Source organism: Massilia eburnea (assembly GCF_050709955.1).
Classification (GTDB): domain Bacteria; phylum Pseudomonadota; class Gammaproteobacteria; order Burkholderiales; family Burkholderiaceae_D; genus Rugamonas; species Rugamonas eburnea_A.
The window spans coordinates 51996-104603 of sequence record NZ_JBNZFX010000025.1; the positions used below are offsets into that span (position 1 = coordinate 51996).

The 52608-nt window shown below is 63.2% G+C and carries 63 protein-coding genes and 1 pseudogene (2 of these 64 running past the window's edge); 38 read left to right on the forward strand and 26 right to left on the reverse strand.

Annotated features, from left to right (window positions below):
* The 5 genes in view from ACQ4MM_RS13690 to ACQ4MM_RS13710 are tightly spaced (at most 26 nt apart) and all read left to right on the forward strand, a layout consistent with a single transcriptional unit that may run on beyond the window.
* Window positions 1-779, forward strand: the 3' portion of a protein-coding gene (locus ACQ4MM_RS13690) for an OmpA family protein (RefSeq protein ID WP_431477878.1). Its footprint begins 115 nt before the window's first position; only the last 779 of its 894 coding nucleotides appear in the window; the start codon falls outside the window, past its left edge; it ends in the stop codon at window positions 777-779.
* 12 nt (window positions 780-791) lie between these two features.
* Window positions 792-1298, forward strand: a complete 507-nt coding sequence (locus ACQ4MM_RS13695) for a ferritin-like domain-containing protein (protein ID WP_055934917.1) — start codon at window positions 792-794, stop codon at window positions 1296-1298.
* A gap of 26 nt (window positions 1299-1324) precedes the next feature.
* Complete coding sequence (locus ACQ4MM_RS13700; RefSeq protein ID WP_057263365.1) at window positions 1325-1627, forward strand: DUF883 family protein; 303 nt, start codon at window positions 1325-1327, stop codon at window positions 1625-1627.
* A gap of 3 nt (window positions 1628-1630) precedes the next feature.
* A complete protein-coding gene (locus ACQ4MM_RS13705) occupies window positions 1631-2017 on the forward strand; it encodes a phage holin family protein (protein ID WP_431477879.1) in 387 nt (128 codons plus the stop codon).
* Window positions 2018-2027: 10 nt separating this feature from the next.
* Window positions 2028-2387 carry a hypothetical protein gene (locus tag ACQ4MM_RS13710; RefSeq protein WP_431477880.1) on the forward strand — a complete coding sequence of 120 codons (360 nt, stop codon included), beginning with the start codon at window positions 2028-2030 and terminating at the stop codon, window positions 2385-2387.
* Here ACQ4MM_RS13710 and ACQ4MM_RS13715 read toward each other — a convergent pair.
* The 4 genes from ACQ4MM_RS13715 to ACQ4MM_RS13730 all read right to left on the reverse strand — a co-directional run bounded on the left by ACQ4MM_RS13715 (window position 2384) and on the right by ACQ4MM_RS13730 (window position 4038).
* Window positions 2384-2938, reverse strand: coding sequence for a Crp/Fnr family transcriptional regulator (locus ACQ4MM_RS13715; protein ID WP_431477881.1), 555 nt, complete (start codon window positions 2936-2938; stop codon window positions 2384-2386). The genes ACQ4MM_RS13710 and ACQ4MM_RS13715 overlap by 4 nt on opposite strands.
* A 123-nt stretch (window positions 2939-3061) precedes the next feature.
* Window positions 3062-3409: a hypothetical protein gene (locus tag ACQ4MM_RS13720; RefSeq protein WP_431477882.1), complete on the reverse strand. Its 348-nt coding sequence runs from the start codon at window positions 3407-3409 to the stop codon at window positions 3062-3064.
* Window positions 3410-3423: 14 nt separating this feature from the next.
* On the reverse strand, window positions 3424-3576 hold the full coding sequence (locus ACQ4MM_RS13725; protein WP_082507486.1) for a DUF3309 domain-containing protein: 153 nt from the start codon (window positions 3574-3576) through the stop codon (window positions 3424-3426).
* A 12-nt stretch (window positions 3577-3588) separates the two neighbouring features.
* Window positions 3589-4038 carry a glycine zipper 2TM domain-containing protein gene (locus ACQ4MM_RS13730; protein WP_431477883.1) on the reverse strand — a complete coding sequence of 150 codons (450 nt, stop codon included), beginning with the start codon at window positions 4036-4038 and terminating at the stop codon, window positions 3589-3591.
* A 157-nt stretch (window positions 4039-4195) separates the two neighbouring features.
* On the opposite strand from ACQ4MM_RS13730, the gene ACQ4MM_RS13735 reads away from it, so the two are divergent.
* Window positions 4196-4507, forward strand: coding sequence for a BON domain-containing protein (locus ACQ4MM_RS13735; protein WP_431477884.1), 312 nt, complete (start codon window positions 4196-4198; stop codon window positions 4505-4507).
* Window positions 4508-4525: 18 nt separating this feature from the next.
* Window positions 4526-5596 carry an AI-2E family transporter gene (locus ACQ4MM_RS13740; protein ID WP_431477885.1) on the forward strand — a complete coding sequence of 357 codons (1071 nt, stop codon included), beginning with the start codon at window positions 4526-4528 and terminating at the stop codon, window positions 5594-5596.
* 2 nt (window positions 5597-5598) lie between these two features.
* On the opposite strand, the gene ACQ4MM_RS13745 is transcribed toward ACQ4MM_RS13740, so the two are convergent.
* The 3 genes from ACQ4MM_RS13745 to ACQ4MM_RS13755 form a co-directional block, all read right to left on the reverse strand.
* Window positions 5599-6474 carry a YihY/virulence factor BrkB family protein gene (locus ACQ4MM_RS13745; RefSeq protein WP_431477886.1) on the reverse strand — a complete coding sequence of 292 codons (876 nt, stop codon included), beginning with the start codon at window positions 6472-6474 and terminating at the stop codon, window positions 5599-5601.
* A 97-nt stretch (window positions 6475-6571) separates the two neighbouring features.
* Entirely contained in the window at window positions 6572-7624 is a 1053-nt protein-coding gene (locus ACQ4MM_RS13750; protein ID WP_431477887.1) for an OmpA family protein, read from the reverse strand.
* Window positions 7625-7875: 251 nt separating this feature from the next.
* Window positions 7876-8124, reverse strand: coding sequence for a hypothetical protein (locus ACQ4MM_RS13755; protein ID WP_431477888.1), 249 nt, complete (start codon window positions 8122-8124; stop codon window positions 7876-7878).
* Window positions 8125-8475: 351 nt separating this feature from the next.
* Between ACQ4MM_RS13755 and ACQ4MM_RS13760 the strand changes: the two genes are divergently transcribed.
* The 3 genes from ACQ4MM_RS13760 to ACQ4MM_RS13770 all read left to right on the forward strand — a co-directional run bounded on the left by ACQ4MM_RS13760 (window position 8476) and on the right by ACQ4MM_RS13770 (window position 11193).
* Window positions 8476-8991: a winged helix-turn-helix domain-containing protein gene (locus ACQ4MM_RS13760; RefSeq protein WP_090436942.1), complete on the forward strand. Its 516-nt coding sequence runs from the start codon at window positions 8476-8478 to the stop codon at window positions 8989-8991.
* Window positions 8992-9084: 93 nt separating this feature from the next.
* Window positions 9085-9981 (forward strand): zinc-dependent peptidase, encoded by an 897-nt coding sequence (locus tag ACQ4MM_RS13765; protein ID WP_431477889.1) that lies wholly within the window; start codon window positions 9085-9087, stop codon window positions 9979-9981.
* Between the two features lie 18 nt (window positions 9982-9999).
* Complete coding sequence (locus ACQ4MM_RS13770; RefSeq protein ID WP_431477890.1) at window positions 10000-11193, forward strand: ATP-binding protein; 1194 nt, start codon at window positions 10000-10002, stop codon at window positions 11191-11193.
* Here the strand turns inward: ACQ4MM_RS13770 and ACQ4MM_RS13775 are convergent.
* Window positions 11153-12415: an HD domain-containing phosphohydrolase gene (locus ACQ4MM_RS13775; RefSeq protein ID WP_431477891.1), complete on the reverse strand. Its 1263-nt coding sequence runs from the start codon at window positions 12413-12415 to the stop codon at window positions 11153-11155. The genes ACQ4MM_RS13770 and ACQ4MM_RS13775 overlap by 41 nt on opposite strands.
* Window positions 12412-13842, reverse strand: a complete 1431-nt coding sequence (locus ACQ4MM_RS13780; protein WP_431477892.1) for an ATP-binding protein — start codon at window positions 13840-13842, stop codon at window positions 12412-12414. Before ACQ4MM_RS13780 ends, ACQ4MM_RS13775 begins: the two co-directional genes overlap by 4 nt.
* A gap of 124 nt (window positions 13843-13966) precedes the next feature.
* Here ACQ4MM_RS13780 and ACQ4MM_RS13785 point away from each other — a divergent pair, with 124 nt between their 5' ends.
* Window positions 13967-14497, forward strand: a complete 531-nt coding sequence (locus tag ACQ4MM_RS13785; protein ID WP_431477893.1) for a hypothetical protein — start codon at window positions 13967-13969, stop codon at window positions 14495-14497.
* 164 nt (window positions 14498-14661) lie between these two features.
* A complete protein-coding gene (locus ACQ4MM_RS13790) occupies window positions 14662-15021 on the forward strand; it encodes a hypothetical protein (protein WP_431477894.1) in 360 nt (119 codons plus the stop codon).
* Between the two features lie 6 nt (window positions 15022-15027).
* Here the strand turns inward: ACQ4MM_RS13790 and ACQ4MM_RS13795 are convergent, their stop codons facing one another.
* The 7 genes from ACQ4MM_RS13795 to ACQ4MM_RS13825 form a co-directional block, all read right to left on the reverse strand.
* Window positions 15028-15927 (reverse strand): universal stress protein, encoded by a 900-nt coding sequence (locus ACQ4MM_RS13795; RefSeq protein ID WP_431477895.1) that lies wholly within the window; start codon window positions 15925-15927, stop codon window positions 15028-15030.
* A 9-nt stretch (window positions 15928-15936) separates the two neighbouring features.
* Window positions 15937-16314 (reverse strand): TraR/DksA family transcriptional regulator, encoded by a 378-nt coding sequence (locus ACQ4MM_RS13800; protein WP_431477896.1) that lies wholly within the window; start codon window positions 16312-16314, stop codon window positions 15937-15939.
* A 54-nt stretch (window positions 16315-16368) separates the two neighbouring features.
* Window positions 16369-16833 (reverse strand): hypothetical protein, encoded by a 465-nt coding sequence (locus ACQ4MM_RS13805; RefSeq protein WP_431477897.1) that lies wholly within the window; start codon window positions 16831-16833, stop codon window positions 16369-16371.
* Window positions 16830-17654 (reverse strand): hypothetical protein, encoded by an 825-nt coding sequence (locus ACQ4MM_RS13810; protein ID WP_431477898.1) that lies wholly within the window; start codon window positions 17652-17654, stop codon window positions 16830-16832. Before ACQ4MM_RS13810 ends, ACQ4MM_RS13805 begins: the two co-directional genes overlap by 4 nt.
* Before the next feature lie 72 nt (window positions 17655-17726).
* Entirely contained in the window at window positions 17727-18509 is a 783-nt protein-coding gene (gene otnI, locus ACQ4MM_RS13815; RefSeq protein WP_431477899.1) for a 2-oxo-tetronate isomerase, read from the reverse strand.
* Window positions 18510-18618: 109 nt separating this feature from the next.
* On the reverse strand, window positions 18619-20040 hold the full coding sequence (locus ACQ4MM_RS13820) for a DEAD/DEAH box helicase (protein ID WP_431477900.1): 1422 nt from the start codon (window positions 20038-20040) through the stop codon (window positions 18619-18621).
* Between the two features lie 152 nt (window positions 20041-20192).
* Window positions 20193-20975 carry an inositol monophosphatase family protein gene (locus ACQ4MM_RS13825; protein WP_431477945.1) on the reverse strand — a complete coding sequence of 261 codons (783 nt, stop codon included), beginning with the start codon at window positions 20973-20975 and terminating at the stop codon, window positions 20193-20195.
* Window positions 20976-21126: 151 nt separating this feature from the next.
* Here ACQ4MM_RS13825 and ACQ4MM_RS13830 point away from each other — a divergent pair, with 151 nt between their 5' ends.
* The 6 genes and pseudogenes from ACQ4MM_RS13830 to ACQ4MM_RS13855 all read left to right on the forward strand — a co-directional run bounded on the left by ACQ4MM_RS13830 (window position 21127) and on the right by ACQ4MM_RS13855 (window position 29647).
* Window positions 21127-21888, forward strand: coding sequence for an RNA methyltransferase (locus ACQ4MM_RS13830; RefSeq protein ID WP_431477901.1), 762 nt, complete (start codon window positions 21127-21129; stop codon window positions 21886-21888).
* A 68-nt stretch (window positions 21889-21956) separates the two neighbouring features.
* Window positions 21957-22454, forward strand: a complete 498-nt coding sequence (locus ACQ4MM_RS13835; RefSeq protein ID WP_431477902.1) for a hypothetical protein — start codon at window positions 21957-21959, stop codon at window positions 22452-22454.
* Window positions 22451-24059: pseudogene (locus tag ACQ4MM_RS13840) on the forward strand (GMC family oxidoreductase N-terminal domain-containing protein). The gene ACQ4MM_RS13835 and the pseudogene ACQ4MM_RS13840 overlap by 4 nt, the downstream one beginning before the upstream one ends.
* Before the next feature lie 15 nt (window positions 24060-24074).
* Window positions 24075-24950 carry an esterase/lipase family protein gene (locus ACQ4MM_RS13845; protein WP_431477903.1) on the forward strand — a complete coding sequence of 292 codons (876 nt, stop codon included), beginning with the start codon at window positions 24075-24077 and terminating at the stop codon, window positions 24948-24950.
* Window positions 24951-25019: 69 nt separating this feature from the next.
* Window positions 25020-25988, forward strand: a complete 969-nt coding sequence (locus tag ACQ4MM_RS13850) for a sensor histidine kinase (RefSeq protein WP_431477904.1) — start codon at window positions 25020-25022, stop codon at window positions 25986-25988.
* 35 nt (window positions 25989-26023) lie between these two features.
* Complete coding sequence (locus tag ACQ4MM_RS13855) at window positions 26024-29647, forward strand: EAL domain-containing protein (protein WP_431477905.1); 3624 nt, start codon at window positions 26024-26026, stop codon at window positions 29645-29647.
* Here the strand turns inward: ACQ4MM_RS13855 and ACQ4MM_RS13860 are convergent.
* Window positions 29644-31539 carry a SagB/ThcOx family dehydrogenase gene (locus ACQ4MM_RS13860; RefSeq protein ID WP_431477906.1) on the reverse strand — a complete coding sequence of 632 codons (1896 nt, stop codon included), beginning with the start codon at window positions 31537-31539 and terminating at the stop codon, window positions 29644-29646. The genes ACQ4MM_RS13855 and ACQ4MM_RS13860 overlap by 4 nt on opposite strands.
* An 84-nt stretch (window positions 31540-31623) precedes the next feature.
* Between ACQ4MM_RS13860 and ACQ4MM_RS13865 the strand changes: the two genes are divergently transcribed.
* Genes ACQ4MM_RS13865 through ACQ4MM_RS13875 form a run of 3 tightly spaced genes read left to right on the forward strand, consistent with a single transcriptional unit; the run spans window position 31624 to window position 33229 of the window.
* Window positions 31624-31971: a phasin family protein gene (locus tag ACQ4MM_RS13865; RefSeq protein ID WP_431477907.1), complete on the forward strand. Its 348-nt coding sequence runs from the start codon at window positions 31624-31626 to the stop codon at window positions 31969-31971.
* A 59-nt stretch (window positions 31972-32030) separates the two neighbouring features.
* Complete coding sequence (locus ACQ4MM_RS13870; protein WP_057263337.1) at window positions 32031-32696, forward strand: TetR/AcrR family transcriptional regulator; 666 nt, start codon at window positions 32031-32033, stop codon at window positions 32694-32696.
* Window positions 32693-33229 carry a TIGR00730 family Rossman fold protein gene (locus ACQ4MM_RS13875; protein WP_431477908.1) on the forward strand — a complete coding sequence of 179 codons (537 nt, stop codon included), beginning with the start codon at window positions 32693-32695 and terminating at the stop codon, window positions 33227-33229. The genes ACQ4MM_RS13870 and ACQ4MM_RS13875 overlap by 4 nt, the downstream gene beginning before the upstream one ends.
* Here ACQ4MM_RS13875 and ACQ4MM_RS13880 read toward each other — a convergent pair.
* Window positions 33226-33726, reverse strand: coding sequence for a YgjP-like metallopeptidase domain-containing protein (locus ACQ4MM_RS13880; protein WP_431477909.1), 501 nt, complete (start codon window positions 33724-33726; stop codon window positions 33226-33228). The two genes, ACQ4MM_RS13875 and ACQ4MM_RS13880, sit on opposite strands and share 4 nt — an antisense overlap.
* 26 nt (window positions 33727-33752) lie before the next feature.
* Between ACQ4MM_RS13880 and ACQ4MM_RS13885 the strand changes: the two genes are divergently transcribed.
* Together ACQ4MM_RS13885 and ACQ4MM_RS13890 are read left to right on the forward strand one after the other, a co-directional pair.
* Window positions 33753-34598 (forward strand): endonuclease, encoded by an 846-nt coding sequence (locus ACQ4MM_RS13885; protein WP_431477910.1) that lies wholly within the window; start codon window positions 33753-33755, stop codon window positions 34596-34598.
* Entirely contained in the window at window positions 34599-34814 is a 216-nt protein-coding gene (locus tag ACQ4MM_RS13890) for a DUF7661 family protein (RefSeq protein WP_431477911.1), read from the forward strand.
* A 6-nt stretch (window positions 34815-34820) separates the two neighbouring features.
* On the opposite strand, the gene cydX is transcribed toward ACQ4MM_RS13890, so the two are convergent.
* From cydX to ACQ4MM_RS13915, 5 genes are read right to left on the reverse strand one after another with little or no spacing between them, the layout of a single operon-like run.
* Window positions 34821-34973 carry a cytochrome bd-I oxidase subunit CydX gene (cydX, locus tag ACQ4MM_RS13895; protein ID WP_431477912.1) on the reverse strand — a complete coding sequence of 51 codons (153 nt, stop codon included), beginning with the start codon at window positions 34971-34973 and terminating at the stop codon, window positions 34821-34823.
* A 12-nt stretch (window positions 34974-34985) separates the two neighbouring features.
* On the reverse strand, window positions 34986-36128 hold the full coding sequence (gene cydB, locus ACQ4MM_RS13900) for a cytochrome d ubiquinol oxidase subunit II (RefSeq protein WP_431477913.1): 1143 nt from the start codon (window positions 36126-36128) through the stop codon (window positions 34986-34988).
* The gene (locus ACQ4MM_RS13905; protein ID WP_431477914.1) at window positions 36125-37681 is read right to left on the reverse strand and encodes a cytochrome ubiquinol oxidase subunit I; all 1557 of its coding nucleotides are present in this window, start codon (window positions 37679-37681) and stop codon (window positions 36125-36127) included. Before ACQ4MM_RS13905 ends, cydB begins: the two co-directional genes overlap by 4 nt.
* On the reverse strand, window positions 37665-37874 hold the full coding sequence (cydP, locus tag ACQ4MM_RS13910) for a cytochrome oxidase putative small subunit CydP (RefSeq protein WP_431477915.1): 210 nt from the start codon (window positions 37872-37874) through the stop codon (window positions 37665-37667). The genes ACQ4MM_RS13905 and cydP overlap by 17 nt, the downstream gene beginning before the upstream one ends.
* The gene (locus tag ACQ4MM_RS13915) at window positions 37871-38455 is read right to left on the reverse strand and encodes a GbsR/MarR family transcriptional regulator (protein WP_431477916.1); all 585 of its coding nucleotides are present in this window, start codon (window positions 38453-38455) and stop codon (window positions 37871-37873) included. Before ACQ4MM_RS13915 ends, cydP begins: the two co-directional genes overlap by 4 nt.
* Before the next feature lie 116 nt (window positions 38456-38571).
* Between ACQ4MM_RS13915 and modA the strand changes: the two genes are divergently transcribed.
* The 8 genes from modA to ACQ4MM_RS13955 all read left to right on the forward strand — a co-directional run bounded on the left by modA (window position 38572) and on the right by ACQ4MM_RS13955 (window position 46108).
* Entirely contained in the window at window positions 38572-39306 is a 735-nt protein-coding gene (gene modA / locus ACQ4MM_RS13920; protein ID WP_431477917.1) for a molybdate ABC transporter substrate-binding protein, read from the forward strand.
* Window positions 39307-39310: 4 nt separating this feature from the next.
* Window positions 39311-39985 carry a molybdate ABC transporter permease subunit gene (gene modB / locus ACQ4MM_RS13925; protein ID WP_431477918.1) on the forward strand — a complete coding sequence of 225 codons (675 nt, stop codon included), beginning with the start codon at window positions 39311-39313 and terminating at the stop codon, window positions 39983-39985.
* Window positions 39982-40662 (forward strand): ATP-binding cassette domain-containing protein, encoded by a 681-nt coding sequence (locus tag ACQ4MM_RS13930; RefSeq protein WP_431477919.1) that lies wholly within the window; start codon window positions 39982-39984, stop codon window positions 40660-40662. Before modB ends, ACQ4MM_RS13930 begins: the two co-directional genes overlap by 4 nt.
* Window positions 40655-41455, forward strand: a complete 801-nt coding sequence (locus ACQ4MM_RS13935; RefSeq protein WP_431477920.1) for a TOBE domain-containing protein — start codon at window positions 40655-40657, stop codon at window positions 41453-41455. The genes ACQ4MM_RS13930 and ACQ4MM_RS13935 overlap by 8 nt, the downstream gene beginning before the upstream one ends.
* Before the next feature lie 78 nt (window positions 41456-41533).
* Entirely contained in the window at window positions 41534-41896 is a 363-nt protein-coding gene (locus tag ACQ4MM_RS13940; RefSeq protein ID WP_431477921.1) for a DUF805 domain-containing protein, read from the forward strand.
* 4 nt (window positions 41897-41900) lie between these two features.
* Window positions 41901-44099 carry an FAD-binding protein gene (locus ACQ4MM_RS13945; protein WP_431477922.1) on the forward strand — a complete coding sequence of 733 codons (2199 nt, stop codon included), beginning with the start codon at window positions 41901-41903 and terminating at the stop codon, window positions 44097-44099.
* A gap of 1 nt (window position 44100) precedes the next feature.
* Window positions 44101-45120 carry a hypothetical protein gene (locus ACQ4MM_RS13950; protein WP_431477923.1) on the forward strand — a complete coding sequence of 340 codons (1020 nt, stop codon included), beginning with the start codon at window positions 44101-44103 and terminating at the stop codon, window positions 45118-45120.
* A complete protein-coding gene (locus ACQ4MM_RS13955; protein WP_431477924.1) occupies window positions 45110-46108 on the forward strand; it encodes an alpha/beta fold hydrolase in 999 nt (332 codons plus the stop codon). Before ACQ4MM_RS13950 ends, ACQ4MM_RS13955 begins: the two co-directional genes overlap by 11 nt.
* Before the next feature lie 11 nt (window positions 46109-46119).
* Here the strand turns inward: ACQ4MM_RS13955 and ACQ4MM_RS13960 are convergent, their stop codons facing one another.
* The 3 genes from ACQ4MM_RS13960 to ACQ4MM_RS13970 form a co-directional block, all read right to left on the reverse strand.
* Window positions 46120-46407, reverse strand: coding sequence for a KGG domain-containing protein (locus ACQ4MM_RS13960; RefSeq protein ID WP_431477925.1), 288 nt, complete (start codon window positions 46405-46407; stop codon window positions 46120-46122).
* 120 nt (window positions 46408-46527) lie between these two features.
* A complete protein-coding gene (locus ACQ4MM_RS13965; RefSeq protein ID WP_431477926.1) occupies window positions 46528-47073 on the reverse strand; it encodes a hemerythrin domain-containing protein in 546 nt (181 codons plus the stop codon).
* A 56-nt stretch (window positions 47074-47129) separates the two neighbouring features.
* Window positions 47130-48140: an NADP-dependent oxidoreductase gene (locus tag ACQ4MM_RS13970; RefSeq protein ID WP_431477927.1), complete on the reverse strand. Its 1011-nt coding sequence runs from the start codon at window positions 48138-48140 to the stop codon at window positions 47130-47132.
* A gap of 102 nt (window positions 48141-48242) precedes the next feature.
* Between ACQ4MM_RS13970 and purU the strand changes: the two genes are divergently transcribed.
* The 7 genes in view from purU to ACQ4MM_RS14005 are tightly spaced (at most 35 nt apart) and all read left to right on the forward strand, a layout consistent with a single transcriptional unit that may run on beyond the window.
* Window positions 48243-49112 (forward strand): formyltetrahydrofolate deformylase, encoded by an 870-nt coding sequence (purU, locus tag ACQ4MM_RS13975; protein ID WP_431477928.1) that lies wholly within the window; start codon window positions 48243-48245, stop codon window positions 49110-49112.
* Between the two features lie 6 nt (window positions 49113-49118).
* Window positions 49119-49655, forward strand: a complete 537-nt coding sequence (locus ACQ4MM_RS13980; protein WP_431477929.1) for a YaeQ family protein — start codon at window positions 49119-49121, stop codon at window positions 49653-49655.
* Between the two features lie 31 nt (window positions 49656-49686).
* Window positions 49687-50406, forward strand: a complete 720-nt coding sequence (locus ACQ4MM_RS13985) for a M48 family metalloprotease (protein WP_431477930.1) — start codon at window positions 49687-49689, stop codon at window positions 50404-50406.
* A gap of 15 nt (window positions 50407-50421) precedes the next feature.
* Window positions 50422-50841: a DUF2946 domain-containing protein gene (locus ACQ4MM_RS13990; protein ID WP_431477931.1), complete on the forward strand. Its 420-nt coding sequence runs from the start codon at window positions 50422-50424 to the stop codon at window positions 50839-50841.
* A 35-nt stretch (window positions 50842-50876) separates the two neighbouring features.
* A complete protein-coding gene (locus ACQ4MM_RS13995; RefSeq protein ID WP_431477932.1) occupies window positions 50877-51323 on the forward strand; it encodes a copper chaperone PCu(A)C in 447 nt (148 codons plus the stop codon).
* A gap of 10 nt (window positions 51324-51333) precedes the next feature.
* Window positions 51334-51720, forward strand: coding sequence for a YcnI family copper-binding membrane protein (locus ACQ4MM_RS14000; protein ID WP_431477933.1), 387 nt, complete (start codon window positions 51334-51336; stop codon window positions 51718-51720).
* 9 nt (window positions 51721-51729) lie between these two features.
* Window positions 51730-52608: the 5' end (the start) of a TonB-dependent receptor gene (locus ACQ4MM_RS14005; protein ID WP_431477934.1), read on the forward strand. 1356 nt of this gene lie beyond the right edge of the window; the window shows 879 of its 2235 coding nt (coding positions 1-879); its start codon is at window positions 51730-51732; its stop codon lies beyond the right edge, outside the window.

A 52608-nucleotide genomic window follows, 5' to 3' on the forward strand; every position in this document is an offset into this window, starting at 1 on the left:
AAGCCCAGGCTAATCCGATGGTCGCCAAGTATGCCGGCGCCGAATTGTCCGCCGCCACCCGCGCGCTGGACCAGGCCAATACTGCCGCAGCGCGCAACGAAAGCCTGCAAACCATCGACAAGCTGGCGTATATCGCCAAGCAGAAGACCGCCAGCGCCGAGGAGATCGCCCGCGCCAAGTCTGCCGAGGACCAGTTGAAGGATGCGGCCTCGCAGCGTGACCAGGTGCGGCTGCAGGCCCGCACGGCGGAGGCCGAGGCGGCCCAGCGCCGCGCCGACCAGGCCCGCATGGCTGCCGAGAACGCACAGAACCAGGCCGCCAGCGCCGAAGCGGCCACGCGCGACGCACAAGCGCGCGCCGCGGCGCTGGCGGCTGCGCTGTCCGAACTCCAGGCCAAGCAGACCGAGCGCGGCATCGTGATCACCTTCGGCGACGTGCTGTTCAACGTCGACCAGGCCGTGCTGACCGCGCAGGGCATGGCCACGGCCCAGCGCCTGGCCGACGTGTTGCGCGACAACCCCGACCGCAGCGTGCTGGTCGAAGGCTTTACCGACAGTACCGGCAGCGATGCCTACAACCTGCAACTGTCGCAGCGGCGCGCCGAAGCCATTCGCAGCGCCCTGGGCCAGATGGGGGTGGAGCGTTCGCGCATCGAAACGCGCGGCTATGGCGAAGCTTACCCAGTGGCCGGCAATGCCACGGCTGGCGAGCGCCAGATGAACCGGCGGGTGGAAATCGTGCTGTCCGAAGCGGGCCGCCCGGTGACCTATCGCCGCTAACAAGGAGTTTCCATGATCGATAAAAATGCGATCCGCGCGGCGGCCCGCAATATGGCCGACGGTCCCGTGACCGAAGGCTATAAGGGCAACCGCGCGCAGGTGCTGCAAATGCTGAACGAAGCGCTGGCCACCGAGCTGGTCTGCATCCACCGCTACAAGCGCCACTACTACATGGTGACCGGCCTGTCGAATGCCTCGATCAAGGCCGAGTTCCTGGAGCATGCGACGCAAGAGCAGGAGCATGCCGACTGGCTGGCCGAGCGCATCGTCCAGCTCAATGGCGAGCCCGATTTCAATCCAGCAACGTTGCTCGACAGGAGCCATGCCGAGTATGATGACTCAAGGGAGGTGCAAGCGATGGTGCGGGCCAACCTGGTGGCAGAACGGGTGGCCATCGAGAGCTATCGCCAGATGATCGAACTGATTGGTGACAGCGACCCGACGACCAAGCAACTCTTGACGCAAATCATGGCGGTGGAGGAAGAACACGCCGACGATATGCGAGACCTATTGGCATAAATCACTTACCAAAGAGGAGTCCTATCATGCTGGAACAGAACATCAGTACCGTCAATAACGATGTAAAAACGCTGGTCAAGGATGCGCAGGCTTTGTTTACTGCCGCTACTGCGCTGACCGGCGAAAAAGCGGACGAATTGCGTGGCCGCGGCATGAAAGCGCTCGATTCCGCGCTGGCCAAGGCCCATGAAGCCCAGGCCAGCGCGATTGCCGGCGCCAAGCAGGCCGCCGCCTCGACCGATGCCTACGTCAAGGAAAACCCATGGCGTTCGATCGCCGTGGCCGCTGGCGTGGGCTTGCTGGTGGGCGTTATCCTCGGCCGCAAATAAGCGATGTCCGCCGAGAACCAGGTACCACCACCGCCCGGCCTGATCGCCTCAGTGGCCGGGCTCGCCAAAAACAGCCTGCACCTTTTACTGTCGCGCCTTGAATTGGCAGCCCTCGAGTTGACCGAGGTGCGCGACACCGTGCTGCAATTGTCCATCGTGTTTGCCGTGGCCCTGCTGGCTGCCTGGTTCGCTATCGCGTTCGGCACGGCGACCCTGATCTACCTGTGCTGGGAAGCGATGGGCTGGAAAATCCTGCTGGTGCTGGCGATCGCCTTTGGCGTGGTGGCGATCGGGCTGGTGCTGTGGGGACGCAGCCTGGTGCGGCAAGGCAAACTAGGCTTGTCGGCGACCATGGCGGAACTCAAGTCCGACCGCGACATGCTGCTTTGAAAGGGAGAACATGGCGTCCAGACAGGAATTACAGGCGCTCGCTGTGGCCAAGGAAAGGCTGGTGCGGGAAGGTGAGTTGTACCGCCTCAGCGCGCTGCGCTCCAAGCATGAAGTGATCAACGCGCTGCAGCCGCAAGCCTTGCTGCATGGCGCAGTGGACCAGGCCATCGGCACGCTGCAGTCGCGCCTTGGGGCCTTCATCGGCCACGGCGGCGGCTTGTCGGGCATCAGCTTCAAGACGGTGCTGCCGTACGCGGTGACGCTCGGTTCTTGGATTGCCCGCAAGCGGATGTGGAAGCCGGCCGCGGCGGCCGGGGTGCTGGCGGCAGTCGGCGCCTGGTGGCTGATGCGCCGCAAGCCCGAGGCTTAAGGCGTCTTGCGCAGGCGCGACATGTACTGCGTCGTAATGCCGAGGTAAGAAGCCAGCGCGCGCTGGGTAATGCGTTGCTCCAGGCCAGGGAACTGGCTGCGGAACGCTTCCAGCCGCGCTTCTGCCGTGTTGTGGCTGCGGATCTGCAGGTTGGCCGCATAACGGCGGATACTGCACTCGATAATCTTCAGGTAATACTCGTGCACGAAGCCATGCTCGGCCTTGTGGCGCTGCATCGCCATCCAGTCGATGCGCCAGGCTTCGACCGCGGTTTCCGCCACAAAGAATTCCAGCGCCGGCTCACCCTGCAGGCCGCCCATCATATCGCTGTGCGAGCCGGTGTTTTCGCCTTCCGTGATGAAGCCCAGCGTCAAGTCTTCGCCGGCCACGGAGATATGGCCGCGCCGTGCCACGCCGCTGGAGATCCAGTAGTAGTGGGTGGCGCGGGTGCCGGCCTCCTGCAGCATGGTGCCCTTGCGCACGTGGACCGGCGTCACGTGCGGGGCGCTCAGCGCGGTATAGCGGTCGTAGAGCTCAAGGCCGATGCCCAACCGTTGAACGGTTGTCGCCCGGTGTTGCTCTCTTTGTAATTGGTATGCATGTGGCATGCCCGCATCATACCTGACCTGGCCAACGGTCAGGCTGACTTTTTATGCGGCAAGCAGTTTGCTTGCTTATTTGCCACTGGTTTCGTAGGTACGCGCCATGTCGCGCGTGGCCAGCCGGATCTGGCGCGCGTTCGCCATGTCCGACTGGGCGATGCTGCGCGCATCCTTGGCGCAGTCGCTGTGCGCGCCAGCCCCTTGCTGCTTGCAGGCTTCCAGGGCTTCACGCAGGGCTGCGTTGATTTCCTTGCGCAGCGTGGCTAGCTGGGCCGCTTCGGTGCGGTCCGGCCTGGTCCAGCGCGGCGGGTCGCCGCGCTGCAGTTCTTGCTGTTGCTGCCGTACTACTTCAGGCGGCGTGACCTGGGCCGCGGCCAGCCCGCTCAGGGCCAGCGCGGCAGCGCCAATCAGCATTTTCATGATGTGCTCCTTCGTTACAGCCTGCCAGTCAGCAGCAGGATGAGCAGAACGACAACAATCAAGCCGGCCACGCCGCTCGGGGCATAGCCCCAGTTGCGGCTATGCGGCCAGGTCGGCAGGGCGCCAATGACAAGCAGCACCAGCACTATCAGCAGAATGGTGGCCATGGCAAGCCCCCCTTAGTAACGATACACCCGGCCATCGACCACGCGCACGCGCGTGCCGACCCGCAGGTCGTAGGCGCTGTCCTGGTTGACGGTACGGTAGTCGCCGTTATCCAGGCGCACGCTGACCTGGTACACGTCGCGCGGCATGTTGCGGCTATCTTCAACACGGTTGCCGATCACGGCGCCGCCGATGGCACCGGCGGCGGTGGCCGCGGTACGGCCGGAACCGGAGCCGATCTGGCTGCCGGCCAGGGCGCCCAGCAAGCCGCCGGCGACCGCGCCGGCGCCGCTGGTGGCCGGGTCGACGCGCACCACGCGGATCGAATCGATCGTGCCGTAAGTAGAGTTATCCGCTTGCGACGAGTAGTCGGTCGCTTGCGGATAAGTGGAGTTGCTGGCGCAGCCAGCCGACAGTGCGGCCAGCGCCACCATCATTGCTGCGAGGGATACAGTCGGTTTCATGATGCCTCCTCCTGTGGGTGGGATTGGGGTCAGGATAGGGACGATGGGCCATGCTCGTCTGTGCGATCCCGCACAATGTTCGCCAGCGAACAGAACGCGGGCCCGGTTAGCTGGACACTAGTGGCCGAAGCACCCCACCACACATAGGAGAAGCGTCATGAAATTCACTCAGAAATTCGCTGCTGCCGTGTTCATTGCATCCACCCTCGGCCTGGCCGGCTGCGCCTCGACCCCAACCCAGGAAAGCGTCGGCGAATATGTCGATGACTCGGCACTGACCACCAAGGTCAAGGCCAGCATCTTCAACGAGCCATCGCTGAAGTCGACTGAAATCAATGTCGAAACCTTCAAAGGCACCGTGCAGCTGAGCGGCTTCGTCGCCCAGCCTGCCGACATCACCCGCGCCGGTGAAATTGCGCGCGGAGTGAAAGGGGTCAAAGAAGTCAAGAACGACATCCGCGTCAAATAAACGCGGCTGGCATGGCTCATGCGCCTGGCGCAGACCATCATTGCCACCGTCGCCTTCCTGTACGCCTTGCAGTGGGGCCGGGGTTTCCTCGTGCCCCTGCTGATCGGCATCCTGCTGGCCTACACGCTCAATCCGCTGGTGGCCTGGCTGGAGCGGGTGCACGTACGGCGTGCGCTTGGCACCACGCTGGTCACGTTCGCCATCCTGCTGGGCGCTTCAGTGACGGCGGAGAAGGTGCATCTTGAATTTTCCAACATCATCGAAGAACTGCCGGATGCCGGCCGCAAGCTGTCGCGCCTGGTGGCCAGCACCACCGGCGGCAAGGACAGCACGCTGAAGCGCATCCAGGACGTCGCCACCCAGATCGAGCAAGCCACTGCCGGCAAGCCGGCCACGCCGCCGCGCAAATCGGTGGCCGTGGTGACGCAGGAGGGCGGCCATATCAAGGTGATCGACTGGGTCTGGGCCGGCTCGCGCGGGCTGCTGTCCTTTTTGAGCCAGGCCACCATGGTGGTGTTCCTGGTGTTCTTCCTGCTGCTGTCCGGCGATACCTTCAAGCGCAAGCTGGTCAAGCTGGCCGGGCCCTCGCTGTCGCGCAAGAAGGTCACGCTGCAGATCCTCGACGAAATCAACAGCTCGATCCAGGGCTATATGTTCATGCTGCTGGTGACCAATGTGCTGCTGGCGCTGCTGATGTGGCTGGCCCTGCACTTCATCGGCCTGGAGAACGCGGGCGCCTGGGCCATCGTGGCCGGCCTGCTGCACCTGATGCCGTATTTCGGCCCGCTGCTGATCGTCTGCGCGCTCGGTGTCGCCACTTACCTGCAGTCGGAATCGCTGCCGATGGTGGTGCTGGTGGCATTCGCATCGATTGCCATCGCCACCCTGGTCGGTACCGTCATCGCGACCTGGATGACCGGCCGCATCGCGCGCATGAACGCCGCCGCGGTGTTTGTCAGCCTGCTGTTCTGGGGCTGGCTGTGGGGCGTGTGGGGTTTGCTGCTTGGGGTGCCGGTGGTGGTGATCGTCAAGGTGGTGGCCGAGAAGGTCGAGGGCATGGAAGTGGTCGCCGAACTGCTCGGCGAGTGAGTTTATTGGCGGTGCCGCAGGCTGCCGAGCTGGAGCGCATATTGGCGCGCGAACTCGGCGCCGAGAAAGAACACCTGGGCCGAGTAATACACCCACAGCAGCACCGCAATCAGGGAACCGGCGGCGCCGAAGCTATCGGTCACGCCGCTGTTGCCGATGTAGACCCCGATGCCGTACTTACCCAGCGTGAACAGGGCGGCGGTGCCCAAGGCGCCGATCACCACGTCGCGCCAGGACAGCTTGACGCGCGGCAGCATCTTGTAAATCACCCCGAACAGGGCGGAAATCACGCAGAAGCTGATCACGTGGTTGAGGATGGTCAGCAGCAGCGCGGCATCGCGCCAGTAAGCGCCCATTTTTTTCTCGACGAAGGAGAGCGCGGCGCTGACCACCAGCGATACCAGCAGCAGGAAGCCCAGCACCAGCACCATGCCGAAGGAGAGCAGGCGGGTGCGCACGGTATCCCAGATGCCGCCACCGGCGGAAGGCGGCAGTTGCCAGATTTCGTCGAGGCTGCCTTTGAGTTCGGTGAACACGCTGGTGGCGCCGAACAGCAGCAGGGCGCCGGCGATGAGGGTGGCGATCAGGCCTTGCGTTTCATTGGTGGCGCCGGACAGGATCAGCTGGATCGCTTGCGCGCCCTGGCTGCCGACCAGGCCGCGCAACTGGAAGAACAGCTCGCCCTGCGCCGCTTCCTTGCCGTAGAACAGGCCGGCCACGGCGATCACCAGCACCAGGATCGGCGCCAGCGAAAACAGGGTGTAGAAGGCGAGGGCCGCGCCCTTGCTGCTGGCGCGGTGTTCGAGCCATTCGGTCACGGCGCACCAGCCAACGGCGGGCAGCTTTTTGGCGATGTGGGGCAAACGTCTCCAGTTCATCAGGCCAGCTTACGCCCGTGCGGCCAGGCTGACGGTGCGCCGGGGCACAAATGAAAAAGGAGCCCGAAGGCTCCTTTTCAGACTGCGTTGGCGGTGCTTACTTCACGCGGCGTTCAGCGGTCACCTGGTCGATCTCGACGCGACGGTTTGGCTCCAGGCACTTGATCAGGTCAGGGCGCTTCATCTTCTTGTCGTTGCACTGAACCAGTGGCTGGGACTTGCCCTTGCCTTGTGCGGTCAAGCGGGAAGAATCAACACCTTTGCCGACCAGGTAGGCCTTGACGGCTTCAGCACGGCGCTCGGACAGCTTCTGGTTGTACTTGTCGGAACCCAGGCGGTCGGTGTGGCCGGTGATGACCACGTTGTTGACCGATTTGTCTTCGCTCAGCAGCTTGGCCATGTCGTCCAGCTTAGGCTGTTCCGGTGCCAGGTTGGCGCTGTCGAAACCAAACAGTTCCTGAGCCGACATGGTCACTTTTTCGAACTTCGGTGCTGGCGGCGGCGGCGCCACCGGCGCCACTACTGGCGCTGGGGTTGGCTCAGGTGCCATCACTGGCGCTACCGGTGCTGGCGCTGGTGCCGGCTGCGGCGCTGCGCCCAGCAGGTAGTTCAGCGAGAACATCAGGTACTTGTTGTTCGCTTTCGAGTTGTTGAACTCGTTGCCGCGGATGAAGCCGTGCACATTGCGCAGGTCAGCTTGCAGGAACAGGCGCTCGGTGATGTTCGCCTGCAGGCCCAGGCCGACCGAGACGAATGGCGAATTGCGCTTTGGCTCGGCCGCGCTGTTAGCTGCGGTGAACACGTCGCGTTCCACGCCGGTACCTACCAGCAGGAATGGACGCACGGATTTGCGGGAGAACATATACAGGCCGTCAACGCCCAGGGTTTTCTGGCCGTAGCGGGCGCCGTTTTCTTTGACCGAGCCCTGGGTGGCGTTGAATTGCAAGTCCCACTTGTCGTTCAGGGCTTTGCCCAGTTTCAGGCCGTAGGCAGCGTCGTCCTTGTCGATACCCCAAGCGCTGTCAGGGCGGATGACACCGGCGCCAGCGCCGAGGTACCAGTTTTGGTTGAGCAGGGTGTCCTGGGCCGAAGCGGCAAACGAAGCGGACAACATCGCAGCGGCGATGGCGATATTCTTAATCTTATTCACTAGAAAACTCCCGTTGTTTGAGTAGCAAAGTCGCAAAAAAAAGTTACGCGACTCCCTTTCCCAGCGGTGATGCATTGCTGTGGGTTCAGTTTAGGCGTTGTTACTCGCCAGTATCAGTGCGCTAGCGCACATTTTGCTTGGAAGTGTAGCAAGTATGTAGCATTTCTGCAACATGGACCTTCATTCACTATTGAAATTTTCGTCAAGCCGCCACCTAAACGGGGATAGGTGGCGGTTGGTTGACAAGCTGACTATTTCTTTTCAGGTTCAGGCGGGGCGACCTGCGGTTGCACGATCACGGTGTCGCCAGCCTTGCCAGGCTCGCCTTGCGGGCCTGGCGAGCCCGGCGTACCTGGCTCACCTGGAGGCCCGGGAGGGCCCGGCACGACGACTGGTGGTGGTGCCGGCTCGACGGCCGGCGGCGGATTATTGGTGACGGTCTTTTCGCAGGCGGTCAGGCCCACCAGGGCCAGGGCTGCGAGCAGGACTGGATATTTCATGGTCGTTCCTCTCTGGTTGGTTGATGCCGGATCCAGCATAGGTCGCTGTCGGGTAAGTGTTCTGTTCGGGAACACACACAGGAAACGCTGCTTTAAGGCTGTAATGCAACAAAAATTGGCAATCAACCAATATTTGTGCGCTTGTATGTTCGTTGCCGCACAGACCGATGAGTCACGGGCGGGCACTCTGGAGCCTGCGAATCCACCCTGGCATCTACAAGGAGTGTTCAAATGCACGCAATCAGAGAATCGTCCCATGGCCTCGAAATCGAAGCTACCGCAGAGCTGCCGGCACCATTGCCGGCGGTGCCGTCCCGTCCACGCCTGGCGCTTGTCGAGCGTCCCGGTCCTATGACGGAGCGCAAAGCCCTGTCGCTAGCGCCGATCGAACGCGTCCGATCCACCTCGGCGACCTTGCGTCGTATCGAAAATATGCAGAAACTGGTGGCGGAATTACAAAACCACGAAATGCTGGCCGACGAAATCGCCTGGTTCCTGAAATTTTCGCCATCCGGCGCCCGCAAGTACATCCGCGACCTGCGTGAAGCCGGCGTGATCGAATTGGCCCGCTATATCGAGGGCACCGCGACTTACCTGGGCAAGGCGGTCTACCAGCTGACCCCGGACGCCGAACGCGTGCAAGCCTTCCTGGCCGCGATCGCCCAGCCTAAGCGCGAAGGTGCGCCGCCGCGCAAGGAACGCCCCAGCCTGCGCGAGCAGAGCATGGCCGGCAATGGCCGTCACTTCCATATCCTGGCAGACGACACGCATTATGCGATCCGCGTCAACCGCGGCCCGGTGCAGCGTGACCCGCTGGTGGCGGCCCTGTTCGGCGCCCCCGGTTCCATGCAAAAGGCCATGCCCTAAGCGGTATCAGTGATAAGCTTCCATCGATGGCATGTTGAAATGCCATTGACCAGCCCCATCTGTGGCGGAACGAGTTCTGTTATGGACGGCATCATGGACGCTTGGGTTTTGCTTATCTTGACGGCGCTGGGTATCGCGGCGCCGATCGTGTATCCACGCTGGAGCTTGCGGCGGGCGCTTGCTCAGCCGCTGGACGCCGCCGGGCAGGCTACGCTCGAGCGCAGCGTTCCCTTCTATCGCGCCCTGGCGCCGGATTTACAGCGCCAGCTGCAGCGCATGGTGGTGCAATTCCTGCACCAGAAAAAATTCGTCGGTTGCGCCGGCCTCGAGGTGAGCGATGAGATGCGCATCACCATCGCGGCCCAGGCTTGCCTGCTGTTGCTGAACAAGCCGAACAATGTGTACCGCTCGCTGCATACCATCCTGCTGTATCCCGGCGCCTTTATCGCCCACCGCGATGAAATGGGTGCCGGCGGCGTCATCACGCCAACGCGCCAGCAGATGCTGGGCGAATCGTGGAGCGACGGCCGTATCGTGCTGTCCTGGGACGATGTCGTGCGCGGCACGCTGGACTGGCAAGCCGCCAACAACGTGGTGCTGCATGAATTCGCCCATCAGCTCGACAGCGAATCGGGCAGCACCAACGGCGCCCCCTACCTGGGCAGCCCGGACAGCTACCGCAGCTGGTCGGAAGTGCTGTCGCGCGACTATGCCAACCTGCGCCATGAAGCCTGGCTGGGCCGCCAGGATGGGGTGCTGGACCACTACGGCGCCACCAGCCCGGCCGAGTTCTTTGCCGTGGTGACGGAGACCTTCTTCACCCGGCCCTGGCAATTGGCCGAGCGCCATGGCGCGCTGTATGGCGAGCTGCAGAAATACTACCGGGTCGATCCGCGCGACTGGCTGGCGGCACCGCCGCCGCCCGCGCCGGAACCGGCCTTCCTGTCGATGGCCTTGCCGGTGCGCGCCTTCGCGCGGGCCGATTGGTAAGGGAGACCACAGGGCGCCATGGAATTCGAAGATTTCGACTTCATCACCAGCGAAGCGCCGGCCCGCGCCAGTGAGCCGGCCGATCCGCTGCAGCGCCTCAAATACCTGGTCGACAATACCCCGGCCATCATTTACAGCACGGTGCCGAGCGGCGACTTCAAGATGACCTTTGTCAGCGCCAACGCGTTGAACGTGCTGGGCTACCGGCCGGCCGACATGGTGGCGGACCCCAATTTCTGGTTCGACCATATTCATCCCGACGACGCGCCGCACATCTTTTCCAGCCTGGCGCAGATCTTCAGCGAAGGCGAGAAGGCGTACGAATACCGTTTCCGCACTGTCGATGGCCGCTATCTGTGGATGCACGACCAGCTGCGCCTGATCCGCGACGAGCAGGGCGCGCCGCTCGAGGTGATCGGTTCACTGACCGATATTACCGACCGCAAGCAGATGGAGGAAACCCTGCTGCAGGCGCAGAACATGGCATCGATCGGCCAGCTTGCCGCCGGCGTGGCGCACGAAATCAACAACCCGGTGGGCTTTGTCACGTCCAATATCAGCACCCTGAAAAGCTATGCCGACACCCTGTTCGAACTGGTCGAGCACAGCGCTTCGGCGGAGCAGCGCAGCAAGGCCGATTTCGACTTCATGAAGGAAGATACCGCAGCCTTGCTGCGCGAATCGATGGATGGCTTGCGCCGCGTGCGCGATATCGTGCAGGCGCTGAAAGACTTCTCGGAAGCGGGCGACAGCCAATGGCAGCAGACCGACCTGCATGAAGTCCTGGACGGCGCCCTGCACGCGCTGGCCGGCGAACTGCGCGTCGAGGTCAAGGTCGACAAGCATTACGGCAAGCTGCCGCCGCTGCGCGGCTTGCCGGGCCAGTTGAACCAGGTATTTCGCAACCTCCTGCTGAATGCGGTCCAGGCCATTCCGGGCCCGGGTATCATCCGCATCGTCACCGGCGCCGACCGCGAGGCGGTGCACGTGCGCATCCAGGACAATGGGACCGGCATCGCGCCCGACAACCTGGGCCGCATTTTCGATCCCTTCTTCACGACCAAGCCGGTCGGCAGCGGCACCGGGCTCGGGCTTTACCTGGCATATGGCACCGTCAGCAAGCACGGCGGACGCATCAACGTGATTTCCGAGCCCGGCAAAGGTTCGGCGTTTACCGTGGTGCTGCCACTGCGCTACGCTGAACCCAGATAGGCAGGCGGTGGCCGCTCTTTTTTTCGAAATCCTGCAACTGCTGGATCATGCGGTCATTCAGCACGTGGTCCGAGGCCAGCAGCATCAGGCCATCGCGGCTGATCACGTCGCGCGACAGCACCATGCCCGGCACCAGTTCGCCCGACAGCAGTTCGACGTCGGTGCTTTCCGCCGCGCCGCGCACGCCGCCATCGACCACCTGGCGGAAGGCTTGCACCACCGCCGGGTCGTAGCGCTTGCCGCTGCCGTCCATCACCAGTGATTTGGCCTCTTCCGGGCGCAGGTGGCGCTGCACCAGGGCGCCCTGCTGCAGGTTGTAGTAATCGATCGCCAGGGTCAGGATGCGCGAGCCGATCGGGATCGCAAAGCCGGCCAGCCGCTCCGGGTAGCCCTGGCCGTCGAAGCGCTCCATCTGGTGGCGCACGATGGCAGCCACGCCGGCCATGTCGGTCAGCGGCATCAGCAGCTGCGCGCCGGATACCGGGTGCTTGCGGAACAGCGCCAGGTCGGCTCCTTGCAGCATGGTCATCGGGGTGCGCAGCATCTCGTCGGAAAAGCCGATGCGGCCCAGGTCGTGCAGCAGGGCCGCGATGAAGATGTCCTGTACCTCATTCATGTCGAGCTTGAGCTGGGTCGCCATCTTGCGCGCCAGGTCGGCCACCTGGCGCGTCTGGCCGGTCTGGCCGGTGCCGCGCGCTTCGGCGATACTGGACAGGATCTTGATGGTGGTGAGGAAGTTGGCCTTCAGCTGGCGCGTGCGCTCTTCGACCTTGTGTTCCAGGCCGGCGTTGAGCGACTTCAGCTCCTCGTTCTGGGCCAGTGTCAGCGCTTCCAGGCGCTGCTTTTCCAGTTCCAGCTGGTGCCGTTCCAGCGCGTGCCGCACGATCAGCAGGATGTCGTTGTCGTCCCAGGGCTTGGTGATGTAGCGGTAGATCTCGCCGCAATTGATGGCGTCCTGGATCGACTGCACGTCGGAATAGCCGGTCAGCAGCAGGCGCACGGTATTCGGCCAGCGCTCGCGCACCTGGGCCAGGAAGCGGGCGCCATCCATCTCCGGCATGCGCATGTCGGAGATCACCAGGTCGACCGGCTGCTGCTCCAGCAGATCCAGGCCCTGTGCGCCACTGATGGCCGTCAGCACCTCGTAGCCTTTGCCGCGGAACAGGCGGCGCAGCGATGAGAGGATGTTCGGCTCGTCGTCGACACACAGGATGGTCATCATAAGGTGGCTTCCTTCTGCTCGTTGGGCGGACGCTTCTTGGGTAGGGTGACGCGGAATGTGGTGCCCTTGCCGAGCACCGATTCGACTTCGATCCGGCCGTGGTGCTTTTGCACGATGCCATACGACAGGGACAGCCCCAGGCCGGTGCCCTTGCCGACTTCCTTGGTGGTGAAGAAGGGATCGAAGATGCGGCTCAGGTTGTCCGGCGCGATGCCGCTGCCGTTGTCGCTGACGCTGAACCAGACCTGCTCGCCATCGCAGCCGGTACGGATCTCGATGCGGCCGCGCATCGAACCGATGGCGTGGGCGGCGTTGACCAGCAGGTTCATCGCCACCTGGTTGATTTGCAGCGGCAGGCATTCAATGTCGGGGATGTCGCCGTATTCGCGCACCACGTCGGCCTTGTACTTGATTTCGTTGCTGACGATGTTGAGGGTGGAGTCGATGCCATGGCGCAGGTCGGCCCACACCCACTCCTGCTGGCTGTCCACGCGCGAGAAGTCCTTCAGGTCCTGCACGATGTGGCGTACCCGCACGATGCCTTCCTTCGACTCCTGCATCAGGGTCGGGATATCGGTGCGCAGGAAGCCCAGTTCGACCTGGTCGCGCATGGCGCGCAGGCGGCCCGCCACGGCCGGATCGACAATCGCCGCCTCGGCTTCCTGATAGGCGTCCAGCATGCAAAACAGGCTGTCCAGGTAGCTTTGCAGGGTGCCGAAATTGGAGAAGATATAGCCGATCGGATTGTTGATTTCGTGCGCCACGCCGGCGGCCAGCTGGCCGATCGAGGCCAGCTTGTCGGACTGCACCAGTTGCTGCTGGGTGCGGCTGAGGGTTTCGTTGAGCTCGGTCAGTTCGATATTGCGACGCCGCAGTTCTTCTTCGGCGCTCTGGCGCTGGCGGATATCTTCCGCCAGTTGGGCGGTACGCTGGCGCACGGTCTGCTCCAGGTTGTCGTGCGCGCGGCGCAAGGCGTTTTCCGCCACGCGCCGCTCGGTCACATCGCGCAGGCTCTGGATTGCGCCGACCAGCTTGCCATCGTTGCCGCGCAGCGGCGCTGCGGTCGATTGCAGCCAGTGCCCGGCCGCCCCCAGGTTGGGGAAGAAGTCTTCCTCCTCGTAGGCGCCGTCGATCAGCGAGGAGGGTTTGTACTTGTCGCGGAAATTACGGTCGGTGGCGGGGTCGATATTGTCGACAATCAGGTCGGCCAGCAAGGGGCGCGGCTTGCTGTAGAAGGCTTGCCAGTGCTGGCGCGTGCCGACCATTTCGTGCGTGCCCCAGCCCAGCAGGTGCTCGCAAGCCTTGTTCCAGTGGGTGATGACATGGTCGACGTCGATGACGAAGGTCGCAACGGGGTGACCGTCCAGCAGTTCGGACAGTGCGATGGCCGTGCGCTCGACAGTCCTTTCGTTGTAGAAGCTACTCATGTCAAAGTGGCATCTGATGTGGACGAAGTGATTATACGGCGGGAAATAGAAAAGGTGCGCGTGCGATAGCTAACAGTCATAAAAGCGTGGCTTAGGCACGCTAGGGCTTTTGGAGGAAACAACCATGGCCACCATCATTGCAGGACATTTCCAGTTGCAGGAAACCGCGCTCGATGTTTGCGAAGCGTTCAAGGCGGCCGGCTTCGATGCCGGCCGCGTCACGACTTTCTTCAACAACCCGCCCGGACAGCACAATGTGATCCCGACCGGCGGCGACCGCGCCGAGTCGCCTGGCGCCATTCAGACGCCGCAAGCGGTGGCCAAGGGCGAGGTGACCGGCGCGGCCATCGGCGCCGCGGCCGGGGTGGCGGCGATCCCGCTGGCCGGACCGCTGGGGCCGGTGCTGGGCGGCCTGGTCGGCGCGCACGTGGGTTCGCTGTACAGTTTTTCAGAGATGAAGGAAAAAGATGAATCGGGGCCGCCGCCGCGCCATTCCGGCATGATGGTCGCCGTGGCGGTCGAGGACGAGCAGGCGGCGCGCGCCATCACGCTGATGCGCCAGCAGGGGGCCGAAAACGTCGAGCGCGCCGAGGGCACGATTGAAAACGGCGACTGGAAAGATTTCAATCCCTTGTCGTCGCCGCAATTTGTGTGACCGGCTGTTGCGGAATGCAAACGCCCTTGGAGCGAAAAGTAATTTTCGTAATGATAGTTGCTACAATAAAAGCAGTGAACTAGACGTGGATCATGACCGCGCGGTGCCGTCCAGTACATCATCTGCCACAAGAGCTAGCGCTTCGTTCTGAGGGGAGAGGGCCAATGACACAGGCATGGGTAGTCCTTTCGCGGCCCGACCGCCGCGATGTTTCGGCGCCGTCCGAAGCCCAGCTGACGGCGGCACTGTCGGATGTGTACGGCGGCAAGATCCACGGCCCCGACGGCATTCCCGGCAGCGCTACCCTGAAGTTCGGCTATGACGATGGCTTGATGTACCAGGTCGAGGTCGGCCAGGATGGCGCGGTACGCTATGAGGAATGGTCGGACCGCGATTGCGAGATCGCCCTCGCCACGCCGCGCCATATGAGTTGCAAGCAGGAAGATGCGCTGCAGATCTGGAAGTGGCTGGCGATGCGCCAGGTGGCCAAGATTCGCAACCAGGCCTGGCTGTCCGGCGATTGAAGCCGCCTAGTGCGACATCAGCAGCGGCAGCGTCATCGCATCGAGCACGCTGCGCGTGACGCCGCCCAGCAGTGTTTCACGCAAGCGCGAATGGCCATACGCTCCCATCACCAGTAAATCGCAGGCGCGCTCGGCCGCCAGGGCCAGCAATTGTTCGCCCACATGGCCGGATCGCTGCAACAAGCCCTGGCGCTCGCCATGTCCGAGTACCAGGTTCGCCAGCACGCCGTGCCGTTCCAGCCAGGCCAGCACGTCGGTGCCGGGCGGCTCGCCGAATAGGCCAGGGCGCGCTTCCGGGTCGACAATCGCCACGGTCACGCAGGCGGCGCGGCGCAGCAGCGGCAGGGCATCCTGCAGCGCCCGGCCGGCTTCGCGGCTGGCATTCCAGCCGACCAGGATGTGGCGCGCCGGCGCCGGGCCGCCCGGGCTGGCCACGCCGTCGCTGCCGACGGCAATGGCCGGCGAGGTGCGGGCCGCGAACGGCATCACGAGTACCGGCTTGCCGCTGGCGGCCAGCACTTCGGCCGGCACGTCGGGACCGCGCCCGTTCGGGTCCAGCTGGCCGACAATGACCAGGTCGGCATGGCGCGCCATCAGGCTCAGGCCGGCAGCCGCTTCATCGTCGAGGATGCGCTGTTCAAACGATTGCACGCCCAATGCCTGCAGGCGCGGCGCGAATTCGGCCAGTGCCTGGCCGGCGCGTTCGCGCAGGATGTCGAGGTGGCGCGCCAGGTTGGGATCGCTGTCGTCCACCGTTTCATTCTGGTACAGGAAGCGCGAAATGCCGGTGGTGGCGACGCCCACCACGTGGGCGCCTTCCTGCAGCGCCAGTTCCCCCGCCAGCAGGACGCGCGCCGCGCTATGCGGGGCGTCATCAACATGCACCAGGATAGTTTTATAGGCCATGGCTTGCTGTCAGCGCAGGGCCGCCGTCGCCTTTTCCAGCCGCGTCTGGCAAGCGATGCACAGCGGCGCTTCCGGCCGCGCATTCAGGCGCGAGAAGGGGATTTCATTGCCGCAGTTGTCGCACAGGCCGTAGCTGCCTTCATCGATCTTGACCAGGGCGTGGCTAATACTGCTGAGCTGGGCCTGCTTGTGCTCGTCGGCTTCCAGTTCCAGCTGGTTCAGGGTACGGTTGCTGGCGCTGTCGGCCGGCGAGGTTTCGATTTCCTCGACTGCCGGAACACGCGCCAGCTCGCCGTCCATGCGGCCGGCAAGCTGCTGCAAAAGCGCTAGCTTGCGTTGCTCCAGCGCGGCTTGCAACGATGCAAGCTGATCCGGCGACAGGCCCATGGCGGTCTCCACGAATTCGTTGTTCGGAAGACCATTGTATGCCTGCTGCGTTATTTACGCACTCTCGCGTGCATGGCGTGCGGCGAGCTGTTTTTTCAGGCTTTCCAAGGGCGCTGCCAGGTGTTCCGGCCGGGCCGCCGCGATCGCTGCCGCCACGGCCAGCAAGTCGGCGCTGATGCCGGCCAGTTCCTGCACGCGCTCGATGCGGCGGATGGTTGCGCGCGCTGCCGCGGCCAGGCGCAGCAGCTCGGGCAGGGTGACGCCCATCCCTTCCAGCGAATGGCTGGCAGCATCGATGTACAGGCTGTTGGCTTGTTGGCGCAACGCGACTTCGTTTTCGAACAGGGCCTGGGCGGCGTCCTGGGTCAGCGGCGCGCTGCCGCCTGTGCCATGGCTGCTCTCGAGGCGCTGTTGCTGGCGGATGCCGCGCATGATGCGCTGGTGCAGTTCGTCGGCGCTGGCCGACAGGCTGTCGGCCAGCGCTTCCAGGTCGTGCGGCAGGGCGGCGGTCAGGCTCATGGCTGGACTCCTTGGGCGATGGCGGATGGGAAGGCGGGCGCGGCGGCGTCAGCGGCTTCTGGCGCCGGCAGCGGGTCGAGGCCGCGGTACAGTGCGGCATGGCGTTCGCGGATGGCGTCCAGCTGCTGCGCCGCCAGCGTGTGGCGCAGGCCCAGCAAGCGGTACTCGCGCAGCTTTTCCTGCTGGTGCGCGCGGGCCAGGGCGGCCAGCAAGCGGTCGCGCGGCGCATCGGCATAGGGGATTTCCACTTCCAGCATGCCGAGCACGATGCGTTGTTCGTTGTCGTGGTTCTTGTTGAAGTAGCGCAGCAAAGTGGCCATCGCATCGAGCGTGCCTTGCAGCGGCTGGTAGCCGTCGCGCAGCATGGCTTGCACCGCCTGGTCCTGTTCGCGCGCGGTGGCGGCGCGCAGCAGCAGGCGCACCAGGCCGGCGTAGGCGTTGACGTGGCGGTCGCTCAGGCCGGTATCCGGCCAGGCCTTGATGCTTGCGGACATCTGCTTGACCTGCTCGCCATAGTTGAAGGTGGCGCCGCCGGCCAGCGCGCCAAGCGCGCGCAGGTAAGTGGTGGCGGCGCTATGCAGGGCGATGAAGTCGGGATAGGCGTCGCGGCGCTTGCGGTCGATGGCTTCTTCGCGCTGGGCTGCCGCGGTGCCGAGATAGGGTTGCTGGCGCTGGTAAGTGTCGCGGAAGCGTTGGCTGAGGTCATTGAATCCTGCCAGCTTGGGGGCGTCGTCGGCGAGCGCGCGCACTTCCTGCAGGCGCGGGTTGCTGGCGCAGCCGGCGAGTAGCAGGCACAACAGAATGCACAGGTAGCGTTTCATGATGGCTCTCCTGGGGCGGCAGAGACCATCTTGCACCTCGGCGCAGGCGGCGCGTTTGCGCCAGCGCAAAGGTCAGGCGCGAAGGTAAGGATCGGCCCAGGCCAGGCCCTCTTCGGTGCGCCGGGCCGGCAGGTATTCGCAGCCGATCCAGCCATGGTAGGCAAGCTCGTCGAGCAGGCGGAACAGGAACGGGTAGTTGATCTCGCCGGTGCCCGGTTCGTGGCGGCCCGGCGTGTCGGCCAGTTGCATGTGGCGGATATGGGGCAGGCAAGCGCGGATGGTGTTGGCCAGTTCGCCTTCCATGCGTTGCATATGGTAGATGTCGTATTGCAGGAACAGGTTGGGGCGCGCGGCGTCGGCCATGACTTCGAGCGCCTGCCGGCTATGGTTCAGGAAGTAGCCGGGAATGTCGAAGCGGTTGATCGGCTCGATCAGTATTTCGATGCCATGCGGGGCGAACTGATCGGCGGCGTATTGCAAGGCGCGCACATACGCTTCGCGCGCCCGTTCCGGCGCCAGGCCGCCAGGCAGGATGCCGGCCATGCAGTGCAGGCGCGGCGTGCCCAGTTCCCTGGCGTATTCGAGCGCGATGCCGACGCTGTCCTGGAATTCCTCGAAACGGCGCGGATCGCACGCCATGCCGCGCTCGCCCGCCTGCCAGTCGCCCGGCGGCAGGTTGTGCAGCACCAGTTGCAACTGATGGCGTTGCAGGCGTTCCTTGATCTGGTCGGAGTCGAAGGCGTAAGGGAAAAGGAATTCCACGCCCTTGAAGCCTGCCGCATGCGCCAGCCCGAAGCGCTCGATGAACGGCGCTTCGGTGAACAGCATGGACAGGTTGGCGGCGAGCTTAGGCATGCCGCCGATTATAAATGTCCACTTCGGGGTCAGGAACCACAGTGGACATTTTTTCTGGAAATGTCCACTTCACCCGGGGCGCCGTACCGTCCGACCCCCAAACAGGCATTTAACGTGGCGAGCGGTTGCGCGGGGCGTTGGATGGGCGCGAGCCGCTTGGGCTGCCGCCTGGGCGGGCGTCGCGACGGATGCCGGCTGGGGCGGCACCACGTGGTGCGCCGCCATTGCCGCTGGCGGCGACGCGCGGCTTGCCCTGGCCGTTCTGGCTGCGGTTGCCGCCGCCATTGCCATTGCCACCGCCGCTACCTTGGCGTGGCGGGCGGTTCTGGTGGTGGCCGACGCCGCTGCGCAACTGGATCGGCTGTGCCTTGGCGTTGGGATCCGGTTCGAAACCGGCGATCACTTCGCGCGGCAGCGTCTGCTTGATCAGGCGCTCGATGTCGCGCAGCATGCTGTGTTCATCGACGCACACCAGGGACACCGCTTCGCCCTTGGCGCCGGCACGGCCGGTACGGCCGATGCGGTGCACATAGTCTTCCGGTACGTTCGGCAGGTCGTAGTTGACCACGTGCGGCAGCTGGTCGATGTCGATGCCGCGCGCGGCGATATCGGTGGCGACCAGGCATTGCAGCGTGCCATCCTTGAACTCGGCCAGGGCGCGGGTACGCGCGGTCTGGCTCTTGTTGCCGTGGATCGCCATGGCTTTCACACCGTCGCGGCCCAATTGTTCGACCAGCTTGTTGGCGCCGTGCTTGGTGCGGGTGAATACCAGTACCTGGGTCCAGGCGTGGGTGCGGATCAGGTGCGACAGCATCGGGTGCTTCTTGTCGCGGTCGACCGGGTGGATTTTCTGCGAAATCATTTCCACCGTCGAATTGCGGCGCGCCACTTCGATGGTCTTCGGGTTGTCCAGCAGGCCGTCGGCCAGCGCCTTGATCTCGTCGGAGAAGGTGGCCGAGAACAGCAGGTTCTGGCGCTTCGGCGGCAGCGCGGCCAGCACTTTGCGGATGTCGCGGATGAAGCCCATGTCCAGCATGCGGTCGGCTTCGTCCAGGATCAGGATCTCGACCTTGTCCAGGTTGACGGTGCCCTGGCCCATGTGGTCGAGCAGGCGGCCCGGGGTGGCAACCAGGATGTCGACGCCGTGCTTGAGCAGCTTGATCTGCGGGTTGATGCTGACGCCGCCAAAGATCACGGCCGAATTCAGCTTGGTGTATTTACCGTAGGTCTTGACGCTTTCTTCAACCTGGGCCGCCAGTTCGCGGGTCGGGGTCAGGATCAGGGCGCGGATCGGGCGCGGCGAGGTATTGTTGGCCAGCTTGCTGCCGAAGGCGTCGGTGGACAGGCGATGCAGGATCGGCAGCGTGAAGCCGGCGGTCTTGCCGGTGCCGGTCTGGGCGCCGGCCAGCAGGTCGCCGCCGTTCAGCACGGCTGGCACCGCCTGGCTCTGGATCGGGGTAGGGGCTGTATAGCCGGTTTCGGCTACCGCGCGCACGATGGCATCGGACAAGCCGAGATCGGAGAAAGACATAGTGTAGTTATTTTATAAATTAGGTGGAAATTATTGCCATACAGAAACGTCGGCGCTGTGGGGAGTATAACAGCAAGTCAGATTCGTTGACGCACGGCAATAACAAAAGAGGCCCCGCAGGGCCTCATTGTGTGGCGATTTTGGGCTGATCTTTATGCAAACTCTGCCAGCAAGCCAACCATCTGGCCGAACACCTTGGGCGAGGCCGCAATGATGTGGCCGCTATTCATATAGTCGGATTCGCCATTGAATTCGCCGGCGATGCCGCCCGCCTCGGTCACCAGCAGGGCGCCGGCCGCGATGTCCCAAGGTTTCAGGTTCTTTTCGTAGTAGCCGTCCAGGCGGCCGCAAGCGACGTAAGCCAGGTCCAGGGCGGCGGAACCGGCGCGGCGGATGCCGTGCGAGCGCTCAGCCATGAGGGTGAACATCTTGGCGAATTCCGCGATGGCGGCCGGGCTGCCAGGCTTGTAGCCGGAAGCCAGCAGGGCGCCGCTGATGCGGTCGAGCTTGTTGACGCGGATGCGCTTTTCGTTGAGGTAGGCGCCGGCGCCCTTGGTGGCGGTGAACAGGTCGTTGCGTACCGGGTCGTAGATCACAGCCTGGGTCACCACGCCTTTTTGCTGCAGGGCGATGGAGATGCAGTACTGTGGGAAGCCGTGCATGAAGTTGGTGGTGCCGTCCAGTGGATCGATGATCCACACGTATTCGCTCTCGTCATTTACGGTGCCGGTGATGCCGGACTCTTCGGCGAAGATGGCATGGCCAGGGTAGGCTTTCAGCAGCACTTCGATGATTGCCTGTTCGGCGGCCTGGTCAACATCAGTGACGAAGTCATTGTGTTGTTTTTCAGTTACGTTCACGCGATCGAGGTCAAACGATGCGCGGTTGATCACAGCGGCGCCACGGCGCGCGGCCTTGATGGCCGTATTCAGCATTGGGTGCATACTAGCTTCCGTAAAATAGACATTGCCGCCCGCGGAAACGCTTCGCGCATCCGGCAGCGGAAATGATGACAAGATTGAAAAAGAGCGGCGCGTTGTGTGGGCAAGGTAAAATGCGCCCCAACGCAGAATCCCGCTATTGTAAATGAAGCAGACCGAAACCGCATCCTCCGCCTTCCTCCGCCTGCGCGTCGTGCTGGTGGAAACCAGCCGTCCGGGCAATATCGGATCGGTGGCGCGCGCTATGAAAACCATGGGTTTTTCCGACCTGGTGCTGGTCAATCCGCGCTTTGAAGGGGCTTGCGAACACGAAGAGGCGGTGGCCTTTGCCTCCGGCGCGCAGGACATCCTGTCAGCGGCGCGCGTGGTGGGCAGCATGGCCGAAGCGCTGGACGGGATCAACTTCACGGCGGCCGTGTCGGCGCGGCTGCGTGAGTTTTCGCCGCCGGTGGTGACGCCGCGCGAATTCGCCGGGCAACTGGCGGCCGGCGCTGAACTGCGGGCGGCCCTGATCTTCGGCAATGAGCGTTTCGGCCTGCCCAATGAGATTGTCGAGCCATGCAATGTGCTGGTGAATATTCCCGCCAATCCCGATTATTCGTCCTTGAACCTGGCGCAGGCGGCGCAGGTGCTGGTATACGAATGCCGCATGGCGGCGCTGGATGGCCAGCGCACTACCAGCCCGGTCGGTTTCCACGGCGAGGCGGCCAGTGCGGCGCAGATCGAAGGCATGTACCAGCACCTGGAGCAGGCGCTGGTCGAGGTCGGATTCCTCGATGCGAACAACCCGCGCAAGCTGATGCCGCGCCTGAAACGCATGTTCGCGCGCGGCGGGCTGGAAGCGGAAGAGGTCAACATCCTGCGCGGCATTGCGCGCCAGATGCAAGCCCGCAGCCGCAAGGATTAGAGGCCTTTCTCTAGCCGGGGCGCGATGGCGTCCTTAGAATCCCCGTATAACTATTAAGAGGGGACTAGATGCAACGCAGATCATTTTTGAAGGCTGGGCTGCTTGGCGGCCTGGCGCTTGTCGCGGGCGGCGCCGTGTACCGGCAGTTGCGCCCGCCGGTGGCCGAGCGCTTCGCGCTGGATGCGCAGGGGCGCAGCATGCTGGCCGTGCTGGTACCGGCCATTACCGGCGTTCATCCTGACGCGGCCGCGCTGGAGGCGGGCATCGATCGCGTCGGCGCAGCCATCAACGGCCTGCCGCTGCGCGTGCAAAAGGAGATCAGCGACCTGTTTGGCCTGCTTACCATGGCGCCCACGCGGCGCCTGCTGGCCGGCGTGCCGGCCTGGCCGGAAGCGACCCCGGCCGAGGTGGCGGCCTTCCTGCAAAGCTGGCGCACCCACCGCACCGAAATGCTGCAAACGGCCTACCATGGCCTGCATGACCTGGTGCTGGGCGCCTGGTATGCCGAGCCTTCGACCTGGGCGGCCATCGGCTACCAGGGCCCGATGAAGGAGCTGAGCGCATGAGCAGCCCGATCCCGGATCCGATCCAGGCCGGCATCGCCGCCGGCTGGCAAGTCATCGACGCTTCCACCTTGCAGCAGGACCGCAACTTCGACGCCGACGTGGTGGTGGTGGGCACCGGCGCCGGCGGCGGCGTCACGGCGGAAATCCTGGCCCAGGCCGGCCTGAAAGTGCTGATGGTGGAAGAGGGCGCGCTGAAATCGTCGAAGGATTTCAAGATGCGCGAGGCCGATGCCTACCCTTCGCTGTACCAGGATTCCGCTGCCCGCAAGACCGCCGACAAGGCGATCAACATCCTGCAGGGCCGCACGGTGGGCGGGACCACGGTGGTCAACTGGACTTCCAGCTTCCGCACCCCGGCCGATACGCTGGCCTGGTGGCAGGCGAAGTACGGCCTGCGCGACTACGGCGTGGAAGACCTGGCGCCGTGGTTCGAGAAGATGGAACAGCGCCTGCACATCAAACGACTGGCCGACCCCGCCGAACGCCAACAACGACCTGCTGCGCGCCGGCGCCGACAAGCTCGGCATCAAGACCGCCCTGATCCGCCGCAACGTCAACGGCTGCTGGAACCTGGGTTACTGCGGCATGGGCTGCCCGACCAACGCCAAGCAGTCGATGCTGGTCACCACCATCCCTGCGGCGCTGGAAAAGGGCGCCGTGCTGCTGACGCGGGCCCGCGCCGAGCGCTTCACGCTGGCCGGCGGCCAGGCCACGTCGCTGGAGTGCGTGGCGCTGAGCGCCGACGGCATGCAGCCGACCGGCCGCCGCCTCACGCTCAAGGCGCGCCACTTCGTGGTGGCCGGCGGCGCGATCAACTCGCCGGCGCTGCTGCTGCGTTCCGGCGCGCCCGACCCGCAGCAGCTGCTTGGCCAGCGCACCTTCCTGCACCCGGTGGTGATCTCGATGGGCTTGTACCCGCAGGCGGTGGAAGCGTTCAACGGCGCGCCGCAGACCGTGTATTCCGACCATTTCCTGCACACGCAGGCGCCCGACGGCCCGCTGGGCTACAAACTGGAAGTCGCGCCGCTGCACCCGGTGCTCGGCGCGACCACCTTGTCGGCCTATGGCGCGGCCCATGCCAACCTGATGAAGCGTTTCGCGCACGTGCAAGGCATGCTGGCGCTGCTGCGCGACGGCTTCCACCCGGAGGCAGCGGGTGGCCGCGTCACGCTGCGCAGCGATGGCTCGCCGCAACTGGATTACCCGCTGACGCCGTATTTCTGGGACGGCGCCCGCCGCGCCCTGTTGACGATGGCGGAAATCCAGTTCGCCGCCGGCGCCGATGGCGTGAGCCCGGTGCATGAACTGGTTGTGGCGCCGTACAAGAGCTGGGATGAAGCGCGCCAGGCCATCGCCGCGCTGCCGATGCAAAAGCTGCTGACGCGGGTGGTGTCGGCCCACGTGATGGGCGGCTGCGCCATGACCGGCGATGCCGCCAGCGGCGTGGTGGCGCCGGACGGGCTGTATCGCGGCATCGGCAACCTGTCGGTGCATGACGGCTCGCTGTTCCCGACCTCGCTGGGCGCCAACCCGCAGTTGTCGATCTATGGCGTCACGGCCCGCCTGGCAAGCGGCCTGGCCGAACGGCTGTCGCGAAAGGGCTGACCAATGGTAAAACGCATGCTGATGATGATCATGGCCATGCAAGTGGCCGTTGCGGTCGGCATCGCATGGGGCTTGTCGCGCCTGGTTCCGGCCGACGTGGCGTTGCTGCTGGCGGTAATCGTTGTACTGTTGGTACGCTTGGCGATCACGGCCAACAATTTCCGCATGACGCTGCGGCCGGTGCCGGAGGGCGCGCAGATCGGACTGTTGCAACGGGTGCAGCTATTCTTTCACGAGTATGCGTCCACCATGGCGGTGACGTCCTGGCATATGCTGCGCCACCAGCCACGCCTGCATATTGCAAGCGCACCGCGCGGCTTGCCGGTGCTGCTGGTGCACGGTTATGGCGCCAACGGCGGCTTCTGGGTGCACCTGGCCGCGCAGTTGGCAGAGCGCGGCTATAGCCATGCCACCGTCGACCTGGAGCCGGTGTTCGGCGACATCGAAGACTTTGCGGTGCAGCTGGAGCAGGGCGTGCAAGCACTGCTTGCCGCCAGCGGCAGCGAGAAAGTCATCATCGTGGCGCACAGCATGGGCGGGCTGGTGGCGCGCGCCTGGCTGCGCCGCTTCGGCGCGGCACATGCGGCGCGCATCATCACGCTGGCCACGCCTCACCACGGCACCGACCTGGCGCATATGGGTCCGGGGCACAACGCGCGCCAGATGCGGCGCGACGCCGAATGGCTGGCGCAACTCGATGCCGCCGATCGCGGCCAGCGCGGCCTGTTCACCTCGATCTACTCCTGGCACGACAACATCATCGCGCCGCAGGATTCCTGCCACCTGCCCGGCGCCCGCAACATTGCATTGCATGGCATCGGCCACGTCGGCATGGGCCGCCATCCCGAAATCGCAGGCCATATTCTTGCGGAGATTTTGGGTATCACTTAGACTGTCTTGAGGCCAAGCAAGAAACGCTGCAATTTTGATCCGAGTTGGTTTCAATCAGAAAGCGGGACGATGGCGACAGACTACGGCAAGCCCGAAGATACCCTGGAGGCCGAAGTGCGCTTCGGCAGCCTGCTCGAATCCATGCCGGATGCGATGGTGGTGGCCAGCGAAGATGGCCGCATCGTGTCGGCCAACAGCCGGGCGGAAGACCTGTTCGATTACCTGCCCGGCGAGCTGCACGGCATGGCGCTCGAAGCGCTGCTGCCCAAGGGGCCGGATTCCCGCGCCGTGCGCAAGGGCGGCGACAAATTCCCGGCCGATGTGCGCAGCAGCCAGCTGCGAGACGGCGAGCGCAAGCTGCAAGTTCATTCCGTGCGCGATATCAGCGAATTGGCCAAGGCCAGCCAGGCCAAGGAGCGCTTCCTGGGCAGCATGTCGCATGAACTGCGCACGCCGCTGAATGCGATCATCGGTTTCACCGGCACCTTGCTGATGCAGCTGCCAGGGCCCTTGAACGCGGACCAGGACAAGCAGCTACGCACGGTGCAAGCCAGCGCACGCCAGCTGCTATCCTTGATCAACGACCTGCTGGACTTTGCCAAGATCGGTTCCGGCAAGGTGGAGCTGCAGCGCGAGCCGCTCAATTGCCGCGCCGTGGTCGAAGAGCTGGCGCTGGTGTTCCGCCCGCAGGCCAAGCAGAAAGGCCTGGTGCTGCATTTCCGCGCGCCGGCGCAGGCCGTGATGCTGCGCACCGATCGCCGCGCCCTGCAGCAAATCCTGGGCAACCTGTTGAACAATGCGATCAAGTTCACCGAACGGGGCGAAGTCAGTATCGCCCTGGAACGCAGCCAGGCAGACGGCAAAGCGGTGGTGCAAGTCAGTGTCAGCGACACCGGGACCGGCGTCACGGCGGACATCATGCAGCAGCTGGGCATTCGCCTGAGCCAGAAATTGGCGGCATTGTTGAACGGATCGATCCGGCATTTCGACAAGCCGGGCAATGGCAGCATATTTGTGCTCACATTGCCCGTGGAATAGCGGATACTAGAGGCGATACATTGACAGGAGTACCAATGTCAGCACGCATCCTGATTATCGAAGATAACCCGACGAATATGGAGCTGATGGTGTACCTGCTCCGCGCCTTCGGCTACCATCCGCTCCTGGCCCATAACGGCGAAGAGGGCGTGGAGGTGGCGCGCCGCGAAGTGCCCGACCTGATCATCTGCGATGTGCACCTGCCTAAGCTCGATGGCTACGGCGTGGTGGCGCAACTGAAACAAGATCCGGACCTGAAACATATCCCGGCGCTGGCCGTGACTGCGCTGGCCATGGTCGGCGACCGCGAAAAGCTGCTGGCGGCCGGCTTTGACGGCTATATCGGCAAGCCGATCGAACCCGACACCTTCGTGACGCAAATCGAGTCTTTTTTACCGGGGGAGATGTCGCCCCAGTATGAGAACGACATCGCGACGATCCTGATCGTCGACGACCATGTGCTGAACCGCGAGTTCCTGATGACGCTCCTGGGCTACAGCGGTCATCGCCTGCTGGAAGCGTCCAGCGGCATGGAAGGCTTGAAAGTGATGGAGGCGGAGCGGCCGGACCTGGTCATTTCCGACATTCTGATGCCGAACATGGACGGCTATGAATTCGTCAACCGCATCCGCAGCAAGCCGGACCTGGCGGACGTGCCAATCATCTTTTATACCGCGACCTACCGCGAGCGCGAGGCGATGGCCGTGGCCGAGGCCTGTGGCGTGCGCTGGGTGCTGCCCAAGCCGTCCGACCCGGACGTGATCCTGAAGACAGTGCACCAGGCGCTCGGGATGGTGGAGCAGGGCGAGGCATTGCCGGCCTTCGCGCCGGAGCAGCCCAGCCAGGGCCGCCTGTTCGATATCGAGCACAAGGTGGCAGAATATATCGACGAACTGGAGTCGAGCAGCCAGCACATCACGCGCATCGCAAACAATGGCGAGTCGCATGATGGCGAACCGGAGCACCTGAGCCAGATGACCGAACGGCTCTCGCGTTCCCTTTCCAGCCTGCAGGCGGTCAGCCTGCGCCTGACCGCCCTGATCGAACTGGGGATCGAACTCGGCGCAGAACGCGATGCGCAGGGCCTGATCGAAATCGGCGTGCGCGTGGCGCAGAATATCTGCGTGTCGCGCTTCGCCTGCATCGGCGTGCTGGAGCAGGATGCGCAGGAAACCAGCTATTTCGCGACTTGCGGCACAGGCGATCAGGCCAAGTTGATGGCGGGCCTGCCGCGCGCCGGCATCCTCGACAGCCTGCTGCAGCAACGCCAGCCGGTGCGCATGAGCCGCCTAAGTGGCGACCCGCGCGAAATTGGCCTGCCGATCGGGCACCCGCCGGTGCATTCCTTCCTTGGCGTGCCGATTGCATCGCGCGAGCGGGTGCACGGCTGGCTGTACCTGGTCGATAAACTCGGCGCCGACGAATTCAATGAAGTGGATGAACGGGTGGCGGTGACGGTGGCGGCCCAGATTTCGGTAGCCTATGAGAACCTGCTGCTGTACGAGGAAATCAGCCGCCACCACGCCCAGCTCCAGCTGGACATGAACGCGCGCATCCGCCTGGACGAAGACCTGCGCCGCTTCCGGCTGGCGATGGATGCCACGGCCGATGCGATCTTCCTGGTCGACCGCGCCAATTCCTGCTTCATCGACGTCAACGTGACGGCCTGCCGCATGCTGGGTTTTGCGCGCGAGGAATTCCTGAAAGTGGGCCCGGAGCGCGAGCGCGAGGCGGGCCTGCAGCCGCTGCAAGACCTGTATGACAAGCTGCTGGCGGGCGACCAGAGCGGGGCGATGGCCGAGCTGCTGCTCGAGTGCAAGGACGGCTCGCCGCTGTCGGTGGAAGTGCAGCGCCGCACGCTGCGTTCCGGCCAGAACTGGATCCTGGTGGCCGTTGCGCGCGATATCACGGAGCGCAAGGAGGCCGAGCGCCGCCTGCTCAAGCTGGCCCATTTCGATACCCTGACCGGTTTGCCGAACCGCAGCCAGTTCTACGATTCGCTGATGCTGTCGTTGAAACAGGCGGCAGAGCATAACTGGGCGCTGGCGGTGCTGTTCCTCGATATGGACCGCTTCAAGAACATCAACGACACGCTGGGCCATACCATCGGCGACGAGCTGCTGCGGCAGTTCTCCAGCCGCCTGGTGGAATGTCTGCGCGTGCGCGATACCATCGGGCGCTTCGGCGGCGACGAATTCGCAGCGATCTTGATGCTGCCTGAAGGCGCGCAGAATGCCATTGCGGTGGTCGACAAAATACGCGATGCGATGCGCCAGCCCTTCGATTTGAAGGGGCATGAGGTGACGGTGACGGCCAGTATCGGCATTTCCGTGTTTCCGGAGGACGGCAGCGATCCCGATACCCTGATCCAGTACGCCGATACGGCGATGTACCGCGCCAAGGAGGCTGGACGCGACGCCTTCCGCTTCTTCACTGCGGAGATGAATGCGCAATCGCTGGCGCGGCTGGACATGGAGAACGCGCTGCGCCGCGCCATCGACAACAGTGAATTCCGTCTTTTCTACCAGCCCAAGGTGCATATCGCTTCGGGACGCATCAGCGGGGCCGAGGTGTTGCTGCGCTGGGAGCGGCCAGGCCATGGCATGGTGTCGCCGGCGCTGTTCATCCCGCTGCTGGAAGAGACCGGGCTGATCGTGCGGGTGGGCAGTTGGGTGATTCATGAATCCTGCCGCAAGATTGCCGAATGGGCCAGGGGCGATGTCGGGCCGGTGCACCTGTCGGTCAATGTATCGGGCATCCAGTTCTTTGTCGGCGGGCTGGAAGAAGAGGTGATGCGGGCCATCAAGGAGAACGATATCTCGCCCGAGTTGCTGGAGCTGGAACTGACCGAAAGCTCGCTGATGTCGAATGCCGAAGAGACCATCACGGTGCTGCAGAACCTGAAGGCGCTGGGCGTGAAGATTTCGATCGACGATTTCGGCACCGGCTATTCTTCGCTGGCTTACCTGAAGCGCTTCCCGATCGATAAGCTGAAGATTGACATCGCCTTCGTACGCGAAGTGACCAGCAATCCGGATGATGCGGCCATCGTGCTGGCCATTATCAATATGGCGCACAGCCTGAAACTGAAGGTGATAGCGGAAGGCGTGGAAAAGGACGCCCAGCTGTCTTACCTGCGGCGCCACGATTGCGATGAGATGCAGGGTTATTATTTCAGCCGTCCTTTGCCGGAGCCCGACTTCATGCAGATGCTGCGTGAAGGCCGCCACCTGCAAACGCCGTCAGACGAAAGCATCGTCGACCAGCAAACCTTGTTGATTGTCGACGATGACGCTTTCATGCTTGATGTGCTGAGCGACTTCCTGGCGCAGGATGGCTATCGGATTTTGACCGCGCAGACGGCGGCGGAAGGTTTCGACGTGCTGGCGCGGCACCGGGTACAGGTGATCCTGTGCGACCAGTGCATGCCGATGATGACCGGGACCGAGTTCATGGAACGCGTCAAGAACCTGGCGCCGGATACTTTCCGGATCATGCTGTCGGCGTATGCCGACCTGACGCCGATCATGGCGGCCATCAACCATGGCGCGATCGACCGCTTCTACACCAAGCCCTGGAAAGGCGCGGTGCTGCGGGAAAATATCCGTGAAGGATTCCGGCTGCATTCGCAGATCCGCGCACCGCAATATCTCAATTAGTCTGCCACGTGGCCGAGGGCGGCGAAGTGCAGGACCCAGCGGCCTTTCTGCGCCTTGACCAACGACGCTGCTTCATCGTCGTAGAACGCGCCGACGGGGCAGGCGCCCAGTCCCCTGGCGACGGCGCCGAGCAGCCACCGTTCACCCATCAAGCCCGCTTCCAGGAAGGCCATGCGGTAGCCGCGGGCGCCGTTTTGCAACGCTTGCGCGCTGTCGGCGGAGAGGATCAGGACTACGGCGGCGTCGCCGATCACGTCCTGGTCCAGCGCCGCGTTGCGGGTCTGGGTGGCGAAGTCGCCAAGCTGCACTGGCTGCAGCGCGTGCCGCTGCGGCTGGTAGCGGTAGACGCCGGGTTCGAGTCCCCTGACGCGATTGACCACCAGGTCCGCATGCAGGGCGCCCGACAGGAGCGGTGCCAGCGCCATCTCTGCCAGGATCGACGCCAGTTGCTGCTGTTCGACCGGCCGCTGCGAGAAGCGGCGCTGGCTGCGGCGCTGCAAGATCGTTCGCGCCAGGTCCATCTGCGCCACATCGCCGGCTGGCAGCAGCACCAGCGCTTCCTTGCTGCTCTCGTCGCCGACCCCAGCCGTGCCGCCGCTGCCGCTGCCGTGGATTCCAGTGAGCGAGGTGGCGCTATGGACCTGGCTGGTAACGCCCAGGCCTGCGGCACCTGCCGTTGCAGCTCTTTCCGCGCGCCTCGGCCGGTCTATCGGCAACTCGGGCGAGAGCGCCGGGCCGGCGACGAAAGACGCCGCAGCGATCACGCCTTCCTGCAGGCCGTCCAGCCCGAACAGCGACTCAAGCGTCACTTCATCGAACTGTTCCAGCAGCGCGACCTGTGCGCCGACATAATGTCCAGCCAGCCGTGCGTTCTCAAGCAAGTGGCCAAGATCAGCCGCAACATAACGGTAGGCGCGGTCTCGGTACTTGTAGCCGGTCCGCTGGAATACCGCCGACACCACCATCAGCAAATCCGCATCAACCGCCGGCTTCCCTGCAGGCGGACCGCCGAGCCATGCCAGCCGGTGCCGCTCGGGATCGAAGTGATAGAGCCCAGGCGGCACGCCGTCGACACGCCGGACCAGCAGGTAAAGCTCGGCGGGAAAGAGGGCGCCGGAAGAGGGGGCGGCGCGCAGTGCCAGGCCGCCGCGCCGCGCGGTGACGCCCGCTGTCAGGTGCAACAGCTGCCCGACGGCTGCAAGATCAAGAGCCCGCGCCGGGGCTGCGGGCGCCGCGCCGCGCAGCATCGCACCAAGGTTGCGCGCAGCAGTATCGTCCGGTAAGGCACGAGGCAGTGCGATATGCGGCGCCGCCGGATAAACCTTGAAAGGTGGCGGTTGCGCGCCCCAATCCACTACCGGAGCGCGGCGCAGCACGCCGCTGCGCGAGGCGGAGGACGCGTCGTGGTAGCGCTGCACAGTGGCAATCGCCGCCGATGTCGCGTCGCCGCGAGTGGTGGTGGCGTCCGGCGCAGGCTGTACAGCGCGGCCGCCCCAATGTGCCCCGAGCGCAAATGCCAGCACCAAGGCTCCTGACGCGCCGGCCATCCGCGCCATGCCGCGCCCTGCGGCGCCGCTGGCGGGGCGCGGCGCAGGTGCAGCCCGCCGCTGCCACAGCCAGCGCAAGGCCATCGGCAAGTTGAAGAACAAATGCAGCGACACCAGCAGCAGCGTCGCATATCCAAACAGGTAATGCCAGTCAAACACCGGCAACTGCTGGTTGGCGACCCAGAACAGCCCGAGCCCGGCGGTCGCGAGAAGGTAGGCCAGCAGCAGCAAGCTGCTGTGCATATTGACCGCCAGGCGCGACGGCACCTTCCCGCGCCAGGCCAGCGCGAGCAGGGCGGCATATACCGCCAACGGCAGCAGCACCCACAGGATTTTCGGCCCCATGCGGGCATTGTAGACCGCATTAGAAGCCCTGTTCTAGAGAGTGCCCCTTACAATATCCGGAGAACAAAGAGAGGAGGCACCGCCATGGGTAAAAAGACGAAATCGTTTGAGGAAAGCGAAGAACGGCTGACCAAGGCAGTGCGCGAATCGGCGCAGGAAATATGGAAAGCCGGATTGGGGGCTTTCACCGACCTGCAAAAACGCGCCCGCGCCGTCGAAGGCGACCGCGCCGTCCATGTGCGCGAAACGGTCAATTCACTGGAAAAAGTGTTCGAAGAGCGGGTAACCCGAGCCCTGGAATCAATCGGCGTGCCGATGCGGCAGGACATCAACGCCCTGATCGACCGGATGGAAGAATTGAGCCGCCAGGTCGAAGAATTGAAAGCGTTGGTTAAAAAGCCAGTCAAAAAGACCACAACGAAAAAAGCGTAACTTCTGGAAAACTTCTAATAGTGATATCCTTGCAGGGGAAACAATAGACCCCCCCTGTTATGCTACAAAAAGCGCCAAGACGAACCCGCGAACGCATCCTGGAACTCTCGCTGCGCTTGTTTAACGAGTTCGGCGAGCCAAATATCACGACCACCGTTATCGCCGAGGAGATGAATATCTCCCCGGGGAATCTCTATTACCATTTCAGGAACAAGGACGATATCGTCAACTCGATCTTCGTCCAGTTCAAGGCTGAAGCGGAGCGCATGCTGCAGGTGCCGAGCGGTCGCCGCTCGAACGTCGAGGACGTGTGGCTGTACCTGCACCTGATGTTTGAGCTGATCTGGCGCTACCGCTTCTTCTACCGCGACCTGAACGACCTGCTGTCCCGCAACCGCAAGCTGGAGCTGGAGTTCAAGGAGCTGCTGGCCCACAAGATCAAAGTGGCGCGCAACCTGTGCCTGGACCTGCGCAGCGAAGGCTCGCTGGAAGCCAGCGATATGGCGATCGATGCGATGTCGGTGAATATGGTGGTAGTGGCGACCTATTGGCTGTCCTATGAATACGTGCGCAACCCGCGCAAATACTCCGAGCAGCAATCGATGGCCGATGCGCTGGCGCGCGGCTGCTATCAGGTGTTGTCCCAGATCGGCCCATACCTGCGCGGCGAGACCCACCTGCTGTTCCAGAAACTGTCCGAAGAATACCTGAAGAAGCTCAAATGAAATCGATTTGCGTGTATTGCGGCGCCAATGCCGGCGCCTCCCCCCGTTACGCCGAACAGGCGCGCGCGCTGGCTGCGGCGCTGGTGGAGCAGAACCTGGCGCTGGTGTACGGCGGCGGCAATGTGGGCCTGATGGGCGTGATTGCCGACGAAGTTCTGCGCCTGGGCGGTGAAGTGACGGGCGTGATCCCAACCGCTCTGGTGGAGCGGGAAGTGGGGCATACCGGCCTGACGCGCCAGTTCATCGTCAAGGATATGCACGAGCGCAAAGCCATGATGGCGCAGCTGTCGGATGGCTTTATCGCGATGCCGGGCGGCATGGGGACGCTGGAAGAACTGTTTGAGATGCTGACCTGGTCGCAGCTCGGCATCCACAGCAAGCCGGTTGGGCTGCTGAACGTGGACGGCTTTTACGACAAGCTGGTCGGCTTCATTGAACACGCCCGCAACGAAGGTTTCATCAAGCCGCAGCACGCCGCGCTGGTGCGCGTGAATGCCTCACCGGCCGCCCTGGTGCAAAACCTGCGCGGCTAAGTCCAGAGCTTGTTACCTGACGCATCGAGGTGCGTCAGGTAGAGGCGGGTGTCGAACTCGTACTGGTGGTAGTTCGGCTCCATATAGGTGCACAGCTTGTAGAACGCCTTGTCGTGCTGTTTTTCTTTCACGTGCGCCAGTTCGTGCACGGCGATCATCCGCAGGAATTCCAGCGGTACATCCCTGAACATCGTTGCGACGCGGATCTCGTGTTTGGCTTTCAGCTTGCCGCCCTGGACGCGTGATACCGAAGTATGCAGGCCAAGCGCGTGGTTGATCACGTGGATCTTGCTGTCGAATGCGACTTTGTCGATCGGCGCCGCATTGCGCAGGAACTCGTTGCGCAAGTCCTGGACGTAGTCGTACAGCGCACGATCGTTGCGGATTTCGTGGGATTTCGGATAACGTTGCAGCAGCACCTCGCCCAAGCGGCCCTGATCCATCACCTGGCGGACCTGGGAGAGTGTCTGTTCTGAGTAAGCGCTGAGGTATTTCATGGCGGGCCGAATGGTATCATGCCCGCATGCGCACCCACGTCAATTCGGTGGGACTGCTGGTGGTCAGCGACCCCGTTTTGAACTTCAGCTATCCCGCCCACATCCCCAGACAATGCATCGATGCCTTGCCGTCGCTGCCTGGGGTATACATTTTTCGCGACGCTTCCGGTAAGCCGGTTTACATCGGCAAGAGCGTGAACATCCGCACGCGGGTACTGTCGCATATGCGCACAGCGGAGGAGATGCAGATGCTGGCGCGCGCCGCCAGCATCGACTTCGAGCGCAGCGGTGGCGAAATTGGCGCCTTGCTGCGCGAGGCTGAGCTGGTCAGGCAGCACCAGCCTGTCTTCAATTCCAAGCTGCGCCGCTTGCGCGAGATGTGCTCGATCAGCATGGCCCGCGAGGTGCCCGAGATCGTCTTCGCGCGCGAGGTGGACTTTGCTTTGGCCGAGCAGCTTTACGGCCTGTTCGGCAGCAGGAAGGCCGCCATCGAAACGCTGCGCGACGTGGTGCATGGCCATGACCTGTGCACGGTGGCGACGGGGCTGGAGAAGGGCATGCCGGGGAGGCCATGTTTTGCGCGGCAAGTGGCGCGCTGCAAGGGCGCCTGTACTGGTGAAGAGTCGGCAGCCGAGCACGCGGCGCGTGCCAGGCTGGCGCTGCAGCCGTTGCGCGTGACGCGCTGGCCGTTTGCAGGGGCGGTGGCAATCGTCGAAGAATCGGGCGACCTGCGCCAGCGTGCCATTGTTGATCGCTGGTGCTACCTGGGCGTCGATCAGCCGCGCGCGGCAGCGGTGAGCTTCGATATCGATGTGTACAATATCCTCGTGCGCCCGCTGCAGTCGGGCGCCTTACGCATCGAGGAGCTTTGAATGTGGTTGAAGTTCAATGTATTCGGCACGCGCATCCAGATCGAGCGCCGGGGCAATCGATGGGCTGCGTACTATCCCGGTTCGGACGGCAAGCGCCGTCCGGCCGATTTCGTCATTCCGCATGACGTCGAAGAGGCCGACCTGGCACTCTATCTCGGCGATCTTTTCCACGAAGAGGCGCGGCCCGCCTATCCGGAAGTGGTCAGGCTGGCCTGAATACGCCTATTTGTCGGCGTCGCGGGCGGATTCGAAGCGGGTGCGGGTCAGGTCTTCGTTGCGTTCGCCGAAAGCGTAGTTCGCTTCCAGCCACATCACGTTGATGATGGCGGCGAAGACGGCGACGCAGATACCGAGGATCCAGGTGAAGTACCACATGGCTGATTCCTTTCAATAAGCGGAGTGTTCGTTTTCGTGGATGTGGGCGGTGGTGACCTTGCCGCGCACTACGCGGTACACCCAGCTTGTGTACATCACGATAATCGGCAGCATGATCACCACCACCCAGAACATCACGGCCAGCGTCTTGTGGCTGGACGTGGCATCCCACGCGGTCAGGCTGTGCGAGGGCGTCAGCGAGGACGGCAGCACGAAGGGGAACATGGCGCCGCCGGCCGTGAGCAGGATGCCGGCCACGCTCATGCCGCTGGCCAGGAAGGCTGCGAGCGTGCGGCGTGCGGTGCTGAGCACGATCGCCAGCACGGCGCCGAGGATGGCTGCCGCAGGGAAGGCCAGGGTCAGCGGCCAGCGCGAATAGTTGTCCATCCAGGCGCCGGCGGCAACGACTACTGTTTTCGCCGGCGGCATGAAGGCAGTGCCGGCATCGGGCATGGCGGTGATGCGGTAGCCGGGCAGGACGGTGGCGACCCATACGCCGGCGGCGGCGAACAAGACGATGGTCAGCGCGGCGGCGAGCATCGCCATGCGGCGCGCGCGCTCTGAGATCGCGCCTTCGGTTTTCTGGTGCAGGAAGGTGGCGCCGTGCATGGCCAGCATGGCGACGGCCAGTACGCCGGACAGCAGGCCGAAGGGATTCAGCAACTGAAAGAAGTTGCCGGTATATTCAAGGCGCAGCAGGTCGTCGTAGCGGAACGGTAGCCCTTGCAGCACATTGCCCATGCCGACACCGAAAATCAGCGGTGGCACGAAGCCGCCGATGAACAGGCCCCAGTCCCAGGTGTTGCGCCAGCGCGGGTCGGCGATCTTGCTGCGGTAATCGAAGCCCACCGGACGGAAGAACAGGGCGAACAAGGCCACGATCAGCGCGATGTAAAGGCTGGAGAATGCGGCGGCATAGACCAGCGGCCAGGCGGCAAACAGCGTGCCGCCGGCGGCGATGAACCAGGTCTGGTTGCCTTCCCAGGTCGGCCCGATGGTATTGATGATGACGCGGCGTTCGGTGTCGTCTTTGCCGAGGAAGGGCAGGGACATGCCAACGCCGAAGTCAAAGCCGTCGGTCAGCGCAAAGCCGAGCAGTAGCACGGCGACGAAGCACCACCAGATCACTTTATAGGTTTCGTAATCGAAGATCATGATTGCTGCTCCCAATGGTATTTGCCGGTGTGCAGGGCGCTTGGGCCGAGGCGGGCGTACTTGAACATCAGCTTCATTTCAATCACCAGCAGGACTGTATAGAATAGGGCGAAGCCGGCCAGGCTGAAATACAGGTTCGATGGCTGGATGTTGGAGGCCGACAAGTGCGTCGGCAAGATGCCGGCAATCGTCCACGGCTGGCGGCCGTATTCCGCTACGATCCAACCCAGTTCCGCGGCAACCCACGGCAGCGGGATCGCGAACACGGCCAGCTTGAGCAACCAGCGCTGCGGTGCCAGGCGCTGGCGGATCAGGAAGTAGAACGCAGCGCTGAAGATAAACAGGAACATAAGCCCCAAGCCAACCATGCCACGGAAAGCCCAGAACAGCGGGGCCACTTTCGGGATGGTGTCGTCTACCGCCATCTTGACTTGTGCATCGGTGGCATCGACCACGATTGGCGTGTACTTCTTCAGCAGCAGTCCGTAACCGAGGTCATCCTGTAGCGCCTTGAAGGCTGCCACCGCTTCCGGCGATTTGTCACCCGATTTAAGGCGAGTCAACGCTGCGTAGGCCTTCATGCCGTTGCGGATGCGCACTTCGTGCTCGTCCTTCAGGTCCTTGATGCCGGTGACTTGCTTGTCGACCGAGCGCGTTGCAATCAGGCCAAGCACGTAAGGAATTTTCACCGCATAGTCGGTGCGCTGCTCCTTGTCGTTCGGCAGGCCGAACACCGTGATGCCGGCAGGGGCGGGCACCGTATGCCATTCCGCTTCAATCGCCGCCAGCTTGACCTTGTTCACTTCGCCCGCCGTATAGCCTGATTCGTCGCCCAGCACGATGACCGACAGTGTCGACGCCAGTCCAAAGCCGGCGGCAATGGCGAACGAGCGCAGGGCAAACGCCACGTCGCGCGCCTTCAGCAGATACCAGGCCGAGACGCCGAGCACGAACATCGAGGCGGTCACGTAGCCCGCCGCCACGGTGTGCACAAACTTTACCTGCGCTACCGGGTTGAAGATCACGTCACTGATGCTGGTCAGCTCCATGCGCATGGTTTCGTAATTGAATTCCGCGCCGACCGGGTGGTTCATCCAGCCGTTGGCAATCAGGATCCACAGCGCGGACAGGCTGGAGCCCAGCGCCACCAGGAAAGTCACGAACAAGTGCTGGCGCTTGGACAGCTTGCTCCAGCCGAAGAAGAACAGGCCAACAAAGGTCGATTCGAGGAAGAAGGCCATCATGCCTTCAATTGCCAGCGGCGTGCCGAAGATATCGCCCACATAGTGCGAGTAATAGGCCCAGTTGGTGCCGAACTGGAATTCGAGCGTGATGCCGGTGGTGACGCCCATGGCAAAGTTAATGCCGAACAATTTGCCCCAGAACTTGGTCATGTCGCGATAGATTTCGCGGCCGGTCATCACATAAACCGACTCCATGATGACCAGGATCCAGGACAGTCCCAGTGTGAGCGGGACAAACAGGAAATGGTAGAGAGCCGTGAGCCCGAACTGCAGCCGGGACAGGGCAACAACTTCATCGACGGGTGCCATGATTCACCTTTTCGGAAAGGGTTGGCGCGGGCAGCGCGAGCAAATGTTTCTCCACCTGCTCGGTCGGCAACCGCATTTTCTTGGTTTGGGGATGTGAGAAGAAGGCGTACCACAGGCCGTACAGCAGCAAGGCCTTGACGGCCAGCGCAATCGTAATCGTCAGTGCCAGGTTGCGGCGGCCGGGGGGCTTCACTTGCTGTCCTCTTCCGCCTCGCTGCGGCTGGAGCGGAATTTGCCGCGCACGACGTCGCCGACGTCGAGCAGCTTCTTGACGGTGGAGCCCATTTTCATCAGGGAGGCCAGGGTGTCCGGCGACAGGCGCTGCACGTCGTCGAACCAGGAGCTGGAAAGCTCGATCAGTTCGTACATTTCGCGCATGCGCTCCTGGGCATAGCGGTCTTCCGCAGTGGCGGCGGACTCCAGCATGGCGTCGCGCAGCATCGACAGGGTCGGTTCCACTTCGCGGCGGCGGCGCTCTTCCAGCAGGGCCTTGAAGATGTCCCATACATCTTTCGGCGGTTCGAAATATTCGCGGCGGTCGTTGGGCTGGTGCAGCAGCTTGACCAGGCGCCAGGATTGCAGCTCCTTTAATCCCATCGAAACGTTGGAACGCGAGAACTCCAGGTGTTCGGCAATTTCGTCGGCGTTCAGCGGGCGGTTGTTGACGTAGAGCAGGGCATAAATCTGCCCGACAGTGCGGTTGATGCCCCAGCGGCTGCCCATTTCGCCGAAGTGGAGGATGAATTTTTGTGCGAGCGGGCTCAGGTTGACCATTTCTTGATCTGCTTTCTTGAATTCTTGAATTTTCAGGATTTCCTGAAATTATAAAACGTTCCAAAAAATTTTGCGCTGTATAATCATGTATATTGCGCTTTTGGAAAGGAAAGCTGATGAAACGTATCACCGCTGTCTTGCTGTTGTGCGCCGCCGGCGCCGCCGCTGCTGCCGATATCACTGTATCCGCAGCAGCGAGTCTCAACAACGCTTTCCGTGAGGCAGCAGCTGCCTTCGAAGCTGCCCATCCCGGCGACAAGGTGTTGCTTAATTTCGCCGCTTCCGATGCGCTGGTAGCCCAGATCGCCAAGGGCGCACCGGTCGACGTGTTCGCCTCCGCTGACCAGGAAGCGATGGATAAGGCCCAGCCGCACGTGGCGCCAGGCAGCCGCCGCGACTTCGCCAGCAACCGCCTGGTGGTGGCTGTGCCATTCGGAAGTCGGCTGGACCTGCGCACGCTGGCCGACTTGCGCCAGCCGGCTGTCCAGCGCCTGACCACCGGCAATCCGGCCAGCGTGCCGGTAGGACGCTATACCAAGGGTGCGCTGGAAAAAGTGGGGCTGTGGGGCGAACTGGAGCCGAAGTTTGTGTTCGGCACCAATGTGCGCCAGAGCCTCGATTACATCGCGCGCGGCGAAGTCGAAGCAGGACTGGTGTACCAGACCGATGTCGCCTCGCAGGCGGAAAAGGTGCGCGCGGCGATGGTGGTTCCGACCACCACGCCCATCACCTATCCGCTGGCAGTGATCAAGGATGCGCCGAATGCGGCCGGCGGCCGCGCCTTCGCGGATTTCATCTTGTCGCCAAACGGCCAGGCCATCCTGGCGCGCTTCGGATTCGGAAAACCATAAAGCGATGGATGCTGCGCTGATTGCCCTTGGCCTGTCACTGAAGGTGGCGTTGTGGGCCACCTTGATCGACCTGGTGCTAGGCGTCTGCTTTGGCTACCTGTTGGCGCGCGGCCGCTTTCCCGGCCGCGATGTGCTGGATGCCTTGCTCACGCTGCCGATGGTGATGCCGCCGACAGTATTGGGCTATTACCTGCTGGTGCTGATCGGCCGCAATGGTCCGATCGGGCACTGGCTGCAGCAGCACTTCGGCATCAACCTGATTTTCACCTGGCAGGGCGCGGTGATTGCGGCTGCGGTGGTTGCTTTCCCGCTGGTGCTGAAGGGAGCGCGCTCGGCCTTTGAAGCGGTTGATGTGCAATTGGAGCAGGCCGCGCGTGTGCTCGGCGTGCCGCCGCTGGGCGTGTTCCTGCGCGTCAGCCTTCCGCTGGCGTGGCGCGGCGTGCTGGCCGGCACCTTGCTGGCATTCGCGCGCTCGATGGGCGAATTCGGCGCCACGCTGATGGTGGCGGGCAGCATTCCCGGCAAGACGCAGACGCTGTCGATTGCCGTTTATGAAGCGGTGCAGGCAGGGCAGGACGATACCGCCAACCTGCTGGTGATCATCACTTCGCTGACGTGCGTGGTTGTGCTGGTGGCGGCGAACCGGCTGGTGCCGAACCGTGCGCAGGGGGCGGCATGACGATCAGCGTGAATATCCGTAAATCCTTGCAGGCCGGGACGCGCAGCTTCCAGCTGGATGCGCAGTTCGAGTCGGCCAGCAAACGCGTGGTGATCTATGGCGCATCGGGCGCGGGCAAGAGCCAGATGCTGAAAGCAATTGCCGGCCTGTCGAAGCCGGACAGTGGCGTGATCGAACTGGATGGGCAGAAGCTGTTCGACAGCAGCGCCGGCATCGATGTGCCGGCGCGCAAGCGGCGCGTGGGTTATCTGTTCCAGGACTATGCGCTGTTCCCGCACCTGAACGTGCGGCAGAACATCGGCTTCGGCCTGCAGCGCGGCTGGTTCAATCCCGCGCCGCGCGGAGAATCCGAGTCGGTGCGCTATTGGCTGGAGGCTTTCGGGCTGGCCGAAGTGGCGCACCAGCGACCGATGGAATTGTCCGGTGGCCAGCGGCAGCGCGTGGCGCTGGCGCGTGCACTGGTCGCAGAGCCGAGCGCACTGCTGCTCGACGAACCGTTCGCGGCGCTGGACCCGGCACTGCGCGTGCGCATGCGCGCCGAACTCGATAGCCTGCAGCGGCGGCTTGATATCCCGATGCTGCTGATTACGCATGATCCTGACGATGCCGCCACTTTCGGCGGCCATGTATTGACGATGGCGGATGGCCGCGTGGCCGGGGAGGGCAGTAATGGTTAAGCAGGTTGCGCTGCAAGGCGAAGTATGGATTACGCTCGATGGCCAGGACTTCGGCGGCCACCAGCGTGTCGAACTGCTGGCCAGCATTGCGGAGCATGGCTCGATCACGCAAGGCGCAAAGGCAATCGGCATGAGCTACAAGGCCGCCTGGGATGCGATCGATGCGATGAACAACCTGGCCGGTGAACCGCTGCTGGAACGGTCGGCCGGCGGCAAGGGCGGCGGCGGCACGCGGCTTACGCAGCGCGGCGCGCAACTGGTGGCGAATTTCCGCCGCATCGAATACGAACACAATGTGTTCATGAAACACCTGAGCCGCCAATCGCAAGGGTTGGCAGATGATTACCTCCTGTTGCAATCAATGAAAATGAAAACCAGCGCGCGCAATCAGTTCTCGGGCACCGTGGCGAGCATCAAGCCGGGCGCGGTCAATGACGAAATCATCCTGCGCATTGTTGGAGGGCAGGAGATTGTTGCAATCATCACACACGAGAGCGCAGAAAGCCTGTGTTTGCAAGAAGGAACTGAAGCTTTCGCTTTAGTTAAGGCTTCTTCGATCATCCTGGCGACCGGCGAAACCGGCAAACTGTCGGCGCGAAATCAACTGCGCGGCACCGTATGCCGCGTGCAGCCTGGGGCCGTTAATTCCGAGGTGACGCTGGCCTTGCCCGGCGGCGGTACGATTGCCGCCACCGTCACGCGCGACAGCGAACTGTCAATGGAACTTGAAGCAGGCATCGAAGCGACCGCCCTGTTCAAGGCATCCAGCGTGATCATAGGTGTTCCGATATGAATTCCGTTGTGCAACTTTCTGAGGATTTGCTAAGCTAGTTCCCTTTTCGGGCCCGCCCCGTCCTTTGTAGGAAAAGAAATGGAACTGCTAGCAAAATATTTCCGATGCCAGGGGCGCATCAATCGCCGTACCTGGCTGACACGCATCATCGCACTTGGCCTGGTCTGCCTGGCCTTCGGCATGCTCGCCAATGAGATGCTGGGCGACCCCGGCGCCGCAGTGTTTGCGCTGGCATTTACCTGGGGCGCATTGGCCATCTCCACCCAGCGCCTGCACGATATCGGCCGTTCCGGCCCGAGCCTTCTTTTGCTGTTGATCCCAGTCCTGGGCCCGCTTTGGGTACTGCTCCTGCTTTGCCGCCGCGGTGGAGAAGGCAAGAACCGTTATGGCGATGATCCGCTGTCGCGCCACGATTACCTGCAAGTGAACATCGCAAAGTAAGACTATGCCAACCGTAAACGACGTTACCCAGCTCAATCCGATCAATGTCTACGCCGTAGCGACACCAAGCACCACGGCGGATTTGCAGGACGCGCTGCGCAAGACCAGCCTGCCGATCTCCATCGGCGGCGGCCATTTCAGCATGGGCGGCCATACGGCCAGCCCGGGCAGCCTGCACCTTGATCTGCGCGGCATGAACCGCGTGCTCGAATTTTCGCCGGCGGACCGCCTGATCCGCGTGCAGGCCGGCATCCGCTGGTGCGATATCCAGCGCTTCATCGACCCGCACGGGCTGTCGGTGAAGATCATGCAGACCTATGCCAATTTCACGGTTGGCGGCGCGCTGTCGGTCAATGCCCACGGACGCTATATGGGGCTGGGCCCGGTGGTGCTGTCGGTGCGTTCGATTACGCTGGTGTTGGCCAGCGGTGAAGTGCGCGAAGCGAGCCCGCAGCAGAACAGCGAACTGTTTTACGCGGCCATCGGCGGCTATGGCGCGATCGGCATCATCGCCGAGGCGGAATTGGAACTGGTGCCGAACACGCGCGTGCAGCGCGGCAGCCTGAAGCTGGCGACCAAGGATTATCCGGCCTGGTTCGATGTGAATGTGCGCGGCCGCAAAGAGATCACTTTCCACAATGCGGACCTGTATCCGCCGCAGTACACCCGCGCGCGTGCCGTGACCTGGACCGTGACCGACCTGCCGGCCGACAAGCCGCGCCTGCAGCCGTTGAACCGCGCCTACCTGGCGGAGCTGTATTTCCTGTGGTCGGTGTCCGAGTCGCCGTTCGGCAAATGGCGCCGCGAATACCTGCTTGATCCGCTGCTGTACCGGAAGAAGAAGGTCCACTGGCGCAATTACGAGGCGGGCTATGACACGGCGGAGCTGGAACCCTTGGGCCGTACCGAGCGTACCTATGTGCTGCAGGAGTATTTCGTTCCTTGTGCACGCATGGACGAATTCGTGCCGAAGCTGTCGGCCATCCTTGCCAAGCATCGCGTCAATACGATCAATATCTCGATCCGGCACGCACTGTCCGATCCAGGCACCTTGCTGTCGTGGGCGCGCGGCGAAACCTTCGCCTTCGTGCTGTACCACAAGCAGCGCACGCGCGACAATGCGCGCGAACGGGTCGGTGTATGGACACGCGAACTGATCGACGCCGTGCTGGAATGCGGCGGCACCTACTACCTGCCATACCAGCTGCACGGTACGCATGAACAATTCCACCGCGCCTACCCGCGCGCGAAGGAATTGTTTGCGATGAAGCGCGAACTCGACCCAGAGTACCGCCTGCGCGGCGCCCTGTGGGATAAATACTATGCGCCGACGCTGGACCTGAACCCGGACGGCGAGGCGGCGCGCCGTTCGCTGTTCCATTCCGTGTACGGCTGCGAGCGCGAGGCGGACAAGTTCTATGCCTTCCTGCAGAACATCTTCAACCTGTTCCCGGAAGACCGTTTCCACACCCTGATCCGCAAGGCGACCACCGAGAACCACGACGAGGAGTCGATCTACCGCGCCTTGCAGGCCGGCCTGCCGGGCATTACCCCGCCGCTGTCGCTGCTGCGCTATGCGCTGCCGTCGCTGGTGGTGCAGAAGGAAGAGATGGGGGCCCAGGCCAAGCGCCTGCTGGGCGAGCAGCCGTTGCGGGACTATGTTGAAATCGGCACCACCGGCCGCTACGTCAACGCGCTGCGCAAGCACCTCAAGCTGAGGGGCAAGGTGACGCTGGTGCACGACAAGGCGCCTGGTTATTCGCCGGTCGACATCGTGGAACGCGGCGGCCTGATGCAGGTCGGTAAGTTCGTGCACATGAAGGATTACGCGCCGATCGAATTGCCGGAACAAAGCGCGGACCTGGTCAGCTGCTTCGTCGGCCTGCACCATATGGAGCCGGAGAAGCTGAAGCCGTTCCTGGCGTCGGTGGCAAATATCGTGCGCCCCGGCGGCTATTTCGTGGTGCGCGACCACGATGTAAAGGATCGTTCGATGGACGATTTCGTCAGCCTGGCGCACTGCGTGTTCAACGCCGGCCTGGGCGAGCCATGGGCCGTCAATTCGACGGAGCTGCGCTTCTTCGCCTCGGTTGACGAGTGGATCAAGCGGGTGGAAGCCGCCGGCTTCGAGCACACGGGCGAACGCATCGTGCAAGATGGCGATCCTTCCGCCAACGTCCTGATGGCTTTCAAACGGATCTGATATGCGCAAACTCTTGCTGGCATTGAGCCTGCTGGCCGCTTGCCTGACCAGTTCTGCCGAGAGCCCGATTGCGCCGGAACAGCGGCGCAGCGTGGAGCAGACTTTCCTGACGTTCCCGGAATGGTTCCTGGTGCACAGCCCGGCCGAATACGCCCGTTACGTGAAAAAGCACCCGGCCCACAATTTCCCTTTCCTCGGCCATGCGGCCCAGATCTGGACCAGCTATGCAGCCGTGACTGAGGAACAGGTGCGTGCCAAGTACCCGAGCAACGCCGGCTACCACGTCATGATCGGCGTGATCGGCGGCAGCACGACGGTGGAATACAGCCTGCGCTCGCTGTACGAAAACACGCTGGGCCGCATCAGTTGGGCCACCGCTTCGTCGCTGACGCCGGAAGACGAATACGGCGCCCGGGTGGCGCAGGATTACGTCGATTTCATCCGCAAGGAGCCGTGGTACCTGTTCGATTTCGGCGCCAAGCTGAAAGGGCTGTGGGCGGATACGCCGCTATTTGGCGCCGATATGCTTCGCAAGCTGGAACGGCGCTATGCGCTCACCACCGAGTACCTGGTCAAGGCCGCCTATGGCCAACTGATCAAGCTGGGCACGCACGCGGCCTACGAACCGGCCTTGATGACGACCCAGGTGGTGGCCGACCATGAGCCATACGACCTGGCCGAGCAGCCCAACATCAAGCTGCTGCGCATGCTGGACGATGGCCGTGCAGTGCTGGAGCTGCCACGCTATTACGACTTCCGCCTCGCTGCGACGCGCCTGGGATTGCAGGACGTCCAGCTTCAGGACATCGCCGGCAATAGCGACGTGATCCTGGTGACGGTGCTGACGCGGGGGCAGGGCACGGCGGCGCCGCCCGACACCCGGGTGCTGTTCGAACAGCCGATCCTGACCGAGCCGGGGCGCAAGCGGGTGGCGCTGGTGATGCGGGTGGCGGCGCTGTCACGCTACCTGGTCGACGCGCCGCGGCAGGGCGTGGAAGTCGAACACGTGTATGACTATTAAGCGCCTGCTGGCCTATGCGCTGCTGGCGCTGGCCGGCGGCGCGGCCGCGTGGGCCACGGTATCGGTGTGGCAGGCGCAGGCGCGCCAGACCGGCAATCGCGAAACACTGGCCCCCAAAGGCGGCGAGTTTGTCGATGCGGGTGACGCACGGATCTTCATGCAGCGTTCCGGCAGCCGTGACGCGCCGGCGGTGGTGTTCCTGCATGGCACGGGCTCGTGGAGCGAAACCTGGCGGGCGTCGATGGCGACTGCCACCAGCCTGGGCTACCAGGCTGTCGCGCTTGACATGCCGCCGTTCGGCTACTCGATTCCGCCTGAATCGGGCGAATACGACAAGCAGCAACAGGCAGCGCGGCTGCGCAGGGCGCTGGACAATGCCGGCATCCGCCGCGCCGTGTTCGTGGCGCATTCCTTCGGTGCGGCGCCTTTGATGGAAGCCTTGCTGTCCACGCCGGACGAGGGCAGGGTACAGGCCCTGGTGCTGGTGGATGCTGCGCTGGGCCTGGATCAACCCCAGGAGCAGGGCGACAGCCTGTTGCAGACCATGCTGCGCTGGCGCTGGGTCAGCCAGCCGCTGGCGGCCGGACTCCTGACCAGGCCCGAATACACCGAAACCCTGCTGAAAAGCTTCGTCAGCGAAAAAGAGAAAGCCACGCTCGCCTGGCAGCAGGTGTACCAGCAACCACTGGCGCTGGAAGGCAGCTACCGGCACGTCGCGGCCTGGCTGCCGGAATTGCTGGCACGGCGCGGCCATGCTGCCAGTGACTTCCACGATGCCTATGGACGCATCGCCTGGCCGGTGACTTTGCTGTGGGGCGAGACCGACACGATCACGCCCCTGTCGCAGGCGGAAAACCTGCAACGCCTGATTCCCGGCGCGCAAATCGTGCGCATTCCGCGCGCAGGGCATATCCCGCAGATTGAGGAGCCTGAACTGTTCCAGCAAGCGCTGGCGCGCATTCTGCAGGATGCCAAGCCCGGCCGCTAAGCGTTGCGCATTTAGCCTGCCTCGTCTTTGCCCCCCTGCCGGTTGCCATTGCGGGTGGTTTGCCGGCTCTCGCCTCCTTTGCGGCCGATTTTCGCCATGTGCTCGCGGTTGCGGCTCACGACTTCGCCGCCTTTCTGGCCGGCGCGGCGCGCTTCTTCCGAGGTGAATTCATGCGCCGTGCCCTTCTGGTGCGCAGCCTGGCCGCCCTTGCTGGCAATCATGCGCTGGGTTTCCTTATCCATCGCCGCGAAGCCGCGCTTGCCATTGCCGATCCTGACCTGTTCATCCGGTGTAGCCATGATCCACCTCCGTCAATTGCCCAAGAATCCGGGCGTGGGCCCGGGCTGGAAGCAGCGTCGCGGCTGCTTCTTGGGCTTTGAGGGAAGGTCGGCGGTAAAAGTTCCAATTATTTTTCGAGTTCAAGAGCCAGCTTGGCCGGTGGCGGATCGCTCGCCTTCCGCTTCGGCAGTATTGTTGCCGCGCACGGGTTGGGCGCCGAAATCGTGCTCCAGTTCTTCCTTGCGGTCTTTTAACTGTTCGCACATTTGGACCAGGTCGGCATCGCTTTGCCGTACTTTGGGGAAGATTTCCTGTTCTTCCTCAGTCACGTGGTGTGCTACGCATTCGCGCAGTTTCTGCACCGCGCTATCGAGTTCACTGTTGCCGGTGGCCATGCCGCGGATATGCTCGACCAGCTCCTTGATGGTGCCGTGCTGTTCCAGCGCTTCATCGACCTGTTGCTGTGCGCCGGTTTCGGCGCGCACGGCAGGATAAAAGATTTCCTCTTCAATCGTTGCGTGGATCGTCAGGTCCATGCAGATCTGCTGCGCCAGGTCATGCTTCAAACCCTGGTGCGAGGCATCGCATTTTTCAAACTCGCGGAATAGTTTCTTGACCTTGTCGTGGTCGGAGGTGAGGAGCGCCACGGCATCCTTGGCCGTGGCGCTTTGGTTTTGCTGGCTCATGCTGGCTCCTTCGCTGCGTCGGTTGAGCCGCGCACAAGGAGCTGCAGGGAAGGGCGTCAGGCGACCTGCAGCACCAGCTTGCCGAAGTTCTTGCCTTCGAACAGCATGGTCAGCGCCTGCGGGAATTTCTCGATGCCTTGCACGACATCTTCCCGGCTCTTGATCTTGCCTTCCTGCAGCCATTTGCCGAGCGCGGCAACGGCTACGTGGTAGCGGTCGGCGTAGTCGAACACAACCATGCCTTCCATGCGCGCGCGGTTCACCAGCAGGGACAGGTAGTTGGCCGGACCCTTGACCGCGGTCGTGTTGTTGTACTGCGAAATTGCGCCGCAGATCACGATGCGGGCCTTCAGGTTGATGCGCGTGAGAACGATGTCGAGGATGTCGCCACCAACGTTGTCAAAGTATACGTCAACGCCGTTTGGACAGTGTTCCTTCAGGCCGGCACGCACGTCGCCGCCCTTGTAGTCGATGCAGGCGTCGAAGCCGAGCTCATTGACCACGAAGGCGCATTTTTCCTGGCCGCCGGCAATGCCGATCACGCGGCAGCCAAGCTGCTTGGCAAGCTGGCCGACGGTCTGGCCGACAGCGCCGGCCGCGCCGGACACGACCACAGTTTCGCCGGCTTTCGGCTGGCCCACTTCCAGCAGGCCAAAGTAGGCCGTCATGCCGGGCATGCCCAAGGTGTTGAGCCAGGTGGTGGCCGGCGCCAGGCGGGTGTCGATCTTGTGCAGGCCGGCATGGCGGTCGTCGGCGGCGCCGATCCAGTACTGCTGCACGCCAAAGCCGCCGCCAACCTGGTCGCCCACGGCAAAGCGCGGCGATTTGGAGGCCACCACTTGTCCCAGGCCGCCGGCGCGCATCACTTCGCCGATGCCGACCGGGCGGATATAGGATTTGGCGTCGTTCATCCAGCCGCGCATGGCGGGGTCGAGCGACAGGTAGAGGGTCTTGACCAGCACTTCACCGTCGGCCAGCTCGCGTACCGGCTCCTTGGTAATTTGCCAGTCGCTTTCCTTGGGCAAGCCGACCGGGCGGGCGGCGAGGCGAAACTGGGTGTTCTCCATATTTGCTCCTTTTTAGAAATAGTACGGTCATTCTATTCCGGAATTTGCCAGCCGTGGCAATGTTCATGCGACAATACCGTCCCGCCCATGACTTGAATTGCCATGAATCATCCAGAATACATCCTCACGCTGTTTTGCCACGACCAACGTGGCATCGTCCATCGCGTATCGGGATTCCTGGCTGAACATGGCTGCAACATCATCGATTCCGCCCAATTCGGTGACGCGGAAACGCAACGTTTCTTCATGCGCGTGCACTTTGCGCGCGAGGACGCGGCCTACAGCGATGCTGTGTTGCGCCAGGATTTCGCCAGGGTGGCGGAGTCGATGGGCATGGAATGGGCGCTGCACGATGCCAACGCCAAGCCGCGCGTGATGCTGATGGTGTCCAAGATCGGGCACTGCCTGAACGACCTGCTGTTCCGCTACAAGAGCGGGCTGCTGCCGGTCGAGATTCCGGCCATCGTGTCCAACCATATGGACTTTTACCAGCTGGCGGCCAGCTACAACATCCCGTTCCATCACCTGCCACTGGCAAGCGGCGCGCCGGAACAGGCCAAGCTGGCGCAGGAAGCGCGCATCGTGGAGCTGATGGAAAACCACAAGGTGGACCTGGTGGTTTTGGCGCGCTATATGCAAATCCTGTCGCCATCGATGTGCGAGCGGCTGAAAGGGAAGGCGATCAATATCCACCACTCCTTCCTGCCTAGCTTTAAAGGCGCCAAGCCGTATGCGCAGGCGCACAAGCGCGGCGTAAAGCTGATCGGCGCCACGGCCCACTTCGTGACGGGCGACCTGGATGAGGGCCCGATCATCGAGCAGGACGTGGAGCGCGTCGACCATGCCATGGATTCGGATGCGTTGACCGCGATCGGCCGCGACGTTGAGTGCGTGGTGCTGGCGCGCGCTGTGAAATGGTTCGTCGAGCACCGCATCCTGCTGAACGGCGACCGAACTGTAATCTTCAAATAAAAAGTAATGGCACTGAAATCTACGATCTACAAGGCGGAACTGTCCATCGCGGACATGGACCGTAACTACTACGCTACCCATTTGCTGACCCTGGCACGCCATCCGTCCGAAACGGATGAACGCCTGATGGTGCGCCTCGTCGCTTTCGCGATCCATGCCGATGAAGCGCTGGTGAATGCGAAGGGCATTTCCGATACCGAAGAACCGGACCTGTGGCAGATGGACCTGACCGGCGCGATCCAGCTCTGGATCGAAGTCGGCCAGCCGGACGAGCGCCGCATCCTGAAAGCGGCCGGCCGTTCCGACAAGGTGATGGTGTACTGCTACAGCTCCGCTTCGCACGTGTGGTGGAAGCAGATCGCCAGCAAGATCGACCGCGCCAAGAATGTCAGCGTGGTGAATATCGACGCCGAAGCCAGCGCCCAGCTGGAGAAGATGGCGCAGCGCTCCATGCAGCTGCAGTGCACGATCCAGGACGGCCAGATCTGGCTGACCGATGGCACCACCACGGTTGAGATCCTGCGCGAGGTGTGGAAGGCCTGAGCGGGCGAATCAGTGGCAGAATGTGCTCATCATGCTGCGCTACCTGATTGCCTTTTTCTTCATCGCCCATGGCGCCGCGGCCAATGCCGTGACGCAGGCCGAAGTCATGGCCGGCTCGGCCAAGCTATACCGCGAGCAGATCGATGAACTGCGCCAGGGCTATCGCCTTGACGACGACGAGCGCTTCGGCGCCCGGGTGGCCGCGCTGGCGCGCCCGCTGATCGAGCAGGCCAAGCGCGAATTCCCTGAATCCGCTGCATGGGACTGGGAGCTGCACACCACCACCGAGGGCGATGCGAACGCGTTTGCCATGGCGGGTGGCAAGATGCTGGTTAGCCGCGCCCATGTCGAAGAGCTGGCGCTGACCGATGCCGAACTGGCGATGTTGCTGGCGCATGAAATCATGCACGCTGTGTTGCGCCACAACCTGAAGGAATTCGAGGAAGCTTTAAGGCTCGAACCGGCGCGGGCGACGCAGCCATACCAGGAGTTCGAGCACGACATCGACCACGATAATGGGTTGATGCGCAAGCTGGCGAACTTCAACCGGCGGCAGGAAATGGAAGCCGACCGCGAAGGGCTGTTGTTTGCGACGCGCGCAGGCTGGCCGCCGCAGGCGCTGGCTGCATATTTCCGCAAGCTGGCAAAGCAAAGCCATTACCCCAATTTCGATCGCTTCGACCATCCTTCACCGGCCAGCCGCTGGCGCGCCGCGCGTGAGCTGGCTGCGCAAATGGAAGCGTCCCGCTAAGCTATAATGCCCGCCATGCGTATGAAATCGTCCACCCGCCTGCGTTGGATCTGGATCGCGTGCCTCGCCATCCTGATGAACGCGCTCGCGCCGGCGATTTCGCACGCGGTGAACGGCAAGCCGCGCACCTGGGAGATCTGCCTGAACGACGGCACCCGCGTGACCGGCGTCGGCGAACTCGATTACGCGACCTTCGTCGCGGTGACCGACCGCAGCAAGGCACAATCCCCGGCGCAACCGATGGCGCAGATGGACATGGAAGACTGTTCCTACTGCCTGCCGCACGCGGGCTGGTTTGGCCTGCCTCCGTCCGATCCTGCTTTACCCCTGCCGTTCGGCAGCGCCGCGCTGCGCCCAACCCTGTTCTACCAGTCGCCACAACCTTTGCCGGTGTGGTCGGCGTCCGTTCCGCGAGGACCGCCTGCACACGCCTGATTTCGTCCCCCATTTAACGAATCAAGGAGTGAAAAATGAAAAAGCAGATCTTCGCGCTCGCAATGTCGATCGCCTACGCCGCATCCGCTGCGGCACAAGTTACCGTGCGCGAGCCATGGATTCGCGCTACCGTGCCCGCAGCACAGGCGACCGGCGCCTTCATGGAGCTGGTCTCCAAACAGGATGCGCGCCTGATCGAGGTGCGCTCGCCAGCCGCCGGCATTATTGAAATCCACCAGATGTCGATGCAGGGCGACCGCATGATGATGTCGGCAGTCGAAGGCATCGACCTTCCCGCCGGTAAATCCGTGGCGCTGGCATCCGGCGGCTACCACATCATGATGATGGATTTGAAGCGGCAGATGAAGGCGGGTGAAAGCGTCCCCATGACGCTGGTCTTCCAGGGCAAAGGCAAGAAACAGGAGACGGTGGAAGTGCAAGTGCCGGTCAAGCCTTTGTCCTACACCGCTCCCAAGCACTAAGGAGCCGATCATGAAAAAATACCTGATTGCCGCAGCTTTGCTCGCGGCGACGTCTGCGCACGCCCATATCTCGCTGGAACAGCGCGAGTTCGCGGCGGGCAGCTATCAGAAACTGGTGTTCCGTGTCGGCCATGGATGCAGCGGCAGTCCGACGGTTGCGGTCAGCATCCGGTTGCCGGAAGGGTTTGCACCGATGCGGCCGATGCTGAAAAACGGCTGGAGTATCGAGCGTACGCCCGATAGCCTGACCTGGCGCGGCGGCCCGTTGCTTGACGACTTCTACGATGAATTTGTCATGTTCGGCAAATTGCCGGCGGCGGGCAGCCATAACTTCAAGATCGTCCAGTCCTGCCAGTTTGGCAGCGCGAACTGGGAAGCCATTCTCGAAACGCGTTAAGGACCGATCATGAAACTCCAATACAAACCGCTGGCTGCGATGCTGGCGGCGATGGGCTTCGCTTGCCCGGCGCAAGCGGACCACGTGGTGACGATCAACGCTGGCCGTCCTACATCTCTGCCAACGCAGATCCCGACCACGATCGAGGGCATCACCGGCGCTCAGGTTGAAGAGCGCATCAATGCCTTCGACAGCGAGGACGCGCTGAAATACCTGCCAAGCCTGAACGTGCGCAAGCGCTTCATTGGCGATTACGATCATGCCGTGCTGGCCAGCCGCGCTTCCGGCACTGGCAATAGTGCGCGTTCGCTGGTGTATGCGGATGGCATCCTGCTGTCGAACCTGTTGGGGAACGGCGCGACGTATACGCCGCGCTGGGGGCTGGTGACGCCGGAGGAAATTGAACGCGTCGATGTGTTGTATGGCCCGTTCTCGGCGGCGTATGCCGGCAACTCGGTCGGCGCGGTGGTGGATTTTCAGACGCGCATGCCGAGCAAGCTGGAGGCGCATGCCAAGCTGTCGTGGGTCGGCCAGGATTTCGAGCAATATGGGACCGATTCGCAGCACATTGGCCGCCAGTACAGCGCCTCGCTGGGGGACCGCGTTGGCGCGCTGTCATGGTGGGTGAACTTGTCCCGTCTCGATAGCGATGGCCAGCCGATTGCCTTCGCCAATAAGCTGCGCTCGGCCGGCGTCACGCCGTTGGCGGGCGAGCCCGCCGGCGTCCCGGTAACCGGCGCTATCGCGGACCGCAACCCATCCGGCAAGGACTGGTACATCCTTGGCAGTACGGGCCAGGTAAACACGGTGCAGGACCATGCCAAGGTGAAGCTGGCTTACGACGTCTCGCCAACGCTGCGTGCCAGCTATACGCTTGGCTGGTGGCAG

What these genes read in the sequence shown, in the direction of transcription:
- ACQ4MM_RS13745 (WP_431477886.1), bottom strand. Translation starts at nt 6,474, where the DNA reads ATGAACTGGAGACGTTTGCCCCACATCGCCAAAAAGCTGCCCGCCGTT.
- ACQ4MM_RS13960 (WP_431477925.1), bottom strand. Translation starts at nt 46,407, where the DNA reads ATGGCTACACCGGATGAACAGGTCAGGATCGGCAATGGCAAGCGCGGC.
- ACQ4MM_RS13980 (WP_431477929.1), top strand. Translation starts at nt 49,119, where the DNA reads ATGGCACTGAAATCTACGATCTACAAGGCGGAACTGTCCATCGCGGAC.
- ACQ4MM_RS13760 (WP_090436942.1), top strand. Translation starts at nt 8,476, where the DNA reads ATGACGGAGCGCAAAGCCCTGTCGCTAGCGCCGATCGAACGCGTCCGA.
- ACQ4MM_RS13740 (WP_431477885.1), top strand. Translation starts at nt 4,526, where the DNA reads ATGCGCCTGGCGCAGACCATCATTGCCACCGTCGCCTTCCTGTACGCC.
- ACQ4MM_RS13995 (WP_431477932.1), top strand. Translation starts at nt 50,877, where the DNA reads ATGAAAAAGCAGATCTTCGCGCTCGCAATGTCGATCGCCTACGCCGCA.
- ACQ4MM_RS13810 (WP_431477898.1), bottom strand. Translation starts at nt 17,654, where the DNA reads ATGAAACGCTACCTGTGCATTCTGTTGTGCCTGCTACTCGCCGGCTGC.
- ACQ4MM_RS13805 (WP_431477897.1), bottom strand. Translation starts at nt 16,833, where the DNA reads ATGAGCCTGACCGCCGCCCTGCCGCACGACCTGGAAGCGCTGGCCGAC.
- ACQ4MM_RS13865 (WP_431477907.1), top strand. Translation starts at nt 31,624, where the DNA reads ATGGGTAAAAAGACGAAATCGTTTGAGGAAAGCGAAGAACGGCTGACC.
- ACQ4MM_RS13775 (WP_431477891.1), bottom strand. Translation starts at nt 12,415, where the DNA reads ATGATGACCATCCTGTGTGTCGACGACGAGCCGAACATCCTCTCATCG.
- ACQ4MM_RS13990 (WP_431477931.1), top strand. Translation starts at nt 50,422, where the DNA reads ATGCGTATGAAATCGTCCACCCGCCTGCGTTGGATCTGGATCGCGTGC.
- otnI (WP_431477899.1), bottom strand. Translation starts at nt 18,509, where the DNA reads ATGCCTAAGCTCGCCGCCAACCTGTCCATGCTGTTCACCGAAGCGCCG.
- ACQ4MM_RS13735 (WP_431477884.1), top strand. Translation starts at nt 4,196, where the DNA reads ATGAAATTCACTCAGAAATTCGCTGCTGCCGTGTTCATTGCATCCACC.
- ACQ4MM_RS13970 (WP_431477927.1), bottom strand. Translation starts at nt 48,140, where the DNA reads ATGGAGAACACCCAGTTTCGCCTCGCCGCCCGCCCGGTCGGCTTGCCC.
- ACQ4MM_RS13825 (WP_431477945.1), bottom strand. Translation starts at nt 20,975, where the DNA reads ATGCTGAATACGGCCATCAAGGCCGCGCGCCGTGGCGCCGCTGTGATC.
- ACQ4MM_RS13820 (WP_431477900.1), bottom strand. Translation starts at nt 20,040, where the DNA reads ATGTCTTTCTCCGATCTCGGCTTGTCCGATGCCATCGTGCGCGCGGTA.
- ACQ4MM_RS13835 (WP_431477902.1), top strand. Translation starts at nt 21,957, where the DNA reads ATGCAACGCAGATCATTTTTGAAGGCTGGGCTGCTTGGCGGCCTGGCG.
- ACQ4MM_RS13860 (WP_431477906.1), bottom strand. Translation starts at nt 31,539, where the DNA reads ATGGGGCCGAAAATCCTGTGGGTGCTGCTGCCGTTGGCGGTATATGCC.
- cydX (WP_431477912.1), bottom strand. Translation starts at nt 34,973, where the DNA reads ATGTGGTACTTCACCTGGATCCTCGGTATCTGCGTCGCCGTCTTCGCC.
- ACQ4MM_RS13880 (WP_431477909.1), bottom strand. Translation starts at nt 33,726, where the DNA reads ATGAAATACCTCAGCGCTTACTCAGAACAGACACTCTCCCAGGTCCGC.
- ACQ4MM_RS13940 (WP_431477921.1), top strand. Translation starts at nt 41,534, where the DNA reads ATGGAACTGCTAGCAAAATATTTCCGATGCCAGGGGCGCATCAATCGC.
- ACQ4MM_RS13930 (WP_431477919.1), top strand. Translation starts at nt 39,982, where the DNA reads ATGACGATCAGCGTGAATATCCGTAAATCCTTGCAGGCCGGGACGCGC.
- ACQ4MM_RS13890 (WP_431477911.1), top strand. Translation starts at nt 34,599, where the DNA reads ATGTGGTTGAAGTTCAATGTATTCGGCACGCGCATCCAGATCGAGCGC.
- ACQ4MM_RS13915 (WP_431477916.1), bottom strand. Translation starts at nt 38,455, where the DNA reads ATGGTCAACCTGAGCCCGCTCGCACAAAAATTCATCCTCCACTTCGGC.
- purU (WP_431477928.1), top strand. Translation starts at nt 48,243, where the DNA reads ATGAATCATCCAGAATACATCCTCACGCTGTTTTGCCACGACCAACGT.
- ACQ4MM_RS13985 (WP_431477930.1), top strand. Translation starts at nt 49,687, where the DNA reads ATGCTGCGCTACCTGATTGCCTTTTTCTTCATCGCCCATGGCGCCGCG.
- ACQ4MM_RS13955 (WP_431477924.1), top strand. Translation starts at nt 45,110, where the DNA reads ATGACTATTAAGCGCCTGCTGGCCTATGCGCTGCTGGCGCTGGCCGGC.
- ACQ4MM_RS13780 (WP_431477892.1), bottom strand. Translation starts at nt 13,842, where the DNA reads ATGAGTAGCTTCTACAACGAAAGGACTGTCGAGCGCACGGCCATCGCA.
- ACQ4MM_RS13855 (WP_431477905.1), top strand. Translation starts at nt 26,024, where the DNA reads ATGTCAGCACGCATCCTGATTATCGAAGATAACCCGACGAATATGGAG.
- ACQ4MM_RS13720 (WP_431477882.1), bottom strand. Translation starts at nt 3,409, where the DNA reads ATGAAAATGCTGATTGGCGCTGCCGCGCTGGCCCTGAGCGGGCTGGCC.
- ACQ4MM_RS13830 (WP_431477901.1), top strand. Translation starts at nt 21,127, where the DNA reads ATGAAGCAGACCGAAACCGCATCCTCCGCCTTCCTCCGCCTGCGCGTC.
- ACQ4MM_RS13700 (WP_057263365.1), top strand. Translation starts at nt 1,325, where the DNA reads ATGCTGGAACAGAACATCAGTACCGTCAATAACGATGTAAAAACGCTG.
- ACQ4MM_RS13905 (WP_431477914.1), bottom strand. Translation starts at nt 37,681, where the DNA reads ATGGCACCCGTCGATGAAGTTGTTGCCCTGTCCCGGCTGCAGTTCGGG.
- ACQ4MM_RS13785 (WP_431477893.1), top strand. Translation starts at nt 13,967, where the DNA reads ATGGCCACCATCATTGCAGGACATTTCCAGTTGCAGGAAACCGCGCTC.
- modB (WP_431477918.1), top strand. Translation starts at nt 39,311, where the DNA reads ATGGATGCTGCGCTGATTGCCCTTGGCCTGTCACTGAAGGTGGCGTTG.
- ACQ4MM_RS14000 (WP_431477933.1), top strand. Translation starts at nt 51,334, where the DNA reads ATGAAAAAATACCTGATTGCCGCAGCTTTGCTCGCGGCGACGTCTGCG.
- ACQ4MM_RS13710 (WP_431477880.1), top strand. Translation starts at nt 2,028, where the DNA reads ATGGCGTCCAGACAGGAATTACAGGCGCTCGCTGTGGCCAAGGAAAGG.
- ACQ4MM_RS13755 (WP_431477888.1), bottom strand. Translation starts at nt 8,124, where the DNA reads ATGAAATATCCAGTCCTGCTCGCAGCCCTGGCCCTGGTGGGCCTGACC.
- ACQ4MM_RS13800 (WP_431477896.1), bottom strand. Translation starts at nt 16,314, where the DNA reads ATGGGCCTGTCGCCGGATCAGCTTGCATCGTTGCAAGCCGCGCTGGAG.
- ACQ4MM_RS13705 (WP_431477879.1), top strand. Translation starts at nt 1,631, where the DNA reads ATGTCCGCCGAGAACCAGGTACCACCACCGCCCGGCCTGATCGCCTCA.
- ACQ4MM_RS13765 (WP_431477889.1), top strand. Translation starts at nt 9,085, where the DNA reads ATGGACGCTTGGGTTTTGCTTATCTTGACGGCGCTGGGTATCGCGGCG.
- modA (WP_431477917.1), top strand. Translation starts at nt 38,572, where the DNA reads ATGAAACGTATCACCGCTGTCTTGCTGTTGTGCGCCGCCGGCGCCGCC.
- ACQ4MM_RS13885 (WP_431477910.1), top strand. Translation starts at nt 33,753, where the DNA reads ATGCGCACCCACGTCAATTCGGTGGGACTGCTGGTGGTCAGCGACCCC.
- ACQ4MM_RS13790 (WP_431477894.1), top strand. Translation starts at nt 14,662, where the DNA reads ATGACACAGGCATGGGTAGTCCTTTCGCGGCCCGACCGCCGCGATGTT.
- ACQ4MM_RS13770 (WP_431477890.1), top strand. Translation starts at nt 10,000, where the DNA reads ATGGAATTCGAAGATTTCGACTTCATCACCAGCGAAGCGCCGGCCCGC.
- ACQ4MM_RS13945 (WP_431477922.1), top strand. Translation starts at nt 41,901, where the DNA reads ATGCCAACCGTAAACGACGTTACCCAGCTCAATCCGATCAATGTCTAC.
- ACQ4MM_RS13870 (WP_057263337.1), top strand. Translation starts at nt 32,031, where the DNA reads ATGCTACAAAAAGCGCCAAGACGAACCCGCGAACGCATCCTGGAACTC.
- ACQ4MM_RS13950 (WP_431477923.1), top strand. Translation starts at nt 44,101, where the DNA reads ATGCGCAAACTCTTGCTGGCATTGAGCCTGCTGGCCGCTTGCCTGACC.
- ACQ4MM_RS13875 (WP_431477908.1), top strand. Translation starts at nt 32,693, where the DNA reads ATGAAATCGATTTGCGTGTATTGCGGCGCCAATGCCGGCGCCTCCCCC.
- ACQ4MM_RS13845 (WP_431477903.1), top strand. Translation starts at nt 24,075, where the DNA reads ATGCTGATGATGATCATGGCCATGCAAGTGGCCGTTGCGGTCGGCATC.
- ACQ4MM_RS13850 (WP_431477904.1), top strand. Translation starts at nt 25,020, where the DNA reads ATGGCGACAGACTACGGCAAGCCCGAAGATACCCTGGAGGCCGAAGTG.
- ACQ4MM_RS13795 (WP_431477895.1), bottom strand. Translation starts at nt 15,927, where the DNA reads ATGGCCTATAAAACTATCCTGGTGCATGTTGATGACGCCCCGCATAGC.
- ACQ4MM_RS13725 (WP_082507486.1), bottom strand. Translation starts at nt 3,576, where the DNA reads ATGGCCACCATTCTGCTGATAGTGCTGGTGCTGCTTGTCATTGGCGCC.
- ACQ4MM_RS13935 (WP_431477920.1), top strand. Translation starts at nt 40,655, where the DNA reads ATGGTTAAGCAGGTTGCGCTGCAAGGCGAAGTATGGATTACGCTCGAT.
- cydB (WP_431477913.1), bottom strand. Translation starts at nt 36,128, where the DNA reads ATGATCTTCGATTACGAAACCTATAAAGTGATCTGGTGGTGCTTCGTC.
- ACQ4MM_RS13965 (WP_431477926.1), bottom strand. Translation starts at nt 47,073, where the DNA reads ATGAGCCAGCAAAACCAAAGCGCCACGGCCAAGGATGCCGTGGCGCTC.
- ACQ4MM_RS13695 (WP_055934917.1), top strand. Translation starts at nt 792, where the DNA reads ATGATCGATAAAAATGCGATCCGCGCGGCGGCCCGCAATATGGCCGAC.
- ACQ4MM_RS13730 (WP_431477883.1), bottom strand. Translation starts at nt 4,038, where the DNA reads ATGAAACCGACTGTATCCCTCGCAGCAATGATGGTGGCGCTGGCCGCA.